Annotated in this window: 57 protein-coding genes, 1 other RNA gene and 1 other annotated feature (2 of these 59 cut by a window edge); of the genes, 22 read left to right on the forward strand and 36 right to left on the reverse strand. The window is 44.1% G+C overall.

Annotated features, from left to right (window positions below):
- Together AC0VX7_RS20875 and AC0VX7_RS20880 are read left to right on the forward strand one after the other, a co-directional pair.
- Nucleotides 1-268, forward strand: partial view of a hypothetical protein gene (locus AC0VX7_RS20875; protein ID WP_215030363.1) — the 3' portion only. Its footprint begins 17 nt before the window's first position; the window shows 268 of its 285 coding nt (coding positions 18-285); its start codon lies off the left edge, out of view; its stop codon occupies nt 266-268.
- Nucleotides 269-310: 42 nt separating this feature from the next.
- The gene (locus AC0VX7_RS20880; protein ID WP_475425725.1) at nt 311-652 is read left to right on the forward strand and encodes a spore coat protein; all 342 of its coding nucleotides are present in this window, start codon (nt 311-313) and stop codon (nt 650-652) included.
- A gap of 165 nt (nt 653-817) precedes the next feature.
- On the opposite strand, the gene AC0VX7_RS20885 is transcribed toward AC0VX7_RS20880, so the two are convergent.
- Genes AC0VX7_RS20885 through AC0VX7_RS20905 form a run of 5 tightly spaced genes read right to left on the reverse strand, consistent with a single transcriptional unit; the run spans nt 818 to nt 4,736 of the window.
- Nucleotides 818-1,060, reverse strand: coding sequence for a YusU family protein (locus AC0VX7_RS20885; RefSeq protein ID WP_475425726.1), 243 nt, complete (start codon nt 1,058-1,060; stop codon nt 818-820).
- A gap of 15 nt (nt 1,061-1,075) precedes the next feature.
- On the reverse strand, nt 1,076-1,837 hold the full coding sequence (locus tag AC0VX7_RS20890) for an IucA/IucC family C-terminal-domain containing protein (RefSeq protein WP_475425727.1): 762 nt from the start codon (nt 1,835-1,837) through the stop codon (nt 1,076-1,078).
- Nucleotides 1,834-2,655: an ABC transporter ATP-binding protein gene (locus tag AC0VX7_RS20895; protein WP_475428215.1), complete on the reverse strand. Its 822-nt coding sequence runs from the start codon at nt 2,653-2,655 to the stop codon at nt 1,834-1,836. The genes AC0VX7_RS20890 and AC0VX7_RS20895 overlap by 4 nt, the downstream gene beginning before the upstream one ends.
- A gap of 24 nt (nt 2,656-2,679) precedes the next feature.
- Nucleotides 2,680-3,735, reverse strand: a complete 1,056-nt coding sequence (locus AC0VX7_RS20900; protein WP_475425728.1) for a FecCD family ABC transporter permease — start codon at nt 3,733-3,735, stop codon at nt 2,680-2,682.
- Nucleotides 3,732-4,736, reverse strand: coding sequence for a FecCD family ABC transporter permease (locus AC0VX7_RS20905; RefSeq protein WP_475425729.1), 1,005 nt, complete (start codon nt 4,734-4,736; stop codon nt 3,732-3,734). The genes AC0VX7_RS20900 and AC0VX7_RS20905 overlap by 4 nt, the downstream gene beginning before the upstream one ends.
- Before the next feature lie 316 nt (nt 4,737-5,052).
- On the opposite strand from AC0VX7_RS20905, the gene AC0VX7_RS20910 reads away from it, so the two are divergent.
- The 4 genes from AC0VX7_RS20910 (at nt 5,053) to AC0VX7_RS20925 (ending at nt 9,959) form a co-directional block, all read left to right on the forward strand.
- A complete protein-coding gene (locus AC0VX7_RS20910) occupies nt 5,053-6,015 on the forward strand; it encodes an ABC transporter substrate-binding protein (RefSeq protein WP_475425730.1) in 963 nt (320 codons plus the stop codon).
- A gap of 225 nt (nt 6,016-6,240) precedes the next feature.
- Complete coding sequence (locus AC0VX7_RS20915; RefSeq protein ID WP_475425731.1) at nt 6,241-7,785, forward strand: spore germination protein; 1,545 nt, start codon at nt 6,241-6,243, stop codon at nt 7,783-7,785.
- A gap of 19 nt (nt 7,786-7,804) precedes the next feature.
- Nucleotides 7,805-8,902 carry a GerAB/ArcD/ProY family transporter gene (locus tag AC0VX7_RS20920; protein ID WP_475425732.1) on the forward strand — a complete coding sequence of 366 codons (1,098 nt, stop codon included), beginning with the start codon at nt 7,805-7,807 and terminating at the stop codon, nt 8,900-8,902.
- Nucleotides 8,892-9,959, forward strand: coding sequence for a Ger(x)C family spore germination protein (locus AC0VX7_RS20925; RefSeq protein WP_475425733.1), 1,068 nt, complete (start codon nt 8,892-8,894; stop codon nt 9,957-9,959). Before AC0VX7_RS20920 ends, AC0VX7_RS20925 begins: the two co-directional genes overlap by 11 nt.
- A gap of 202 nt (nt 9,960-10,161) precedes the next feature.
- Here AC0VX7_RS20925 and AC0VX7_RS20930 read toward each other — a convergent pair whose 3' ends face one another.
- A complete protein-coding gene (locus AC0VX7_RS20930; RefSeq protein WP_475425734.1) occupies nt 10,162-11,337 on the reverse strand; it encodes an FtsW/RodA/SpoVE family cell cycle protein in 1,176 nt (391 codons plus the stop codon).
- 647 nt (nt 11,338-11,984) lie between these two features.
- Between AC0VX7_RS20930 and AC0VX7_RS20935 the strand changes: the two genes are divergently transcribed.
- From AC0VX7_RS20935 to AC0VX7_RS20980, 10 genes are all read left to right on the forward strand, one after another.
- The gene (locus tag AC0VX7_RS20935; RefSeq protein ID WP_475425735.1) at nt 11,985-12,767 is read left to right on the forward strand and encodes an undecaprenyl-diphosphate phosphatase; all 783 of its coding nucleotides are present in this window, start codon (nt 11,985-11,987) and stop codon (nt 12,765-12,767) included.
- Nucleotides 12,768-13,623: 856 nt separating this feature from the next.
- Nucleotides 13,624-14,538, forward strand: coding sequence for a substrate-binding domain-containing protein (locus tag AC0VX7_RS20940; RefSeq protein ID WP_475425736.1), 915 nt, complete (start codon nt 13,624-13,626; stop codon nt 14,536-14,538).
- 3 nt (nt 14,539-14,541) lie between these two features.
- Entirely contained in the window at nt 14,542-15,390 is an 849-nt protein-coding gene (locus AC0VX7_RS20945) for an ABC transporter substrate-binding protein (protein ID WP_475425737.1), read from the forward strand.
- A gap of 59 nt (nt 15,391-15,449) precedes the next feature.
- Nucleotides 15,450-16,148: an ABC transporter permease gene (locus AC0VX7_RS20950; RefSeq protein ID WP_214906635.1), complete on the forward strand. Its 699-nt coding sequence runs from the start codon at nt 15,450-15,452 to the stop codon at nt 16,146-16,148.
- Nucleotides 16,145-16,867: an ABC transporter ATP-binding protein gene (locus AC0VX7_RS20955; protein ID WP_475425738.1), complete on the forward strand. Its 723-nt coding sequence runs from the start codon at nt 16,145-16,147 to the stop codon at nt 16,865-16,867. The genes AC0VX7_RS20950 and AC0VX7_RS20955 overlap by 4 nt, the downstream gene beginning before the upstream one ends.
- A gap of 284 nt (nt 16,868-17,151) precedes the next feature.
- Nucleotides 17,152-17,622, forward strand: a complete 471-nt coding sequence (locus AC0VX7_RS20960; RefSeq protein WP_475425739.1) for a hypothetical protein — start codon at nt 17,152-17,154, stop codon at nt 17,620-17,622.
- Between the two features lie 90 nt (nt 17,623-17,712).
- On the forward strand, nt 17,713-18,465 hold the full coding sequence (locus AC0VX7_RS20965) for a (S)-benzoin forming benzil reductase (RefSeq protein WP_475425740.1): 753 nt from the start codon (nt 17,713-17,715) through the stop codon (nt 18,463-18,465).
- A 99-nt stretch (nt 18,466-18,564) separates the two neighbouring features.
- The gene (locus AC0VX7_RS20970; protein ID WP_475425741.1) at nt 18,565-19,914 is read left to right on the forward strand and encodes a sensor histidine kinase; all 1,350 of its coding nucleotides are present in this window, start codon (nt 18,565-18,567) and stop codon (nt 19,912-19,914) included.
- A gap of 51 nt (nt 19,915-19,965) precedes the next feature.
- On the forward strand, nt 19,966-20,262 hold the full coding sequence (locus tag AC0VX7_RS20975; protein WP_475425742.1) for a hypothetical protein: 297 nt from the start codon (nt 19,966-19,968) through the stop codon (nt 20,260-20,262).
- Between the two features lie 139 nt (nt 20,263-20,401).
- A complete protein-coding gene (locus AC0VX7_RS20980; protein ID WP_475425743.1) occupies nt 20,402-20,557 on the forward strand; it encodes a hypothetical protein in 156 nt (51 codons plus the stop codon).
- Nucleotides 20,558-20,605: 48 nt separating this feature from the next.
- On the opposite strand, the gene AC0VX7_RS20985 is transcribed toward AC0VX7_RS20980, so the two are convergent.
- From AC0VX7_RS20985 to AC0VX7_RS21000, 4 genes are all read right to left on the reverse strand, one after another.
- A complete protein-coding gene (locus AC0VX7_RS20985) occupies nt 20,606-20,797 on the reverse strand; it encodes a hypothetical protein (protein ID WP_215030309.1) in 192 nt (63 codons plus the stop codon).
- A gap of 85 nt (nt 20,798-20,882) precedes the next feature.
- Nucleotides 20,883-21,800, reverse strand: a complete 918-nt coding sequence (locus AC0VX7_RS20990) for a DUF7916 family protein (protein WP_475425744.1) — start codon at nt 21,798-21,800, stop codon at nt 20,883-20,885.
- A gap of 104 nt (nt 21,801-21,904) precedes the next feature.
- A complete protein-coding gene (gene nagE / locus AC0VX7_RS20995) occupies nt 21,905-23,281 on the reverse strand; it encodes an N-acetylglucosamine-specific PTS transporter subunit IIBC (protein ID WP_475425745.1) in 1,377 nt (458 codons plus the stop codon).
- Between the two features lie 296 nt (nt 23,282-23,577).
- A complete protein-coding gene (locus AC0VX7_RS21000; protein ID WP_475425746.1) occupies nt 23,578-24,783 on the reverse strand; it encodes an MASE3 domain-containing protein in 1,206 nt (401 codons plus the stop codon).
- 185 nt (nt 24,784-24,968) lie between these two features.
- Here AC0VX7_RS21000 and AC0VX7_RS21005 point away from each other — a divergent pair, with 185 nt between their 5' ends.
- Complete coding sequence (locus AC0VX7_RS21005; protein WP_475425747.1) at nt 24,969-25,988, forward strand: YeiH family protein; 1,020 nt, start codon at nt 24,969-24,971, stop codon at nt 25,986-25,988.
- Between the two features lie 267 nt (nt 25,989-26,255).
- Here the strand turns inward: AC0VX7_RS21005 and AC0VX7_RS21010 are convergent, their stop codons facing one another.
- Nucleotides 26,256-27,671 (reverse strand): FAD-binding oxidoreductase, encoded by a 1,416-nt coding sequence (locus AC0VX7_RS21010; protein ID WP_475425748.1) that lies wholly within the window; start codon nt 27,669-27,671, stop codon nt 26,256-26,258.
- Between the two features lie 40 nt (nt 27,672-27,711).
- Nucleotides 27,712-28,740 carry a ThiF family adenylyltransferase gene (locus tag AC0VX7_RS21015; RefSeq protein WP_475425749.1) on the reverse strand — a complete coding sequence of 343 codons (1,029 nt, stop codon included), beginning with the start codon at nt 28,738-28,740 and terminating at the stop codon, nt 27,712-27,714.
- 144 nt (nt 28,741-28,884) lie between these two features.
- Here AC0VX7_RS21015 and AC0VX7_RS21020 point away from each other — a divergent pair, with 144 nt between their 5' ends.
- Nucleotides 28,885-30,720, forward strand: a complete 1,836-nt coding sequence (locus AC0VX7_RS21020) for an aldehyde ferredoxin oxidoreductase family protein (RefSeq protein WP_475425750.1) — start codon at nt 28,885-28,887, stop codon at nt 30,718-30,720.
- A gap of 424 nt (nt 30,721-31,144) precedes the next feature.
- Here the strand turns inward: AC0VX7_RS21020 and AC0VX7_RS21025 are convergent, their stop codons facing one another.
- From AC0VX7_RS21025 to AC0VX7_RS21035, 3 genes are all read right to left on the reverse strand, one after another.
- Nucleotides 31,145-31,417, reverse strand: a complete 273-nt coding sequence (locus AC0VX7_RS21025; RefSeq protein WP_475425751.1) for a MoaD-like domain-containing protein — start codon at nt 31,415-31,417, stop codon at nt 31,145-31,147.
- 1 nt (nt 31,418) lies between these two features.
- Nucleotides 31,419-31,691 (reverse strand): ubiquitin-like small modifier protein 1, encoded by a 273-nt coding sequence (locus tag AC0VX7_RS21030; protein ID WP_475425752.1) that lies wholly within the window; start codon nt 31,689-31,691, stop codon nt 31,419-31,421.
- Nucleotides 31,692-31,775: 84 nt separating this feature from the next.
- Nucleotides 31,776-32,654: a selenium metabolism-associated LysR family transcriptional regulator gene (locus tag AC0VX7_RS21035; protein ID WP_475425753.1), complete on the reverse strand. Its 879-nt coding sequence runs from the start codon at nt 32,652-32,654 to the stop codon at nt 31,776-31,778.
- Nucleotides 32,655-33,062: 408 nt separating this feature from the next.
- Nucleotides 33,063-33,306, forward strand: a binding site (T-box leader).
- A gap of 95 nt (nt 33,307-33,401) precedes the next feature.
- Here AC0VX7_RS21035 and brnQ point away from each other — a divergent pair.
- Nucleotides 33,402-34,733, forward strand: a complete 1,332-nt coding sequence (gene brnQ / locus AC0VX7_RS21040) for a branched-chain amino acid transport system II carrier protein (protein WP_475425754.1) — start codon at nt 33,402-33,404, stop codon at nt 34,731-34,733.
- 47 nt (nt 34,734-34,780) lie between these two features.
- Here the strand turns inward: brnQ and AC0VX7_RS21045 are convergent, their stop codons facing one another.
- Together AC0VX7_RS21045 and AC0VX7_RS21050 are read right to left on the reverse strand one after the other, a co-directional pair.
- Nucleotides 34,781-35,317 (reverse strand): GNAT family N-acetyltransferase, encoded by a 537-nt coding sequence (locus tag AC0VX7_RS21045; protein WP_475425755.1) that lies wholly within the window; start codon nt 35,315-35,317, stop codon nt 34,781-34,783.
- A 346-nt stretch (nt 35,318-35,663) separates the two neighbouring features.
- Nucleotides 35,664-36,092, reverse strand: a complete 429-nt coding sequence (locus tag AC0VX7_RS21050; protein WP_475425756.1) for a cell wall hydrolase — start codon at nt 36,090-36,092, stop codon at nt 35,664-35,666.
- Between the two features lie 184 nt (nt 36,093-36,276).
- On the opposite strand from AC0VX7_RS21050, the gene AC0VX7_RS21055 reads away from it, so the two are divergent.
- Both AC0VX7_RS21055 and AC0VX7_RS21060 read left to right on the forward strand, forming a co-directional pair.
- A complete protein-coding gene (locus AC0VX7_RS21055; protein ID WP_475425757.1) occupies nt 36,277-36,828 on the forward strand; it encodes a DUF6944 family repetitive protein in 552 nt (183 codons plus the stop codon).
- Between the two features lie 91 nt (nt 36,829-36,919).
- Nucleotides 36,920-37,186 (forward strand): DUF2188 domain-containing protein, encoded by a 267-nt coding sequence (locus tag AC0VX7_RS21060; RefSeq protein WP_475425758.1) that lies wholly within the window; start codon nt 36,920-36,922, stop codon nt 37,184-37,186.
- Nucleotides 37,187-37,276: 90 nt separating this feature from the next.
- Here AC0VX7_RS21060 and AC0VX7_RS21065 read toward each other — a convergent pair whose 3' ends face one another.
- Together AC0VX7_RS21065 and AC0VX7_RS21070 are read right to left on the reverse strand one after the other, a co-directional pair.
- Nucleotides 37,277-37,840, reverse strand: coding sequence for an FAD-dependent oxidoreductase (locus tag AC0VX7_RS21065; RefSeq protein ID WP_475425759.1), 564 nt, complete (start codon nt 37,838-37,840; stop codon nt 37,277-37,279).
- 113 nt (nt 37,841-37,953) lie between these two features.
- Nucleotides 37,954-38,868, reverse strand: coding sequence for an ABC transporter permease (locus AC0VX7_RS21070; protein ID WP_475425760.1), 915 nt, complete (start codon nt 38,866-38,868; stop codon nt 37,954-37,956).
- Between the two features lie 239 nt (nt 38,869-39,107).
- Here AC0VX7_RS21070 and AC0VX7_RS21075 point away from each other — a divergent pair, with 239 nt between their 5' ends.
- The gene (locus AC0VX7_RS21075; protein WP_475425761.1) at nt 39,108-39,839 is read left to right on the forward strand and encodes a YwaF family protein; all 732 of its coding nucleotides are present in this window, start codon (nt 39,108-39,110) and stop codon (nt 39,837-39,839) included.
- 268 nt (nt 39,840-40,107) lie between these two features.
- Here the strand turns inward: AC0VX7_RS21075 and AC0VX7_RS21080 are convergent, their stop codons facing one another.
- The 17 genes from AC0VX7_RS21080 to rpoN all read right to left on the reverse strand — a co-directional run.
- Nucleotides 40,108-40,437: an EamA family transporter gene (locus tag AC0VX7_RS21080; protein ID WP_475425762.1), complete on the reverse strand. Its 330-nt coding sequence runs from the start codon at nt 40,435-40,437 to the stop codon at nt 40,108-40,110.
- On the reverse strand, nt 40,434-40,781 hold the full coding sequence (locus AC0VX7_RS21085; RefSeq protein WP_475425763.1) for a DMT family transporter: 348 nt from the start codon (nt 40,779-40,781) through the stop codon (nt 40,434-40,436). The genes AC0VX7_RS21080 and AC0VX7_RS21085 overlap by 4 nt, the downstream gene beginning before the upstream one ends.
- A complete protein-coding gene (locus tag AC0VX7_RS21090; RefSeq protein ID WP_475425764.1) occupies nt 40,771-42,483 on the reverse strand; it encodes a DUF6020 family protein in 1,713 nt (570 codons plus the stop codon). The genes AC0VX7_RS21085 and AC0VX7_RS21090 overlap by 11 nt, the downstream gene beginning before the upstream one ends.
- Entirely contained in the window at nt 42,476-43,417 is a 942-nt protein-coding gene (locus tag AC0VX7_RS21095) for a glycosyltransferase family 2 protein (protein ID WP_475425765.1), read from the reverse strand. Before AC0VX7_RS21095 ends, AC0VX7_RS21090 begins: the two co-directional genes overlap by 8 nt.
- A 688-nt stretch (nt 43,418-44,105) precedes the next feature.
- Nucleotides 44,106-44,464: a transfer-messenger RNA gene (ssrA, locus tag AC0VX7_RS21100) on the reverse strand.
- Between the two features lie 149 nt (nt 44,465-44,613).
- Nucleotides 44,614-45,081, reverse strand: a complete 468-nt coding sequence (gene smpB, locus AC0VX7_RS21105) for an SsrA-binding protein SmpB (protein ID WP_215036099.1) — start codon at nt 45,079-45,081, stop codon at nt 44,614-44,616.
- A gap of 127 nt (nt 45,082-45,208) precedes the next feature.
- Nucleotides 45,209-47,581: a ribonuclease R gene (gene rnr / locus AC0VX7_RS21110; RefSeq protein ID WP_475425766.1), complete on the reverse strand. Its 2,373-nt coding sequence runs from the start codon at nt 47,579-47,581 to the stop codon at nt 45,209-45,211.
- An 85-nt stretch (nt 47,582-47,666) separates the two neighbouring features.
- Nucleotides 47,667-48,413 carry an alpha/beta hydrolase gene (locus AC0VX7_RS21115; protein ID WP_475425767.1) on the reverse strand — a complete coding sequence of 249 codons (747 nt, stop codon included), beginning with the start codon at nt 48,411-48,413 and terminating at the stop codon, nt 47,667-47,669.
- Nucleotides 48,414-48,585: 172 nt separating this feature from the next.
- Complete coding sequence (gene secG / locus AC0VX7_RS21120) at nt 48,586-48,819, reverse strand: preprotein translocase subunit SecG (protein WP_215036102.1); 234 nt, start codon at nt 48,817-48,819, stop codon at nt 48,586-48,588.
- A gap of 495 nt (nt 48,820-49,314) precedes the next feature.
- Nucleotides 49,315-50,613, reverse strand: a complete 1,299-nt coding sequence (eno, locus tag AC0VX7_RS21125; RefSeq protein WP_475425768.1) for a phosphopyruvate hydratase — start codon at nt 50,611-50,613, stop codon at nt 49,315-49,317.
- 12 nt (nt 50,614-50,625) lie between these two features.
- Complete coding sequence (gpmI, locus tag AC0VX7_RS21130) at nt 50,626-52,164, reverse strand: 2,3-bisphosphoglycerate-independent phosphoglycerate mutase (protein WP_475425769.1); 1,539 nt, start codon at nt 52,162-52,164, stop codon at nt 50,626-50,628.
- Complete coding sequence (gene tpiA / locus AC0VX7_RS21135; protein WP_475425770.1) at nt 52,157-52,918, reverse strand: triose-phosphate isomerase; 762 nt, start codon at nt 52,916-52,918, stop codon at nt 52,157-52,159. Before tpiA ends, gpmI begins: the two co-directional genes overlap by 8 nt.
- A gap of 484 nt (nt 52,919-53,402) precedes the next feature.
- Nucleotides 53,403-54,587: a phosphoglycerate kinase gene (locus AC0VX7_RS21140; RefSeq protein WP_475425771.1), complete on the reverse strand. Its 1,185-nt coding sequence runs from the start codon at nt 54,585-54,587 to the stop codon at nt 53,403-53,405.
- 129 nt (nt 54,588-54,716) lie between these two features.
- Nucleotides 54,717-55,724, reverse strand: a complete 1,008-nt coding sequence (gene gap, locus AC0VX7_RS21145; protein WP_213370605.1) for a type I glyceraldehyde-3-phosphate dehydrogenase — start codon at nt 55,722-55,724, stop codon at nt 54,717-54,719.
- Nucleotides 55,725-55,773: 49 nt separating this feature from the next.
- Nucleotides 55,774-56,799, reverse strand: coding sequence for a sugar-binding transcriptional regulator (locus AC0VX7_RS21150; RefSeq protein ID WP_475425772.1), 1,026 nt, complete (start codon nt 56,797-56,799; stop codon nt 55,774-55,776).
- 123 nt (nt 56,800-56,922) lie between these two features.
- Nucleotides 56,923-57,183 carry a glutaredoxin family protein gene (locus tag AC0VX7_RS21155; protein ID WP_475425773.1) on the reverse strand — a complete coding sequence of 87 codons (261 nt, stop codon included), beginning with the start codon at nt 57,181-57,183 and terminating at the stop codon, nt 56,923-56,925.
- Nucleotides 57,184-57,308: 125 nt separating this feature from the next.
- Nucleotides 57,309-57,671, reverse strand: the end of a protein-coding gene (gene rpoN / locus AC0VX7_RS21160; protein ID WP_475425774.1) for an RNA polymerase factor sigma-54. 981 nt of this gene lie beyond the right edge of the window; only the last 363 of its 1,344 coding nucleotides appear in the window; its start codon lies off the right edge, out of view — the gene reads right to left on this strand; its stop codon occupies nt 57,309-57,311.

The following is a 57,671-nucleotide window of genomic DNA, read 5'->3' on the forward strand; positions in this document are numbered from 1 at the left end:
GAATTTTCAGGGCCAGCAGCAAGGGATCATGCAGACGCCGCCTTCAGTAGTTTCAACTAAAGATTCTTTATATTTAACTGATATGCTTTCATGGAATTTACTTGCCATGAAAAAAGCACATTTCTTTGCAGAGCAGTGCCAGGACCAGGAGCTGAAGATGGAAATCGAAAAGTGCGGCCAAATGCACCAGAAGCATTACCAAAAAATCCTAACCCACCTTAATAGCCCGCAGAACCAAGCGTATTCAGGAACTCCAGGTATGCAATAAACAAAGCTGCAAAATATCTGAACTTTACAGGAGGAAAAGCGGATGAATCAGAATCAACAAAAAATCCAGAATCCAGAAACACAGGTCCAAAAAACACCGCAGATGAATGACCGTGATTTTATCAATGATATTTTAACGACTGAAAAATACATGACTCAAGGTTATGATACTGCGCTAAATGAAGTAAGCCACGATCAGCTCTACCAGGATGTACTTGCCATCTACACAGAAACAGCGAATGCACAGCGCAGCATCTATAATCTCATGTTCAAAAAAGGCTGGTATGGAGTAGAAGCGGCAGATGCGCAAAAACTGCAGCAGTCACACCAGCAATTCCAGGGATACACAAACCAGTTCCCATATGGCGGCCAGCAGCTTCAATAATGACGCTGTATCAGCTTTGGAACCGGGCAAACACGCTCGGTTCTTTTTGCTTTGTAATCTTTTGTTTCCTCCCTTTCTTTCCCTTTTCACTGTGGCTTCTACACTTAAACTAAATAGAGGTATTCTAACAAAACAAAAAACCACCTCATCCGAGATGGTTCTTCCTTATTTCTGGCGGTTCTTCTCATTCAGTTCTTTGACTTCTGCGATTACGTTCTTGATTTGATTCTTGGCTTCCGGATATTCTGCATTCCAGTGTTTGACCAGCGGCGGCATCGACTTGGCGATATGGCTGTACAATATCCATGTTTTTACCTTCTCGATATTTTCAGGTGAGCCTTCGCCAACCAAAAGCTCTGTGTATTTTTCCAGCAATCCATCGATTTGTTCTGTAAAATTTTTGTCCATTTTCACACTCCCTATTTACATTCCGCAAGTTCGCGGACAGGTTTTGCAGTAACTGCCTTTTTCTTTGAGCATGTAGCTGAAACAGCAGGTTTTTCGGATTCTGATATAAGAATCCGTCTCTTCCTGATAGACTGGTTCACTGTAATATATGGCAATTGGATTGTTATTATAGCGTCCAAACAGCTTTCCAGGAGCATTTTCGACGAGAAAAGAAAAGTCTTCTGCCGCCCGCACTTTCACCTCATGATCCTCAGTTTGGCTTAAGATTTTTTCATAAAGCCAGAAAATATAGACAGCAACATTTTCCCATAGAATCAACTTTGAGATTTTCGCAGATTTCGAGATTGCATCCATAACCGGAAATAGATTATCCACAAACAAATGCCTTACTGCTTCCGCCCTCCACTCATCACGCTGTCCAGCAGGACACACTTGGGTACTTTTGTTTTTCAGATAAAACTCAGGTAACCAAAGCCCATCCTTAATGGCGTCTGCCAGAATGATATTTTCTGGAGACACATCCAGCTTTTTGTTAAAAGCGCTCATTGAATACAAATAGAGGACTGCGAGAAAAGCATGCCTTTTCATAAAAACAGATGCTGCCGTCTTAAGGTCAGGTGCTTTTAGCCCTTTATTGAACCTTTTCAAGTAAACTCCCATCGTCGCTGGATCCATGAAAGGCCTGAAATCAATCTGCACATCCTTTTCAGGTTCAGCAACAACGAAACGATAGTTCGCAAGAATATCTATTTCATTTTGGGTTAGTTCAGTCCTCATGTTGGTGCTCCCACTTTATCTCTAAGGATACGGCGCCCTTTTCCATGCGGAATGCATAATGGTGTGCCGAACAGCGGATCGATCGTCACTTCACAATTCATTCCGAAAACATGCTTTACAAGACCACAGTTAATGACAATTTCCGGCTTCCCCTGGTCAAAAATTTTCTGGTCCTTTATCGCCACGATGTTATGTGCATATCTACAGGCTAGATTCAGGTCATGTAAAACCATGACAATCGTCCGGCCTTCATTTTCATTCAATTCGTACAGCAAATCAAGAATTTCAATTTGATGTGTCATATCCAGATAGGTTGTCGGTTCATCTAACAGGATGATGTCAGTATCCTGGGCAAGGGTCATCGCGATCCAGGCACGCTGGCGCTGTCCCCCGGACAACGAGTCGACTGTACGGTCCTTGAGATGATCGATGCCTGTCGCTTTTAACGCATTGGTTACACTCTTTTCATCCTCCTCTGACCATTGCTTAAGCCAGGTCTGGTAGGGATATCTACCCTGTTTTACAAGCTGCAGGACCGTCAACCCTTCTGGTGCTGAAGGAGATTGGGGAAGAATGGCCATTTTGCGGGCAACTTCCTTTGTTGACAGCTTTGCAATAGACTCGCCTTCAAGAAGGATGGAGCCTTCCCTGGGCTTAAGCAGTCTTGCGATCGAGCGGAGCAAGGTCGACTTTCCGCAGCCATTTCCTCCGATAAAAACAGTAATCTCACCTTTAGGAATTTGTATATCTAATTCATTTATGATGATCGAATCTCCATAGGAGAGCGTCAGTTTCTCCGTTTCGATTGCCTGAGTCATGTCCATTCCCCTTTCTCTTCAACTTTAAGTATTACGTGTCTTGAATAGCAGGTAGACAAAATACGGGGCCCCAATACCTGCGGTAAAAACACCCGCCGGGACTTCTAATGGTGAAAACATTGTCCGCCCAATCAAATCAGCAAGCATGACAAGGATTCCGCCAATCAAAGCTGATACTGGCAAAAGAGCACCAAATGCCGACCCAACCAGCCTCCTGGCCATATGCGGGGCCATCAACCCGACAAAACCAATGCCGCCGGCAAAGGCAACCGAGCTGGCTATAAGTGCAGTGCTGACCAGCAATAGTGCAAATCGTTGCCGCTGGACATGGCCACCGACCCCAGTGGCTATATCTTCCCCTAATTCCTGTACATTCACGTTTCTGGCAAAGATAAAGGCAATCAAGAGCATAATGACTGTCCAGGGTACGAGTACCGCTACATTTCCCCATGTCGAGCCATAAACCGTACCCGTGATCCAGATATTCGCCTGACTAGCCCGATATATCGGCCCCATGATCATCATCAGTGTCGTCAAAGCCTGCATCATGGCCGATATCCCGATACCAATCAATACGAGGCGCACAGGCGAAACTCCATTTTTCCAGGAAAGAAAATAAACCAGGAATGCTACGATCGCGGCACCTGCGAATGCGGCAACAGGCATCCATTCTATACTTACTGTCAAAGCATTATTATCATCACTGAAAATAGCTAAAAATCCTACAACCGCTACCGATGCCCCACCAGTGATACCCAAAATATCAGGTGAAGCAAGCGGGTTCCGAATCATTCCCTGGAGAAGTCCCCCGGCGACAGCCAAACTTATTCCAACCATCAGAGCAACGATAATTCTAGGAAGACGGAACGATTGTACGACCAATCTCTCCATATCGCTTCCCCCGCCAAAAAACACAGCAAGGACGCTTATTGGGCTTATATCCATATCGCCCATGCCAGTACTGATGACAAACACGGCAAATGCCGTAACCAGCAGGCCCAAAAAAACCAATGCAGCTTTTTTATCAATCAAAAAAGAGATTTTATCCTTAAAAAGTCTTAAGCTTTTGTACTGGCTCATTTCCCGTTGAACCCCTTTCTCGCAATATAAATGAAAAATGGAGTTCCGATCATCGCCGTCATGACACCTACAGGGATTTCCTGCGGCATCAACACATATCGGGCAGCGATATCCGCTGCCAATAACAGCATCCCTCCAAAAATTGCAGAGAAAGGAATGACCCAGCGGTGGTCAATGCCAACCACTGCCCTCGACAAATGCGGGATCACAATTCCGATAAAACCAATTGGACCAGCAACAGCGACGGCGCCGCCTGATAATAGAACAATGATGATGCCGGTGCCAAGCTTGACGAAGCCAGTATTCAAGCCAAGTCCCTTCGCAACATCCTCACCCATGGATAAGATGTTCATTTTAGAAGAAATCAAAACAGCTGCAATCCAGCCAACCGCTAAATATGGGAGGACTCCAATGAGAGTCTCCAGCTTGCGTCCCTGTACAGAGCCCGCGAGCCAGTATAAAACCTGTTCCAGAGCAGCTTCATCCAGTACGAGCAAGCCCTGGGTGAACGAAGAAAACATCGCGGTCATCGCCGCGCCTGCAAGCGTCAATTTCATCGGGGTCAATCCTTCACGGCCTGCCGAGCCAATCACATAGACACTGACTGCCGCCAGAGCAGCACCCAAAAAGGAAATCCAGGCGAACGCCTGAAGGCTGCCGACTGAAAAAATCGTTACAGCTAGTACTACAGCGAAACCAGCCCCCGCATTCACGCCAAAAATACCTGGTGATGCGAGTGGGTTTTTCGTCAATGTCTGCATCAGGACACCCGCGATTGCCAGGCTGGCACCGACTGCAGCAGCAATCAGCGCCCGTGGAAGACGGACTGATTGAATAATAATATGTTCATTGGAACCGTCATAATCCGTGAAAGCATCATACGCGGTTAGCCATGAAGTGTCTGTATAACCGTAGACGATACTAGCGCATATTAGAAATAAAACAAAAAAAATCGCAATCATTAGACCGATCCATCTTTGGCCATTGGTTTTAAGCAGCATGATGATTTAACCTTTCTTTTTGAAAACTTCTTTGTACTATTTGTTGCTATCTCAGACAAAATTATTAAAATAAAACTCGGCAGCAAATTGAATGAAACAACTTACGAATACAACCATTTAAAAAACTTGTTTATATTGTTTTTTACTTTACGTGAAATTTGATCCCTTTTCACTATTTCACCAGACAAGTTCACAAAATCGTCAATGATGATGAAAATCATTATCAATTAGTGTTGACATAATCTCCACTTGCATTTTATCATAAAGGAGCAGTAATTGAAAACGATTATCAATAACAATCTAGGAGGAACTACATATGAAAGTCTCAAAACACTTGCTGGCTCTTATCAGCATCTTCACCATCCTGCTTTTGGCGGCATGCGGTGCTGGCGAAGATGAATCCAAGAATACAGCTGAAGAACCAAAGGAAAAGGAAGAAAGCTATACTGTTGAACACGCCATGGGCACGACTACACTGGATAAGACTCCAGAGAAGGTTGTCATCCTGACAAATGAAGGAACGGAATCACTTCTCGCTCTTGATGTGACTCCAGTTGGTGCCGTTCAGTCATGGACAGGCGACCCTTGGTATGACCACATTTCAGATGAAATGAAGGATGTTCAGGTGGTCGGTGTCGAGAGCCAGGTTAATGTCGAAGCCATTGCCGCGCTGCAGCCTGACTTGATTATCGGCAATAAAATGCGCCAGGAAGATATTTATGAACAGCTTAAAGCAATCGCCCCTACTGTGTTTGCAGAGGATCTTCGCGGAAACTGGAAAAACAACTTTGAACTTTATGCAAAAGCTGTAAACAAAGAAGAAAAAGGCAAGGAAGTACTTGCTGCTTATGATCAGCGAATAGAAGATCTTAAAGAAAAACTTGGTGATAAAGTAAATACGGATGTTTCTATGGTTCGCTTCATGGCTGGTGACGTACGTATTTACCACAAGGATTCATTCTCGGGCGTAATCCTGGAGCAAATCGGAATGGCTCGTCCTGAAAGCCAGGATAAAGAAGACTTTGCTGAAAAAGGTGTGACGAAGGAAAGAATTCCGGCAATGGAAGGAGATATCCTTTTCTACTTCACATATGATGAAGGTGATGGAAAAGCGACTGAAGTTGAAAAGGAATGGATTGAGGATCCGTTATTCCAAAACCTTGAGGTAGCGAAAAAAGGCGAAGTCCATAAAGTAAATGACGCTATCTGGAATACAGCTGGCGGCGTTATGGCTGCTAATCTGATGCTAGATGATCTTGAAAAACATTTGTTGAAATAAGCTCTTTTCTCATTAAAAACACTCTTTACGAAAACAGCCTAGAAATAAAATCCCCCCAAGATTTTATTAAACTAATCCCCATTTCCACTTTATATAAAAACAGAAACCCGCAAACGCCTGCGGGTTTTTCTTTTTGCCTATACAAAAGAAAATTCGTAAACAGTCTTCATAATCCTCCCATTTTCGGAAAGAATAAGCGTAAATCCAGATTGGCGGAGATTATTCATGAGACAGCTATTCAAAAAAAAGCTAATGCAAGAAATTGAGAAGGAAGCGGCACGTCAAGATACCGAAGGACAAAAGCCAGAGCAATATCTCAATGAGCACGAATGGGAAAAAGCACTTTTAAAATCACATGATTTTAAAAAGACTTTTTACGTGAATCAAAAATCAGAAAAAAAGTTCTGCTTCTCTTTTATATCAACTCTAGTAGATGAAAGCATCCTTCAGAACAACGCCCTCCCCTATCTGCTGGAAGGCGAATTAACAGAAATCGAAGATGTTAAAAGTCTGATCCCCATTGCTGATGTCCAGGTTTCAGACCGCAACGAGGATATTGAAACGAAATTATTTAACGGATATGTCCTCCTGACGCTTGAGGGTGAAGAAAAATATTTTGCCTTTATTGCAGCCCAAAAAGAAGTTGTCAGAGCCGTTGCCCAGCCTGAGGTAGAATTCAGTGTTATCGGGCCAAAAGAATCTTTTGTTGAGTCCCTGGATCATAATCTCAATATGATTCGCAAAAGGGTCCCTGTGAAAGAGCTGATCATCGAAAATTATACCGTAGGTTCCCTTTCCAAATCAGGGGTAGCAATCCTGTATATTGATGGGATTACTAATAAAGATAACGTTAATACTGTTGTACAGCGGGTCAAAGAGATTGAGTTTGATGAAATCACAGATAGCTCCTATATCGTCCAGTTGATTTCAGATAACCAGAACTCTCCTTTTCCGCAGCTGCTTGATACAGAAAGGCCCGACCGTATTGCAGCAATACTTGCAGAAGGTAAAGTCGCTATTCTTGTAGATGGTTCACCGCACGCATTGATTGGTCCAACGACCTTGGTTGAATTTTTTGGGTCTTTCGAAGATTATTTCCTAAATTATTTACTATCTTCATTTTTCCGTTTGGTACGACTATTCGCCGTTGCATTCTCGATTTTGATTACGCCAATTTATGTGGCAGCATTGTCCTACCACTATGAATTGATTCCAAAGGATCTGTTAAGTACGTTGATTACATCAAGGAGGGAAATTCCGCTCCCTCCTATTCTTGAAGCCTTGTTCCTTGAACTGACGATTGAGCTATTGCGTGAGGCCGGAGCCCGCCTGCCGACAAAAGTCGGCCAGACGATCGGTATCGTGGGCGGAATCGTAATCGGGACAGCTTCCGTTGAAGCTGGCCTGACGAGTAACGTCCTGCTGATCATTGTCGCATTGGCAGCGCTGGCGTCTTTCACTACACCAGTGTACCGGATGGGCAATACTATCAGGCTGCTGCGGTTCCCGTTCCTGTTCTTCGCGGAGCTTTGGGGAATGCTGGGAATCGTCGTTTCCTTTTCGTTCCTCCTCGCCCACCTGCTTAGACTGACATCATTGGGCAGGCCTTTCCTTGAGCCTTTGTATCCTCCAAGGATAACAGACTTCAAAGATGCGATTATCCGTTTGCCGTTTACAATGCAATACAACCGGCCACAATATTTGAGGACGGAAAACCCTGTCCGTTTCAGTGAAAAAAAGGCGAAGCAAAAGAAGGACATCGATGAATGAGCATTGGAGGTTTTGATGAATGCAGCAGCCAGTACCCGAAAGATTGCAAGTTTCACCATTTCTCGTTCTCTACTTAATCATGTCCATGCAGATTGGCATCGGGGTCCTTGGCTACCAGCGAATCATCGCGAAGGATGCTGGCTATGATGCATGGATATCGGTCCTTGCTGCTGGCCTTACTATCCATATCATCGTTTGGATGATCTATAAGATTTGCGGGACGGTTGAAGGGGATATAGTTGCTGCCCATGCCTTTGTGTTTGGCAAAAAAATAGGCAATGTTTTAAGTACTGTTTTTATTGTCTACCTGTTAATTTTTGCTCTGGCTGTCTTAAGGACATTTATCGAAGTCATTCAGGTATGGATGTTCCCAGAGATCAGTACTTTCTGGTACAGCCTTGTCTTTTTGCTTTTGTCTGTTTATATCATATTTGGCGGCTTTCGGACCGTGACAGGTATTGCTTTTTTCTGTATAGTCCTGCCGAGCTATCTGCTGCTGACATTCGGGTTCGCGCTCAAGTATGCAGAATTCAGGAATTTACTGCCAATTTTTGATCATTCTCTTAAAGAATTCGCTACTAGTGCATATAGCATGTCCCTTACCTATATCGGATTCGAAATACCCTTGTTTTTCTACCCTTTTATAAAAGATGCAGCCAAGTCCCAAAAGTGGGCACATTTAGGGGTCTTTTTGACGACAATCATCTACACTGTCCTAGCAATTATTACTTTCACTTATTTTTCAGAAGCTCAGCTGGCCAAATCCATATGGGCCACACTGGAAATGTGGAAGATTGTCAGCATGCCATTTGTCGAGCGTTTTGAATATATCGGTATTGCCAACTGGAACTTGATCATCCTTCCAAATATATGCATAGCACTTTGGGGAGGCAGCATGATTTTAAAGAGGGCCTTTAAACTGCGCCAAAAGAAAGGCGTCATAGTATTAGCGCTGATCTGTCTGGTTGCCGTTTCCTTTTTTGATACTCGTGCGAAAATCAATTTTCTAAATGATTGGACTGCAAAAATTGGCTTCGCTGTTACCTATATTTATATCCCGATTTTATTTATCGGCACTTTGATCGCCAAGAAGGTGAAGAATAAAAATGAGAATTAGAAATTTTTTTTTAGTTTTAGCTGCAGTCCTCACACTTTCAGGTTGTGTCGAAAAAGAAATCATTGATGATGTCAATATTGAGATGGGCGTTGGCTATGATTTAGTTGAGGATGACAAAATTGAAGGTACGGTCATGATTCCCATTTTCAATCCTGATAAAAAGATCGGCAATTTCACCTTTTCCGCGACTGCCACGAGCAGCAGGGATCTCATACAGGAAGTTCAGCGAAAATCGGCCCAGCCACTCGTAACTGGGTCATTGGAGATTGCTTTATTCGGAGAAGATATTGCTAAAAAGGGAATTAAAGAGTATACAGATGCATTCGAACGCGATGCAAGCATCGGTGCGAGGGTTTATTTTGCTGTCGCTGATGAGTCAGCAAAAAGCATCTTATCAGGGACATATGGCAACAGGGGGAACGCAGTCCATTTATCTCAGCTGATTAAACACAATATGGAAACACGCAATCTTCCAATTACAAACATGCACCTTTATTTATTTGACCTCTATCAGGAAGGGAAAGACCCCTACCTTCCTATTTTAAAAAAGGTAGAGCCCGAAATTATTGATATAGTTGGAATTGCTTTATTTAAAGATGATAAGCTCATGAGCGAACTTCCTCCAGATAAAATGTTCTTCTTTAAGCTTCTTACAGACAAGTTCAGCGAAGGGGCATTTAAACTAAATGTCGGTAAGGAGAAAGTTCTAATAAAAGATTTGGATTCAAAACATAAAATCAAGCTGACGAAACGGGATCCCTATAGCATTACTATGGAAATCAAGATCAAAGGCCTAATCCGTGAATACACAGGACATATTGTAACACCAGAGATTATTAAGCAGATTGAAAAAGAATTCGAAGCTCAGGTCAACAAAGAAGCCAGCGCGATGATCAAGGATTTCCAGGAGCAGGGCATCGATCCCGTGGGATTTGGCCATTTCATCAAAAGCAAAACAAGAGGCTTCGATTTTAAAAGATGGGAAGACGAATATAAGAATTTAACCGTCAATGTTAAAACCGATATGATTATAACTGAGGTAGGGATTGTTGAGTAGAACAAAAGAGGGTGTCCCATTTTAGGACGCCCTCTTTCATTTCTGGATAAGAATGTATTAATTTATTCACTTAGATTAGTGTCTAGCTCCAGCGCCTAGCCCCTCGAGACGTTTCGGTCCGCCCAATGAAGTCAAAGAGCGACTTCACCGGACGGCCCTCCAACGCTTGTCGGGGCTGACCAAGGCGCTTGCACTTTTCTTATTATGCAGTGGTTGAGAACATGTACTTCTTATAATGGTACCGTATTGAGAAAATCAGGCTTACCGCCAGCATATTTCCCATGAGCGAGCTTCCGCCATAACTGATGAACGGCAGCGGAATACCTGTGATTGGCAGCAGGCCTATGGTCATGCCAATATTTTGGAATACATGGAACGTGATCATGCTGATGACGCCAACACAAATATAGGTGTAAAAATCGTTTTTCGTTTCCATGCCGATTTTTGTGATTTGGTATATCAGCAGGAAAAACAAGCTTACGATGATACTTGCTCCGACGAAGCCGAATTCCTCGCCGATGATGCTGAATATGAAGTCAGTATGGCTCTCGGGCAGGTAAACTTCCCTTGTCCCATAGCCCTTCCCAACTGTTTCCCCTGAGCCGATGGCGAGCAGCGACCTCGTCAGCTGGAAGCCGGTTGTGCTCTGGTAATTATAAGGGTCAAGCCAGGAATAAATCCTTCCGAATTGATATTCCTTCACCCCAAGATATTTTTCAAGGATTTCAGGCTTCCAGATCACAAAATAGAATATGATCGAAATCAGTGTAAGGCCTGTCCCGAAAATTGGCACAAGCAGCTTCCAGGTGATACCCGAGATGAAAATCATCCCAAGCATGATCGCAATATAAACAAGCGATGTACCAAGGTCAGGTTGCTGCATGACGAGCAGGAGCGGTACCATCGTGACAATACCGATTTTAATCAAAAGCCAGAAGTCCGATTGCATACTTTTAAGCCGATATTTCTGATGGTGGTCGACAATCACCCTCGCAAGTGCCAGGATGATGAACACCTTCACCAGCTCGGAAGGCTGCAAGGTCCCCATCGCCGGCACCCTGTACCAGCTTTTCGCCCCATTGATGACAGGAGCAATGGTTGAGGGTGCCACGATAAGCCCTGCCAGCAAGACCAACCCAAAGCCATACGCGTACCAGCTCAATTTTTGCAGCTGATCTGAATCGAGGGTAATGACCGCGGTTATGATGCCGGCACCAATGACGTACCAGATAATTTGCTTTATTAAAAAGTTTTCAGAACCATACTGTCCCGTCGTCTGCGCACTGTAAATGGCAACGCAGCTTGAAAGAAATAATAGGATCAATATCGTAACCAGCCCATAGTCGAGCCGGGAATTCGTTTTTTGATTCGAAGTCATTTTTATTCCCCTTTTAAATGAAGGCAGTTTCCAACTGGAATGAGCGCTAAGGAAGTTTTTTATAAGGCATGAAAAATGAGCCTTGATTGAAGAACTGTTCAATACTTCATTATATTTTTTTCGACAATAAATAACAACTTCTGACTATGAAATGGTTATTATTACATATCTGAATGATTTTATTCAGGTAATTTGGCCGAGGGAAATGGATTAGGCTTCCTTTTTTGTTTGATGGGCTGAATTAATTCAAGAATGATGGACAGTTTTTTCGCTTTTTCAGGAATTTGTGTCCGTCATGACCCTGATGACGGACAGTTTCTCTGCTTTTTCCGGGATTTGTGTCCGTCATAACCCTGATGACGGACAGTTTCTCTGCTTTTTCCGGCATTTGTGTCCGCCATGACCCTGATGACGGACAGTTTTTCCGCTTTTTCCGGGATTTGTGTCCGTCATGACCCTGATGACGGACAATTTCTCCGCTTTTTCTAGGATTTGTGTCCGTCATGACCCTAATGACGGACAATTTCTCCGCTTTTTCTAGAATTTGTGTCCGTCATACAGTCCGCTGGAAATTTTGCGTGCATAGAGATGGGACATGTTTCATAGCTTTGTAAGGGACAAAGTCTTTGAAAAAGTGGGGATTCTGTATGCTATCAAAAATTGAAGCTTTCTTTCTTGGAATTATCCAGGGGCTGACGGAGTTTTTGCCGATCAGCAGTACCGGACACCTTTATCTGGGCAGGAATTTATTCGGTCTTGAAGAGGCCGGCCTGCTGCTCGACACGATGCTTCATGTGGGTACGCTGCTGGCGGTATTTGTGTTTTATAGATATGAATTCATCAAGATATTGAAAAATCCGTTTGGGAAGCTGACCTTCCTCCTTGTTGTCGGTACGCTGCCGGCTGTCGTTGTCGGATTGCTGTTTGAGGATTACTTTGATGAGATATCCAAAACTGGCGTGACGATTGGCTGGGAATTCCTGATTACCGGTACCTTGATGTGGTTCGCTGATTCGATCAAAAACGGCCGCAAAAGGATGGAAGATATCAGCTATACCGATGCGCTGGTGATTGGCAGCTTCCAGGCGGCAGCAATTTTTCCGGCGATTTCCCGATCCGGCTTGACGATTGTCGCGGCGCTTTGGCGTAAGCTAGACCGCGAGACTGCGGCCTACTTCTCCTTCCTGTTGTCGACACCAGCGATTCTAGGGGCAATCGTCCTTCAAGGTAAAGATCTTTTCAGCGGCGGAAGTGAGACGATTTCGATTCAGGCACTGTTGATTGGCATCATTTCAGCAGCGATTTTCGGTTATATCGCCGTAAAATGGATGATTGGCTATTTGAAAAATCATTCTTTAAAGCCTTTTGCGATTTATGTGTGGCTAATGGGGCTTGTTGTTCTGTATTTTCAGTTTACTGGGCAGTTCTAGAACTGGTGAATGGTAAAAATCTCATTTGATTGGCGATATTCTTAATTATAAAGGCAAAATTCGTTTTGTGTGGCGGTTAATCACAGCTTTATAAGTTTGTTTTGCGAGGCTTCAAAACTTTATTGGCGATAATTTGATTTTATTGGCGGAGTTCACAATTTTATTGGCGATAATTTCGTTTTATTGGCGATTTCGACTACTTTATTGGCGAAAATCCAGATTTATTGGCGAACTGGAAATTTCGGTCGATTTTTTCCAGTTCTCCCGCAAAAAATGCACACCATCCTCAAATGGTGTGCATTTTTACATTTATCAGCAGCCGCCGTCTCCGCCCATCAGGACCAGACCTTCACGATACTCGTCATATTCAAGCGCCATACCTTCAGTATAGTCGACGATATTGGATTCAATTGCGACTTGGATTTCATTGATTACTGTTACATGATCATCTTCTTCCGGCTCCTCCAGAGCCAGGCCAATCTGCGGGCCTCCTCAGCCAAAGCCGCCGAAGTAGACGCGGATACCTGCTGCGTTGCGCTCAGCGAGGATTTCTTTTAAAATGTCGCGCGCTTTATCTGAAATCTGCATTCTCCCTGTTCCTTTCTACATCAATTCTGTCTAATGCTTAGTTTACCATGGTATCTATAAGAAATACACAATACTGCCCGGAGTATTTTGCGAAGGTTATATTTGGAAAACAACGGCAGTGTATTGGCAATTCTCTACCTAAAATGTGAACATTTTTCGATAATCTCACAATAAAACTAAACAAAACACAACAAAACTTAACGAAAACTATACCTTTCTATCTAATATTTTATTATATTTAGTTTAGTAAGAAAAGGAGGGAATCTCTTTGCAAATTTATACTCCTGACGAAATTGCGGCCATGCTGAAAATTTCAAAGCATACCGTCTATGAATTGATTAAACGTGGTGACCTGTCTGCTTTTAAAGTAGGCAATAAAATGCGTGTTGAAGAAAGTGAGTTTGAAAGATATAAAACCAGTATGTCCGCAATTCCAGCCAGAACCAAGGAATCAAAGGCGCTGCATACTTTGCAGCTGGCGGGCAGCCATGATTTCCTTGTTGAACACCTTGTTAAGTACATAGCTTCAGAGGGATCGGGACTTTCGATCACCCCCTCCTACATCGGAAGCCTAGAAGGGTTGATGATGCTTTATCGTGGCAGCGCTGACATCGCCGCTGTTCATTTGCTGGATCCGGCATCGCAACAGTACAATCTTCCCTTCATCCGCCAATTGTTTGTCCATGAGCCAATAACGGTGATGAGACTTGCATCCCGGGAACAGGGCTTGATCGTTGCAAAAGGTAATCCAAAGAACATCACCGGAGTTAAAGACCTGGCAAGAAGTGATATCACGATCATAAATCGCCAAAAAGGAGCCGGGACCCGTTTCCTGCTCGATTCCTTTCTAGCTAATGAAAAACTTGAGCCATCAGCTGTAAAGGGATATGCAAATGAGGAATGGACTCACCTGGGTGCGGCAGCACATATCAGCAGACGAACAGCAGATGCTGCTATCGGAATCAGATGCGCGGCGAGCCAGCTAGGATTGGATTTCATCCCGCTGACAAAAGAACAGTTTGATCTCGTGTTCCGCTGGACTCCTGAAAATAAAGGAGCACTGCAGCACTTGGTCGACCTGATTCAGCTTACCAATTTTAAAGAAAGCATCGCAGACCTCGATGGCTATGATGCTGAAGATTTCGGAAAAATCATTTATGGAAACCACTTATCGGAGGCATAGAACATGAAACTCAAGCCATTGCTTTCTTTTATGATTTTACTCATGCTTGCTATCGTTACCGGTTGTTCCGATTCATCTACTAAGGAAACTTCCGTAAAAGAGGGAAAAACGGACCTGATTCTCGCGACGACAACGAGCACCCAGGACAGTGGATTGCTCGATGTCCTTCGTCCTGAATTTGAGGAGAAGCATAATTATAATCTTAAAATCATTGCTGTAGGTACAGGCCAGGCTCTTGAAATGGCAACGCGCGGCGAAGCGGATGTCCTTCTTGTTCACGCACCGGCAGCAGAGGAGGAATTGGTAGCAAGCGGTGATGCCAGCAACCGCCAAAAAGTCATGTACAATGATTTCATCGTTGTCGGACCTGCAGAAGATCCGGCTGAAGTAAAAGGGGTATCAGTTCCAGAGGCATTGAAGAAAATCACCGATTCCAAAGAAGCTTTTGTTTCACGTGCCGATGATTCCGGTACTCATAAAAAGGAACTTGAGCTTTGGAAGAAAGCTTCCCTTGACCCGAAAGCTCTTGGAGAAGCATATATGGAGGCTGGACAAGGCATGGGCTCGACACTCCAGATTGCTGCAGAAAAAAAAGGCTATACTTTGACAGACCGCGCTACTTTCCTTGCGCAGAAGAAAAACATGCCTGAAACTGAAATTTTAGTAGAAGATGACGAAAGTCTGCTGAACATCTACCACGTCATGCAGGTCAACAACGAAAAGCATAAAAAAGTGAACGCAGAGGGCGCAAAAGCATTTGTGGAATTCATGATTGCGGAAGACACAGAGAAATTGATTAAAGAATTCGGTGTAGACGAATACGGTGAGCCTCTTTTCTTCCTATTCGAATAATTTAAGTAGTGTATAATTTCACCATGCGGAAAATTTTTAAAAAGAAAGCCTGATTGCATATGGAACTTTTACTAGAAGGATTAAAAAAAGCCATAGAAATGATTCTCTCGGGTGACCCGGAGATTCTCGAGATCACCCTGCTGACTCTCAAGGTGTCGATCACTGCTGTCTTGATCAGCACATTGATCGGCATCCCGGCCGGCATGTTTCTTGGACTTGCCCGCTTTCCGGGAAGGAAGTTCATCCTTGCCATCGTCAATATCGGCATGGGTCTCCCTCCTGTCGTCGCCGGTCTATGGATCACTCTTTTCCTTTGGCGTTCAGGGCCGCTTGGCGATTTAGCCTGGCTTTATACACCAACAGCCATCATCATGGCACAGATCTTAGTGTCACTGCCGATTGTTACCGCGCTTACAAGCACAGCATTCCAGCAGATCAACCCTAAATTGATCCTTCAGGTGAAGGCACTTGGCGCCACAAAGCTGCAGCTGTACTGGATATTGACGAAAGAGGTCAAGCTTGCCATCCTTGCAGCCATCATCGCCGGATTCGGACGGGTCATTGCAGAGGTCGGCGCGGCAATGATGGTCGGCGGCAATATCAGCGGCGAAACCCGGATTTTGACGACCTCGATCGTTATGGAGGTTTCGAAAGGCAACTTTGACATCGCCCTTGCGCTTTCGTTTATCCTGATGACGCTGGCATTCATCATTACATTCAGCTTAACTTACTTACAGCAAAGGAAGCGGAGTCTATGATCACTGCAAAAAATCTAGAAGTGAGAGCCGGCAAAAAAGTTCTTCTTTCCATCCCCCACTTTGAGCTTCAAGAGGGTGAAGTGCTCGGGATCATGGGCCCGAACGGTGCTGGAAAAAGTACGTTCATCAAGGCGCTGGCTCTCCTGGAAAAGCCATCACAGGGTACGATTTTTCTGAGAGGCAAGGACATTACGAATGACTTGACGCTGGATATGCGCAGAAGATTCGCTGTCGCGATGCAGCAGCCGCTTCTCCTTGATACAACAGTCTTCCAAAACGTCGCGGTCGGCTTAAAGCTTCGCAAGCTGCCCCGACAAGAAGTGAAACAAAAGGTCGCCTACTGGCTGGAAAAATTCCAAATCAGCTCTCTTGCGAAAAAGCATGCCGCGCACTTATCCGGCGGAGAAGCACAGCGAGTCAATCTGGCAAGGGCAATGGTGCTTGAGCCTGAGGTGCTGTTTCTGGATGAGCCCTTCTCAGCCCTTGACTTCCCGACCAAAGTCCAGTTATTGAAGGATATCAAGAACATCATCCAGCAGACAAACACGACGACTGTTTTTGTCAGCCACGATCTTATGGAATTGAAGTTCCTCGCAGATACGCTGGCAATCCTGATGGATGGGGAACTGAAGCAGACCGGTCCCACAGAAGAAGTGCTGGCATCCCCCAATTCTTCCACCTCCGGGTTCATCAACGATTGGCAGAGCCTATTAAATTGATTTGCTGCAAGCATGGCCCACGCCATGCTTTTTTTCAACCAAAAAAAGGATTCCTCCACAATCTGTCAAATATTATTCTATAACGCTCTTTTCTCAAACCTTGTTGCTATTTGACTACAAAATAGGATTTCATGACCAATTTTTCTTCGTAAAGTTGACGCTCTTATGAGAAAAGAGCATGCAAACTTAGTACCGACCTGCAAAACGTTAAAATCGCTTTAGGATTTTAACAACAATCTAACGAAAACAGCCTTCTATAAAAAGATTTAAAGGAGACTTCTGAGATGGAAATCAATATGGATTTTACGACACATAAGAAAATGGCAATGGACTTGTTCAACCTGACCTGGGATTTGATTGAGAAAACTGACCGGAGTGAAAATGACGATGATATGATGCTCTATGCGGCAAATGCCTCTCGCTACCATTGGAGTGTTGTCGGCACTCCGCTGAACTTTGCCCGAGGTGAATGGCAGATTTCAAGAGTCTATGCGATACTTGGAAGAAGCGAGGCCGCCCTCCATCATGCCAGGAAATCATTAAGTCTTTGCACTGAGCATCAGCTTGGGGATTTTGACCTCGCATTCGCTTATGAAGCAATGGCACGCGCGAATAATGTTGCCGACGATTCTGCCGAACAGGAAAAATATCTATCATTGGCGCTGCAAACGGCTGAAAAAGTGGTACAGGAAGACAATAAGAACTGGCTTTTGAAAAATATTACATCAGTCAGCACCGGGGCGATTCCAGTCTGATCGTGAAAAATAATTGTTACTAGTCTGGATTAAGCTATTTTGCGAACCCAGAGGTTGATCATAAAAGCCTTACATAAAGGAGTGTCTGAAATGAAATACGCCATCATCACAGGTGCATCGAGGGGACTTGGGGCATCTGCCGCACAGCAAATGCTGGCAGAAGGAATTCATGTGATTTCCGTTTCCCGAAAAGAAAACAGCAGTTTAAAGCAGGCTGCGGAAAAATCCGGAGCCGGATATACCCATCACAGCTGCAACCTTAGCTCTGATGTCCAGGTCCAAAGTGTATTCACTGCGATTGCAGCTGATGTTTTTAAAAATGCGGAAGCCGTCTATGTCATTAATAATGCCGGAGTCATCGAACCGATCGATGTGGCCGGGGAGCTTGATGCGTCTTTAGTCCAGACGAATGTACAGGTGAATCTGACGGCACCAATCCTGATCAGCAATTTATTTTTACAAAAAGCAAAAGAAACCGGCACCAGAGTCATCATCGCGAATGTAACCTCCGGGGCTGGCGAGCGGCCAATCCAGGGATGGAGCATTTATTGCAGCACAAAAGCTGCTGTCAACATGTTCACGATGACCGCCGGCCTGGAGCTTGAGAACAACGGAAGCAGCAGCAAGGTCATCGCCTTCAGCCCAGGCTTGATGGATACTGATATGCAGGTGACAATCCGCTCTTCATCAGAAGAAGCATTCGCCGATGTGGATACCTTCAGGAATTACAAAGAAAGCGGCAGTCTTCGTAGCCCCGATACTGTTGCTGGAGCGCTTGTAAAATTGGTATTAGGTGATAACCTTGAAAATGGAATGATTTATAAGGTGAATGATTTGTTATGATAAAAAAGGCGAAGGAGCACTGCTTCTTCGCTTTTCTGCTCTGTTTTTGGATACTTTTTTAGTATGATGGACCTAAGATGGATCATAGGAGTGGCATAAATGGATCGGATCTCTTTTAAAATTGGGGTTGTTTTTTTCATAACGATATTGCTGGTTGAAGGTGTGTTATTCTACTACCTGCACTCTTCTATCATCCATTCTAGGATCGACGAGGAGCTTGCTTCCCTGCAAACGCGCGGCAATAACCATCGTGATATTCTGGAAACTTCCTATTCCCAGGAAACCATCCACCATATCACGACAATGGAATCAAAGACGGACACCCATGTCATTATCACGGATCAAACAGGTGTGATCATTTCTTCTTCCATACCGACGGATGACTCGATGCAGGACATCATTACAGAAACGCCAGGAGATATTCCGCGATCTGGGTTGATTTTAGAAGATGACTGGCAGGACAAGCAATATATTGCGTCGGTAAGCCCCCTGGAGAACGACGGTGCTGTTTATATGTTCAAGAATACCCAGCGGGTCCAGAGCCTGATTACCAAGCTGAACAAGCACTTCTGGCTTGCCGGAATCCTGCTGTTGACATCAATGGCTGTGATTACCCTTTTCCTTTCCAGATTCATTACTAAGCCAGTTATTAAGATGAATGAAGCGACTTCAAAAATCCGCCAGGGCGACTATTCTGTCACTCTGCCCCGTCGCGGAAACGATGAATTGGGCGAACTGGCTGAATCAATTCAGGTGCTTGCTGATGACCTAAGCCACATGAAAAGGCAGCGGAATGAGTTCCTCGCGAGCATTTCACATGAATTGCGGACACCGCTCACGTATATAAAAGGGTATGCGGACATCGCCGGTAAGCCGGGAATAGCCTCTGAGGACAGAAGCCAATATCTGCAAATCATCCATGAAGAGGCAACCAAGCTTTCTGGTCTGGTAAAAGGGTTATTTGACCTCGCAAAAATGGATGAGAACACTTTTACCATCGAAAAAGAACGTTTGGAACTCTGTACATTCATGCGTGGAATTCACTCGAGGATGGCACCATCTTTTACCGAAAAAAATATGACGCTTAATTTTGCCTGTCACGGGGAAGTCTATATCGAGGCTGACCCGGTCCGCTTTGAACAAATTCTCATTAATTTGCTGGATAATGCCAGAAAGTATTCAGAAGAAGGAACTACGACCACAATGAAGGTTTTCAAAAAGGATGGATATATCCATATCACCGTCATCGATGAAGGAAAAGGCATCCCTGATGAAGACCAGGCGTGGGTTTTTGACCGCTTTTACCGGGTCGATAAGTCACGGTCGAAAGCTTTGGGAGGTTCAGGGCTCGGACTTGCGATCGTAAAGGAGCTAGTAGAAGCGCATGGCGGAAAAATCACCCTGCGCAGCGAGCTAGGCAAGGGAACTACATTCGAAATAATTCTTTGAGTGGTTTTAAATGTCTGAAACATGGAATACATAACTAGAGGGGTGATGTCATTGAAACGAGTTAATTCGTTAGTGGAAATTGTTGAAGCTGTGAAGAAAGAACGCAATGGCAATAAAGTCTTGCTCAATCAGCATGAAACCTCACGCTCCGCTGTCACTTTGGGTGACGAAGACACAGAATCCGGCACAAGGCTGCATGTGAAGGCTGTGCTGAATGATTCCCTTTATTACTCAGAGGTATTTACGGATGACACGCTGTATGAGGAAGCGAACGGGTTGATCCAGGAGTTGAAAGGTCTCGCCGAGGTTGAGTTAGTGAGCGAGGAAGAGATTGACCAGTTAGTATAAGATTGAGTTTTAAAGGGCAGCTGAGTGCAAGCTGTCCTTTTTTATTGAGTTAACTGAACCTCAGTTTAAAATGTTTTTACATATTGCCACCCTACTATCGGGAAAACTAGCTTAGTACTCACTATAAGGAGGGCTTGCAATGACGAAAAAGTTCAATAAAGGCAGTAAAAATCAAAACTCCCCAAAGCTCGGTAACCAGATGGCCGAGTTTTCCGGTGAATTGACGAGCGGGGACAACAGCAAGGGAAACAAACACAACAAAGACCAAAGCGATAAAACAGACCGTCATCAATAGGCTTCTGGGATCTGACAAAAGGAAAAGCCGGCAAACAATTGCCGGCTTTTAGTCCATATCAGTCAAGATGGCTGTCTGATTATTCAGGTTAGCAGGATCTACCCCATTGCTTTCGTTTTCATCATAAAAAGCGTCCTGGAGCTTCATGTTCGCTTCCGCTGTTTCCATTTGTTCCTGCTCAGAACCTTGATTGACAGGCTTTGCTTTTGGATCGATATTGACAAACTTGTCCTTTTCCATGTTGTATCCCTCCTCAAGTTAGTATCAGCGTTAGGCTTTACTTTTACCCGGATTATGGCTGAGACCAACTTGAAAAATCAGGAATTCATCTTCTGACAGAGGCTGCCATCCGGACATAAGTATGCCGTTTGCCTCGTACGACAATCGAATAGGCCATTATGTTCTCAGGAGAAGCGATGCCCGCTGCCCCGGCGTCTCCGATATGGTAGAGGTCAGCACCGGCCATCTTGCTGTTCAGAGCGATTTGTTTGATTGTTTGTTCATCCGCCCCCTCCTGGCTTGTTCCAGTCGTTAAAATGGCGAGGGCTCCTTTTTGGTGGACAAGCTCAACCAGCTTCGCCGTCTTTTCAACCGTAAAACCCGGCACAGTGCCCGGAGACGGAATCAGGATGATGTCCGCACCAGCCTCGACAAACCTATGCAAGGTTTCTTCCGTCATCATTGAGCTTCCCGTCTCACCGGCCACACCTGCGCCATGCATTTTGCCAGCAATGATCAATCCGTCTGGACCGAATGCTGCCCGGGCTTTTTCAATTGCTTTGGTAATCTCGGCATTCGTCACACCTGTTTTTGGGTTGCCTGTCAGGCAGACGAAATCGAAGCCAAGCTCCTTCGCTCTTTTAAGTGCAGCATCGGTAGCCATCCTTCCTTCAGGAAGCTGCTGCAGTGCCTCAAGCTTGTCCGCCTGGAGGTCGACCGGCTCAAGGTTCAGGCCAACAGGACGGCCAACCAGCTTCTTTAATTGGCGGACTACTTCAGACGGCTCTGCTTCCGGCAAGCTCTCGATAGAAGGATTCATCACATCGAAGAAGTTCAGCAGGATAAGATCTGCTCCAAATGCCGCTGCCAGTTCCGCATTCGTCACTGCCGGATAAAGCGGCGAGAATGCCCCGATGACCTCAGATAAAATCGTCCGTCCCTCCGAAGCGATGATCGCCTTTTTCAAATCCTGTCCCGTCATTTGTTCAAAATCAGATGCTGTGCAATCCAGTAGACGTTTCATGAATAACCCTCCATTTATGTATAGGTTCTATTTCACCAATTTCTCCATATAGATAGCCTGTGAAAAAAAGACCTGGCGGTGATTTACCGCCAAGTCTGTCATCTTTATTTTCGCTTCATTTCATTCGACAAGAATTCTACATCGGTTCCAACAATGACTTGAAGGTCTGTTTTATTAAGCTTTAACACACCTTTAGCTCCAAGGCGCTTAAGTTCCGCTTCATTTACTTTTGCCATATCCTCTACTTTTAAACGAAGGCGGGTTACGCAATTGTCCAGTTCCTTAAGATTGCTTTTGCCGCCTAATGCTGCAAGATAATGGTCTGCAAGCTCTGCGTAGTTGCCTCTTGAAGCACCGCTTTCCGAAAACTCGCCCTCAACTTCGTCTTCACGTCCTGGTGTCTTGAGGTCAAGCTTGATGATCAGGAAGTAGAAAATGACGAAATACAGCACTGCGTACACGAGGCCGACACCGAGCAGCAGCAATGGCTTTTGGGCGATTCCGTAGTTCAGCACATAGTCAATTGCACCGGCTGAGAATCCGAATCCATGGTGGATATCGAGCATATAGGTAATCGACATGGCCAGACCAGTCAATACAGCATGAATCCCATAAAGGACTGGAGACAGGAACATGAACAAGAATTCGATTGGCTCTGTGATCCCTGTCAGGAATGATGTGAAGGCTAAACCGATAAGCGCTCCTGCAGTAGCCTTCTTGCGTTCCTTTTTCGCTGCGGCAATCATCGCGAATGCTGCAGCTGGAAGACCGAACATCATGACTGGGAAGAAACCGTTCATAAAAATGCCGGCTTTAGGGTCGCCTGCGAAGAAACGGTTCAGGTCACCTTTTACAATATCCCCTGCTGCATTCGTAAATTCACCAAATTCAAACCAGACAAGCGTGTTCAGTACATGGTGAAGGCCCATTGGAATCAATAAACGGTTCAGGAAACCGAATACACCTACTCCAACTGCACCCGCACCGACAATCCATTCACCGACACTGTTAATGCCTGTCTGGATTGGCGGCCAAACATAGCCGAAAATACCGGCTAAAACAATCATCACCAATGAAGTGATGATCGGGACGAAACGTTTGCCGCCGAAGAAGCCCAGCCAGTCCGGCAGCTTAATATCATGAAAACGGTTGTAGAGCAAACCGGCGATTACCCCGGATAAAATCCCGCCAAGCACCGCCATATTGATGCTTTCATTGACAGCACCTGCACCCTTAGTCAAAACAAAATAGCCTATTGCACCAGCGAGCCCAGCAGCACCGTGGCCATCCTTCGAAATACCAACTGCCACACCGATCGCGAACAATAATGCAAGGTTAGCAAAAATCGCGTCACCTGCCGCAGAAATAAAAGCAATATCCAATAAATCCGGCTGCCCGAGACGCAGCAATAACGCAGCTGCAGGTAAAACAGCGATTGGAAGCATCAAAGCCTTCCCGATTCTTTGTAAAAATCCTAGCACGTTCAACACCTCTTCCGTTATGATTGTAAATGCTTACATTTTTCAAAAACATTGTAGAAATTTGTAAACATACACCCAGTTTAACACTTCGACTCCCTAAATAACATCCTGAAAAAATACTATTTTTAATATTTTGACTTTAGAAGATTGAGCGCTCCCTTCTTGAGGTCGTCACCCTTTAAATCGGACAGGGCTGATACTTATAGCTTATTCGCCTTTTATTATAAAATTCCTTTCGGCAGTGGTAGGCAATGGCGAAACAAAAAAACCTGCATTTCTGCAGGTTTGATCAAAGCTTACAAAGCATTTGCCTTCGTACTTCTGGAACAGCGGTCCAGCCGTGAATACTTGACGATCCCCATAACGGCTCCGGCTATCTCCACTACCTCGCCATTGGTCATAACAGGCATGAGCGATATCGCATACGTTTGTCCGCCAATTTCAATTTCAAAGACAATCTTCTCATTATTTTTCCAGACACAGTCATAGTACCTTTCAATTCTCCCCGCCTTATCGGGCAGGAATTCACCGAGGGTCTTGCCATTAATCTCATTCGGGGTGAAGCCAAGATCCTTCAGCAGCCCGCCGCCAACAATGTGGTGGATGAAGTCATCGCCCTGTTTTGACAGCTTGAAAATGATTCCATAATGGTTCTGAATCATCTCCTCACTCTGCCGCCACATTTTTTCATGAGGATCCTTCAGAAAGCTGTCGTCCGCAATCGTCGAGAAGTAGAACCCCCTCATGATAAAAAAGTAGCCAAGCGCCTTGTACAGATGACCAGTGAAATTGTCGATATCATAAACACTCTGGTAAATGGTGAAAACGAGTTCTGACAAAAACAGAAACGTGAATGCCAACGCTACATACAGATGCTGACCCTTCTTGCCTTCATTGTAAAAGTAAAGCGAAATGACAATGGAGATGAAGTGCAGGAAACTGACACCGTATTCTATGAGGTTTTTTAACATGGTTGTCCCTTTGCCTTCAATGACGAGCAGCGGAAGGCTCTGTTCATACCTGAAAATCACGAACATAATGACTCCGATAACCGCCGTGCAAACTGCCAGACAGATGCGCCTCGGATCCTGCTGTAGCTTCCGTTCGGGCAGAACGAGTACCAGCACGATCAATAATGACTCAATGCTGCGGGCCGAAACCCAGAACCATGTTGCCTTCGCGATGGAACTTTCCGTTATAAAAAAGGGCATTCCCTGGAATGTGAGTGTATGCAATAAATCGAGCATTCCGACGATGAAAAACAAAAAGCTCAGCATCAGGATTTTTCTGGACTGCGAGAAGCTGAACGCTTTCCAGCCATATGAGAAAATCGAAAAGGAAACGGCAATACTGAAAAATTCCAAAATCGTATGAATGGCAATATAATTTTCAGGGTTCAAATAGGACGAAAGGTCAGCATGATAGAGATGGATCACCATCAAAAGCATGACCGCAGCTACAATGTATACAAGAAACCTTCCCTCCGACATGCTCTTCTCCATTTTGCTCACCTGCTTAGGGAGGATATAGTTACCTTTATTATAAGCACCATCCAATATCCCTGCTCAGCTTACATATATCCGTTTTGTGAATATTGACAATTCAGGATAGATACACATATGGGTTTTGCTATTTTTCTTTTATTCGGTAAAGTGTTAGTTAGATAGATTTGAAGGACGTGTAATAAATGAAAATAAATGATCTACTCCCTCGTTTTACCGTGCCCGTCATTAAGGGTATTTTACTAACTCTGGCGCTCGCGCTGGCTGCCCGGTTGATTGCTGGCCTGCCATTCTTTTCGATCATGGGCCAGCTTGTCATTGCCATCATGCTGGGAATGATCTGGCGTGCGTCTGCCGGAGTGAACGGCGGTCTGTTGGAAGGTGCTTCTTATTCCAGCAAAAAGCTGCTCCGTCTCGGAATCATATTGCTTGGATTCAGGCTGAATCTGTTTGATATTTACAATGCCGGATCGACGGTATTTTTAATCGCATTTGCGAATCTGGCGTTTGCCCTTGTCGTCGTCTATGGATTGAGCCGCCTTTTTAAGGTGGAGAAAAGGCTTGGCATTCTGACGGCCTGCGGGACAGCGATTTGCGGTGCAGCCGCAGTTGTCGCCATCGCACCAGTCATCAAGGCCAATGAAAAAGAAACCGCTGTGGGTGCAGCAAATGTTGCGGTGCTCGGAACGATTTTCACGATTCTTTATACCTTGATCTTCTCGTATCTTGACTTGAAAGCACTTGAATATGGTGTTTTTGCGGGTGGAACCCTGCATGAAATCGCCCATGTCGTCGCTGCGGCCGACCCGGCTGGACAGGCTGCCCTCGACCTCGCCATTATCGTAAAATTGACCAGGGTAGCACTGCTTGTTCCGGTTGCTATTTTAATAGGATTCCTTATCCAGCGAAAGGAAAGCGGTGACGCCGAACAAAAAATGACGCTGTCTACCCTTCCGATTCCCTGGTTCATTCTTGGTTTCCTTGCGGTGAGTGCTTTCAATACGACAGGAGTTGTCAGCGATGGTGCTGCGTCTGCCATCGTCAGCCTCGCCTATTTGCTCATCGGCATGGCAATGGCTGGACTTGGATTGAATGTCGACTTTAAATCATTCAAGCAAATGGGCGGCAAAGCATTGTCGGCAGGACTTGCTGGTTCTGTGCTGCTTTCGGTGTTTGGGTATTTATTAGTCCGATTTTTTGTTTAGGGAATAGTGTAACAAGGCTCATTAAACATTAATTAATTGATGAGTTTCTAGGAAGGCAATGGATTTCCCACCAAATTGGAAAAAGTAGTGATTTCCTTTTAAATCGTAGTGATTAGCTCCAAAAACGTAGTGATTTCCTTCTAAATCGTAGTGATTAGCTCTAAAAACGGAGTGATTTCCTTCTAAATCGTAGTGATGGCTGCGATTTAGATCGTGTTCTCCTCCCAAACATCAAATAAAGCTGCCAAATCGGCAGCTTTATTTATCTTAATCTATAAAAATCTTCCCTGGATTCAAAATTCCGTTCGGGTCGAGTGTCTTCTTGATGGATTTCATCACTTCATACGCAGCGCCATGCTCAAGACGCTGGTATTTTGCCTTTCCGAGGCCTACGCCATGTTCTCCAGTACAGGTGCCGCCGCGCTTCAGTGCGTAGTGGACGATTTCTTCATTGATCCGTTCGCCTTCTTTTACCTCTTCAGGGTTTTCTTTGTCCATCAGCAGTAAAACGTGATAATTACCATCTCCGACATGGCCGACGATCGAGCCTTCAATCGAAGAAGCATCGATCAATTCACGGGTATGGAGGATTGCGCCCGTCAGCTCAGAAACCGGGACACTGACATCTGTCAGCATGATGCTTTTCTTGCCGGCTGTGTGCTTATAGGCGTAAAGCAGATTATGCCTTGCTTCCCAAAGCTGATTGCGTGCTTTAGAGTCGGCCTCGAATTGGAAGTTGTAGCATTCGTGGTCCTTCAAAATTTCTGTAGCAAACTCAACATCCTGGGCCAGTCCTGCTTCGTTGCCGTGGAATTCCATGAACAGTGTCGTGCTTTCTTCGTAATTTGTTTCCATGTATTCATTCACTTTTTTCACCGACTCTGCATCGACGAACTCAATCCGGGCCACCGGAATGCCGCCGGCTAAAATGCCAACCACGGCGTCGACGGCATTTTTAACAGAAGGAAATACTGCCCTTGCTGCCGTAATCGCTTCCGGAATGCCGTATACTTTCAGCGTAAGTTCAGTGATGACTCCAAGCGTTCCTTCCGAGCCGACAAACATGCCGTTCAGGTGGATGCCTGATGAAGATTTAGCGGCAAGGCTGCCTGTATGGATGATGTCTCCGTTCGCAAGCACAACTTCAAGGTCCCTGACCTGATCGCGCATGATGCCGTAGCGGACAGAGGTCGTGCCGCTCGCATTCGTTGCCGCCATGCCGCCAAGCGTCGCATCTGCACCTGGGTCAACGGTGAAAAATAAGCCATACTTCTTCAGCTCTTTATTCAGAACCGACCTCGTTACGCCAGGCTGGACTTTTACGAGAAAGTCACTTTCCTTCACCTCGACGATTGCATTCATCTGTGAAAGGTCAAGCGAGATCCCGCCATTCACCGGGATGACATGTCCTTCCAGACTCGTTCCCAATCCGAATGGCACAACAGGAATTTTCCGTTCGTTCGCAAATTTTAGTACCTTGCTGACGTCCTCTTTATTCCGCGGGAATACAACAACATCCGGCAGGCGTGGTTCGTGATAAGACTCATCCCGGCCGTGAAGTTCCAAAATTGTTTCATTCATAGTTACAAGCTCTTCACCTATAACACTCTTCAACTCATCTATGTAGCCTGCCAATTTAATCTCCCCTTCAATAAAAAAGTTATGAACCTGGGTATCTCGCATATTAGGATTTTTCTTTAACCTATCGTACCTTGAATGAGCATTACGAACCAAGGTATCTAGCATAATATGATTTTGCTTTTACCGTATCATTTGTACCGTGGACTAGTACCCGCCCATCCTGAAAAATGACCATTGTGATTTCATCATCCGGGATGAAGCGCAGCAAAAATGGATTGCCTTTTACCTCGCCATTATTTTTCAGGCGGACAGCGAGCTTCTCCAGATCCTGTTTCGTTTTTTGCCTTGGGTTAATCTGGATGGTGTTGCGGCCGCATAGAGATGCATAGTTAATTTGCTGGTCGGATGACCGGTCCAAGAATTCGTATTGATGGTGGACACATGCCGGGCATTCTGGATTGCGCCCCTGGCTGACGTCCATTTGCAAAAAGGAGTTGTACCAGATATCCATCTGTTCAAGATTCGGGTTCGACTCTGCCCCTACGAGGAGCTTGATTGCCTCGACGGCTTCGAAGGATCCAATGATATCCGTAATCGGCGAAAGCACACCGATACTATCGCATGTCTCTCCCAGTCCAGCAGGAACCGATGGGAATAAACACCGATAGCAAGGGGTCTCCCCCGGTTTGATAGCGGCAAACATCCCACGTGAGCTGACAGCTCCCCCATAAACCCACGGAATGCCATGTTTGACGGCAACATCATTTATGAGATAACGGGCCATAAAATTATCGGTTCCATCGACGATCACATCAAAGCCTGCAAGCAGATCCTCTGCGTTGTCGAGCGTTAAGTCTGCGATGACCGGCTCTACTTTTACCTCCGAATTGATCTTTTTCAATTTTTTTTCAGCGGCAATGACCTTCGGAAGGTTCTCGCGCGCATCGTCCTCATCATAGAGAGTCTGGCGCTGAAGGTTGGAAAGCTCCACCAGGTCACGGTCTATGATGCGGACTTGCCCGACACCTGACCTGACCAGATGATTCGAGATCACCGTACCCAGCGCGCCCATGCCGACGATGACGGCAGAGCTTTTCAATAGTTTCTCCTGGCCTCCACTTCCAATTGGCTGGAATAAAATCTGCCTTGAATAACGCTCCAAATCTTTCATCCATATCCCCTCATTTCTATTTCATTATATCTTTAAATAAAGCTTTTTTTTAGGCTGAATTTTCACTATACTTAATAATAAGAGGAAATAGGCCTCTTGTATTATTTTTTATCCATACTAAATGAAAGAGGTGGATTAGTTAAGATGAATTTTGGGGGATTTAAAAACAAAGAAGTACTAGTTGACTTGTCAAATGGCACTGTCGATTACAGAGGCATCAATGAAGACGACGTGAAAAAGTATGTCGGCGGCCGCGGTCTTGGGGTTAAGTATGTTCTTGACAACGGACCTGAAGTAGAGCCTCTATCTGAAGAAAACATTCTATGCATCATGACTGGCCCTGTAACAGGTTCACGTTCATCGATGAGCGGACGTCTAGCAGTCGTGACGAAGTCTCCATTGACTGGCACGGTTACTGACTCGCACATGGGTGGATGGACAGCTGCTCGTCTGAAGTGGGCTGGAATCGACAACGTCATTTTCAAAGGCAAGAGCGACAAGCCTGTGTACCTTTATATTGAAGACGGCAAGGCAGAGATCCGCGACGCTTCTCAATTGTGGGGATTGAGCACGCGCGCGACTGTACAGTCTTTAAAAGATGCACATGGCGAAGAAAATTTAAGCGTCATGACAATCGGCCAGGCTGGCGAAAACGGCGTACGTTTTGCTGGTTTCATGAACGAGCATGACCGTTCTGCAGGACGTGGCGGTACTGGTGCGGTTGCAGGTTACAAGAAATTGAAAGCAATCGTCATCAAAGCTGCACAAAAAGGCAACATGCCTGAGCCGGCACAAAAAGATGATTACAACCAAGCTAACAAGAAAGCGGTTAAAGCAATTCTTGAAGGCGGCCTGACTGCTCCAAACAAAGGCGGATTATCCGTATATGGAACAAACGTCCTTACCAACTTGATCAATGAAGTGGGAGCGCTTCCAACGCGCAACTCTCAATTGACACACTGGGATGAAGCAGAAAAGCATTCCGGCGAGTGGGTTAACGAGCATCTGCTTGTTGCCAACAACACATGCCACGCTTGTCCGGTTGGCTGTAAAATTGAAGTTGAAGTTAAAGAAGGCAAATATAAGACTCGCGTAGAGAGCTTTGAGTTCGAATCTGCATGGGCACTTGGTGCGAACAGCGGACTGAGCGACTCTGAAGCAATCGCATACTTAATCGACATCTGTAACGAATACGGTATGGATACAATCGAGCTTGGTCACGCCATCTCTGTGACAATGGAAGCCTATGAAAAAGGCATCGTTGACGAGAAGCTTGATTGGGGCGACGCTGACGGCATGATTGAAATCGCTCGCAAAATCGCATTCCGTGAAGGCTTCGGCGGCATCCTTGCTGAAGGTCCTGCACGCGCGACTGCTGCATGGGGCGTTCCTGAACTGTCTATGTCCGTTAAAGGCCAATCTATCCCAGCTTACGATCCACGCGGTATCCAGGGTATCGGCCTTGGCTATGCGACAAGTAACCGTGGTGCCTGCCACCTTCGCGGCTACACAATCGCATCTGAAATCGCTGGAATTCCTGAGCCAACAGACCGTACAGTAGCAGAAGGCAAAGCTGAGCTTCTGAATGTATTCCAGAACCTGCTTTCATTCTCTGACTCTATGAATATCTGTAAGTTCTCTTCTTTCTCTGAAAATGCAGAGCACTATGCTGAGCAATACAGCACAATGACTGGCATCCCAATGACAGCTGATGATGTCATGCTTGCAGGGGAAAGAATCTATAACCTAGAGCGTTACTACAACAACCTAGCCGGCTTCAACAAGCGCGAGGACGACTTCCTTCCAAAACGCTTTACTGAAGAAGGCGCTTCAGGTAACAGTGAAGGACTAGTTTCACGCATGGATATCATGCTTGATGACTACTACAATGTCCGCGGCTGGAAAGATGGCGTTGTTACAGAAGAAAAACTTCGCGAACTAGGCATCATTGGCGAAGAAACAACTCCAGCTACTAAGTAAGTTTAATATTTTTGAAGAAAGCCAGGCGATTTTGCCTGGTTTTTTTGTGGCCTCTTTTTAATTGGATAATAGCGATTGATACTACCTTGGATAAGGCAGCTTTTTAGCGGATGGAGGCAACTTGGTCGAAATAATTGGAAATGTGGTCGAATTATTTTAAAATCCGCCAAATAAATTTGAAATGTGGTCGAATTATCTTGAAATTCGCCAATAAAATTCTAAATGTGGTCGATATTTTCTAAAGCGGTCTTCTTTGAGTTATAAATTCCCTTTCCTATTAGCGTGTTAAACGAACACTAAGCGGAAAATTCACAATTTCAGCTGAAAATTAAAGGTTTCAGCTGAAAATAATAGCTTTCAAACTAAAAATAGTATTTTCAAGCTAAAAATAAAAGGCTCCGGCAATAATCCGCCGAAACCTTCGCTACCCGCCTACCCGGGTTGTTTTATAACGGTAATTTTTAATCAGTTGCTCGAGCGCTTCCAGACTTTCCGCGGCAAAACGGATATGTACAGCATTGACGATGAATGTTTTTGTAAAAGCAAGCTCATCCTCGCTTAAAATCTCCGCTCTCCAGTTCTCTGCTTCATACATAAACGGGAAGGAATCGGTCACGAGCCTTCCGCCCAGTTCTTCAAAATACATGCCAAGATGTGCCCTGTTGATTCCGCGAAATTCTAGTATTCTATCAACCATATCAGCCACCGGCAACCGGAGGAAACAGCGCGAATTGGTCGCTTTCTTTTACATGTGTTTCAAGTTCATTGTCATGGACGATGTTACGGCCATTGATATAGACATGTACAAATGGCTTGAGCGTCTTCTCTTCTGTATAAATTTCTTCGTGTAATTCCGGGAACATTTCGCACATTTTATCAAGTACATCCATTACCCGGTCTCCATCAGGCTTCACTTCGACGGTCACGCCTCCGCAAATCTCCCTAAGATTAGCAAATACCTTAACCTGCATTACAAACGCCCCTTTCTCCTTAATGTAATAATAAATTGAAAAATGAAAAATGTCATTATCTCTTTCAGTCCGGATCCTTCACTCTTAATCGACTATCTCTGAAAACTGTCTGATAATCGGCCGATTTTCAGCATCTGAATGAGTCACGAGATAGAATTCCCGCTCGTATGGTTCGAAAGTATCGACGATTTTAATGCGGCCAGCTCTTTCTGCAGGCATAGCCGCCAGCCTGGAGATAAAACTGATGCCCAGCCCTGCTTCAACTGCAGCGATGACGGATTCCGTACTTCCGATCGATACGGCAACTTTCAAATCTTCAAGCGACAGCCCTTTTTCGGCTAAGTAACGCTCCATCATTTTGCGTGTGCCCGATCCTTCTTCACGGAGGACGAAATCATATTGTTGTAGTTGCGAAAAATCTGCTGATGCCGTGTGGATTAATGGATGATCTTCTGGCGTGACCAAAACAAGGGAATCGACGGCAACCGGATTGCTTTTCAACAATCGGGATTCGACCTTCATACCGATGATCGCTGCATCAATCTGGTGGTTTTGCAGTTTTTCAAGGACCTTTTTCGAATCTCCAATTTCGATTTTGACATCCACCTTTGGAAAAAGGCTACGGAAATTTTTAACCCAGACGGGAAGCAAATAGGTTCCTGGTATGGTACTCGCACCAATTGTCAGTGTGCCTGTCAAGGTTCCCTGGAATTCTCCGAGTTCACCCTCCATCATCCTCCACCGATTAGCAATATCCTTTGCCGCTGTATAAACAAGCATTCCTGCAGGCGTTGGCCTGATTCCTGCCGCTCCCCTGTCAAGCAGTTCAAATCCTAGCTCATCTTCAAGGCTTTTGATTTTCAGGCTGACAGAAGGCTGAGAGCTTTTCAGCGCGGCCGCTGCTTCGGAAAAACTATTCTTTTCGACGACCATTATCAATGCTTCTAGCTTTTTCAGATTCATGCATTTCTCCAATTCCAGACATATTATATAATCCAATATTAATACGAATTGCCCTGATATGGACAATAAATTTTAGTTAAAAAGATTTTATTAGACATTTTAGGGGATGGCTGGCATCAAAGTGTCTATTAAACAGTATTTCTTAGACATTTTACTTCGTGACAGCTATCAAAATGTCTATTAAACAGCACTTCTTAGACATTTTGGAGAGTAACGGACGTCAAAATGTCTATTAAACAGCACTTCTTAGACATTTCTAAGAAAACGGGCTTTAAAGTGTCTATTATGCATGGTCACATAAACATTCCAATGGTATCGGGCTTAAAATGAAAAACTTTCCTTGGCTAATAGTATTGACATATTATTATCTGAATATTAATATAGTTCTTGTCAATATATTTTACAATAATAAAATCGATGACGAGAACACGTCCTTTATGGAACCTGATCCCCAGAGAGCCGGTGATTTGCTGCAAACCGGTGTTCAGATTATAGAGGAACATCATCTCTGAGATGCAGAGCTGAAACCTAGACGTAGTAAGCTTTTGCCGGCTTGTCCGCCGTTAAATGGAACACGTATGATGGTACGTTGATGAGAGCCGCATGTTTATGCGGAATCAGGGTGGTAACGCGAGCACAACTCGTCCCTAGTATAGGGGCGAGTTTTTTTGTTTTTCATTTCATAACATTCCGTTCCAAATTTCCTATACTCTCAGTGCCAAACATTATTTTAGGAGGAGAAAAAGGATGGGAAGCTTAAGGGGTAAAGAAACACTCACAATCGGTCTGATGTTATTTGCATTATTCTTTGGAGCAGGGAATCTGATTTTCCCGCCGTTCCTGGGGCAGGAAGCTGGAGCGAATTTTTGGCCAGCGATGCTTGGTTTTGTTGTAACCGGTGTTGGACTGCCGTTATTGACTGTTGTTGTCATTTCAATGGCTAAGGATGGGATAAAAGAAATCGGTTCTAGGGTACACCCAGTTTTTGCGATCGTTTTCAGCGCTGCAGTTTATTTGTCGATTGGGCCTTTCTTTGGAATTCCAAGAAGCGCCAATGTTGCTTTTGAAATGTCCGTTAAGCCCTTGCTTGGGGAATCCGGAACAAATTCGATAGTACTTTTACTGTTTACATTAGCCTTTTTCGCACTAGTTTACTGGGTTACGTTAAACCCTTCAAAAATGGTTGAGCGGATTGGCAGCATCCTGACGCCTGTTTTGCTTGCAGCCATCGTCCTGCTCGTGATTGGCAGCTTTTTAAAAATGGATGGATCGTTTGGAGAAGTATCTGAAAAGTACGCGGCAGCGCCATTTGCTACGGGTTTCCTTGAAGGGTACCTGACAATGGATACAATCGCTGCACTGGCATTTGGTATCATTGTGGTCGGAGCTATCCAGCAGAAAAAAGCGCTGGAACGCAAGCAAGTTGTAAGAGAAACATTGAAAGCGGGCATTATCGCTGGCATCGGATTAGCTTTTGTATATGTAACTGTCGGCCTTCTTGGTGCTAAAATGGCCTCGGTTGGCGAATATGAAAATGGCGGTGCGATTTTAACAGAATCCGCAAAGCTGATGTTCGGGGCACCTGGCATGCTGCTGCTCGGCTTGATTGTAACGCTTGCCTGCTTTACAACCGCAGTTGGCCTTGTAGCGGCGACAAGCCAATTTTTCGCCAAGATGATGCCAAAGGTTCCTTATAAAACTTACACACTCGTTGTAACAGTGGTCAGCTTATTAATTGCCAATCTTGGCCTTAACCAGATCATTTCGATTTCAGTTCCAGTTCTGATCGTTCTTTATCCGATTACTATCGTGCTTGTCATCCTATCCTTCCTGGACCGTTTCTTCAAGGGATTACGTGGAGTATATGTCGGGGCCGTGTTTGCAACCACACTTGTTAGCGTAGTTGACGGATTGAAGACATTCGGAGTTGAGTCTGAAGCACTGGCATCACTTTTAAAATCACTGCCGCTTTATGCGGAGGGATTAGGCTGGCTTCTGCCTGCGCTAGTTGGCGCACTTGCCGGTTGGGCTTTTGACAAGCTGATATCGTCTAAAGCGTTAAAGACAGCTTCAGAGTAAATGAAATGACTAGGACCGGGCATGAAGATGCCCGGTCCACTATTTTTTTAGATTTCTTCCCACTCTGACCGTAGGATTCCCATATTGATTCGATCATAAATTTTGCCATCGCGATGGACGCCTTGTCTGATCCTGCCTTCAATCTGAAAGCCTGCTTTTTGATAAGCACGAATTCCCCGCTCATTATACTCAATGACATCAAGGCCAACGCGATTCAAGTTCAGTTCATGGAATGCATAGCGCAGGATGAGCTGCAATGCTTCGGATCCGTATCCTTTACCACGATCATTGGCATTGCCGATGCCCATTGCAAGCATTCCTGACCTGTTATTCCATTCGATGCTGTGGATGACGATAAATCCAATCAGCCTATCATCCTCGATAGTCCTTAAGCGGAAATAAAAGCTATTAGAACCAAGATCACCCTCACCTTCAAAATGTTCAACAGGGCGCGGTATCGCAATATCTGTGTCCACATTTCTCAAGTACTCCGGATCTTCATCCCAGGAAGCGATGATTTCTGTATCCCCTTCCCTTTTAGCTGTAAGCTTTAGCGTTTGTCCACGAAAAAGATTTGTTGTCATTATATTTTCTCCTATTCTAGTATTAATTTCACCTCTTCATCTGAAAAAAACAAGTTATATGTACGCAATATTCTATCCCCTTTAAGTTTGATATTTCCATCTTATGGTTTCCGGGGGTTTTAGGCAATAAAAACTTTTGTTGTGGATGGAGCCCCGACAATAACGCCACGTCCTGTGGCTGTCGGGTCTGCCCGTCATGTGCCTCAGAGGGCAGACCAGTGAAGTCGTTCTTTGACTTCATTGGCAGGACCGAAGCGACTCGAGGGGCTAAGCGCTGAGCTGGATTAAGATGATTTTCTGGATAATAAAAAAGACTGCCTGGTTTAAAACCAGACAGTCCAGCTATTTAAAAGGTGTTATAAATATTCGCACACTCTTCACCTGTTGGCTCATAAAAACAATGAAGCTTAAATCGGCCGACATGCGGCTGATTGTACCATGTTGGCGGACAATCCCCTGGCGGACGGAAATACCATAGGCTATACTTTGACGGCCATACCCTTTCTCCCTTAAGTGCACGCCTCGCGAGTCTCTTTTCAGATTCTCTTGCCCGCTGATAAAAATAACCCTTTTGTGTTGCTTCAAAAGCATGTTCCTGATAAATCATCTGCGGCACGGTCCTTAACCCCTTAAAATCAGAACAGTTCGCACGTATCCGGTTAATCCCTACATTTCCTACCATCAGCATTCCCTGTTGCCCTTCACCCTCAGCCTCTGCTCTCAACAATCGCGCCAGCAGATCGACATCAGCCTCCGTATGCTTAACTACTGCCATGGCATAACCTCCACCATCGGATTCTCCGTTCATAGGTGAATAACCCACTTGTTTCCAGGGCTAAACTCCTTCACTTCTAATCCTATTATTCAAGAGCTTGGGCTATACGGATTTCTGATTCTTTTGCATAACGTATTGCATTTGAACTGTATAAGATGATATCAGGACGAAGGCGGCGATAATCATGGAAAATGAGCGAAAGGAACTTTTTGGCGCGTGGATTCAGGCATCCGGAACCACTCTTGCGGCAATTGGAAGCACCCCTTTCAAGAATTTTACCGAAGTCCAGCTGACCAGCTTTAACCTGTGGGGAAACGAGCTTCAGGCTTTGGGTAATGCATTGGTAGCGGATAGTGAAGTTCATTTCACAATGGAAAAAATCGGGAACCAGATCCAGGCTGCAGGCAATATTACCGTAATCGCGGGCATTATCCTTCCTGTGGATGATGTCACGGGACAAAGACTCGATATCAAGGGAAATTTGATGCAGGCGCTTGGAGGCAGTGCTGCCCTTTCAGATACATTAGAAGAGGAACAGTCAGTTGAATCCCTCTACAATATATATGGAAACCTGCTTCAAATTATCGGGAACTCGATGCAAGCAATTGCTGGCATCATCGAACTTCGAGGTCAGGAAGGCAATAAAATCAATACCGCCGGAAGCTGGATTCAGGCTGCTGGCTCCGTAATTCAGGCGATTGGTACCACCAAAGATTATCTGGATGAAACTGGTTAGAAAGCAGAAATATTCTTGTTTCCTACAAAATTCCAAGGGTAAATTTATAATACCTTTTAAAGGTATTCCAGCAATCGAGGAGGTAATATACATGGCAAAGAATAATGATAACGGAATGGAACGCGAAGATTATTTCGAGGACCGCGCAGGAACGGATAATGCTAGATTCCACGCTGTTCCCCATGATGAAGAAGGCTGGGCTGTCAAAAGAGAAGGACAGGATGATCCCGAACTTACTACTGACTCAAGATCCGAGGCAGTGAGCGAAGCGAAACGATTGGCTGAAGAGGCTGGCACGATGGCCTACATCCATGATGGTGATGGAAAGATTAAGGAACAGTTTAAATATAACAATTAGCGGACCGTCATAATTACTCAAATGGAAAATGTCCCTAACAACCTATTAAAACAACCAAAGCCTTGCAGATCGCTGCAAGGCTTTTTACTATTAAGCTTTTAAAACGTCATGATCGACATAACGCTCGCCGTTCAGATCACTGATCACGTTGATGGCAACCTTCGCGCCGTCACCAGCTGTGATGATTGTATGCATGCTTACGCCTGCGCATGTGCCTGCAGCCCAAACGCCTTCAACATTTGTTTTACCAGCAGCATCGACATCAAAAATCGTCTTGATTCTTGGCTCTGTGCCGTCTTTTGTTGCAATACCAGATGCTTCAGCTACATCAGTCATCATGCCTGACGCGATGATGACATGCTTTGCTTCATACTCGGCGTTTTCCGTTACAACTTTAACGCCGCTGTCAGTTTTACTGACAGATGTCACTGTTGTTTCAACGAATTCAGCACCGTGTTTTTTGGCTTGATTGATGCCAGTTTCAACTAAGTCAGGACCTGCGATTTCAGGAGCGCCGTAGTGGTTCTCCATCCAGGCACGCTTCGTTACGCTTTTATTGTTATCCAGCACGATTGTTTTTTTGCCAGCCTTTGCTGCGAAAATCGCTGCGCTTCCCCCTGCAGGGCCTGCTCCGATAATTGCTACATCATACATAGGAAAATTCCTCCTTTTCTTTATTTCAATATAATCATAACAGATTTCCTTCTATAAGCGAATAGTTTAAAACTAGGAGTTTTATCACAAAAAAACTCAACCAAAGGGGTGAGCTATTCCAGCTTAATTCGCGGGTCCACCACACCATAAAGGATATCGGCGATCATATTCCCAATAATCATGATGGTAGAGAACATCATCGTCAGATTCATAACCATCGCGTGATCCCGCATGTTAATCGACTTGATGAACAGCTGGCCGATGCCTGGATAAGTAAAGATCGTTTCCACAATGATTGCGCCATTCACGATGTTGACTAAATCAATTCCCAGAAAGGTGACGATTGGAATCAGGGAATTTCTTAAAATATGGACATTGTAGATTCTCTTTTCCGATAGCCCAATGGATTTTGCCGTTCTGACAAATTCCTTTCGGCTGTTTTCAACGATATCATCCCTCAGAAATTGTGTGTAGGTAGCTGTCCCGACAATCCCCAATACAGTTGCCGGCAAAATGAGATGATGAACTCTATCCAGCCAGTATTCCCATGTCCCTTCAGGAACGGTGATATCGACCGAGCCATTTGAGGGAAACCAGTTCAGCTCGAAAGAAAAGAAATAAATTGAATAAACGGAAACAACAATTACTGGCAGGGAAAGTCCAGTATAATTCAACCCGCTGATCAGCCTGTCCCCCAGTGTATTAGGGTTCCGGCCAGCGTACCTCCCCATGAAAAAAGACAGAACATAGGTGAACAGCAGGGATACAATTCCAAGAACAAGGGTATTGGTCATTTTTTCCCGAAGAATCAGCGAAACCGGCACACGATAATACGACGACATTCCGAGATCGCCAGTCAAAAAACTGCCAATCCACTTTTTATATTCCATCCATAGAATCGTAAGTTCATAATCAGTCCCCATCACCCTAGGCATCATCATGAACAAAAAGAAGACAACCATGGAGGTCAGCAGCAAACTAGGAATGGCGATCATGATTCTTTTTAAGGAAAAAATCAATACTTTCATGGCAAACCCTCTCAAACATCAGCTGTTTTAATCATGAAGAACTCGAAACAAGGCAGCACCAACTAGCTGCTCCAATTTCTTTTCCGTTACCTATATTTTACTGACGAAATACATATTTTCATATACTAAATTATTTATTAGAGTGTGTTTTTCTAACCATATATATGCCAACTGAGAATATGTTAAAGTAAGAGTATGATTTGGAAAAGTTAAATTAAAGTGAGATTGGAGGAGGGCTTATGAGGGAACTTTTCGAGCCAGGTACAGAAGATGTGTTTCAGTTATTTTCCAGTGTTCACCTGTTTACGCTTGCGGCCTTCCTGTTTATCATCATCCTGCTCTTCTTGTTTCGTAAACCACTGAGGGACCCTCATATCAATCGTATTGCACGGGTTGGATTATTTCTTGTACTGATCATTTCTGAAATCAGCCTGCAGGCATGGCTTTGGTGGAGCGGCCATTGGAGCTACCAATATTCACTCCCTCTTCATCTGAGCAGTATTTCACTCATCCTATCCGCCATTTTACTTTTAACCAAAAGTTATAAATTATTTGAATTCACCTATTTTGTCGGAGTCGGCAGCGCGCTGCAGGCTATGATCACGCCCGACATCAGCCTGTACACCTTTCCCCACTACCGCTATGTCCATTTCTTCATTTCTCATGGCGGGACGGTGATTGCCAACCTGTTCATGGTGTTTGTGGCTGGATACAGGCCGACCGGGAAATCCATCTGGAAAGCATTCCTATGGCTGAACGTTTATACACTCATCGTTTTCATCGTCAACTTCCTGATTGAAGGAAACTATATGTACATCTCTGAAAAACCAGTCAACCCGTCGCTGATTGACTATCTCGGACCATGGCCTTTGTATATCCTTTCATTAGAAGCCATTGCGTTAGTTACTTTTTTCATTTTATATTTGCCGTTCTGGGTGTCTAACAGAATGAAGAAATTAAAAAAAGCATAAGCCTGCCATTTGGCAATCTTATGCTTTTGTTCCTTTAGTATGTGACGTAAACAAATTTATTTCCAAAGAATAAAGCATAAAGTTTCCAACCTTAGATACCCAAGCCTTTAATTACTAACTTTTTAGCTAATAGACGGGCATTTATTACGTATAAAATAAAAATCCTTTTGAAAATAATTGGTAGTACTATACTTTAGGAAGCATAGTAAATTTATATATCATTATTCTAGTCCATTCCCAATCTATCCCACCAGAATAAATCTTCAATTTACAGGACAAGAAGGTAAGCACCAAGAAGAATCGATAAAACGCCAATCATCTTTTTCTTAGTCACCTTCTCATCTAACCATTTAGAAGAAATGATTAATGTCCAAATATACGTGATTGAAGTTAAAGGAAAAACAACTGTATAGGGAAGTAATTTTAGTACGTATATATTTATAATCGCTGCTGTGAGATACAACAAGCCACCTAGGCTAAACATAACTACAAATTTAGTACTAATTAACTTTTGCCCCGCAGTAGCTAGCTTAAAACAAAATCCCCCAAGTGCACCAAGAATAGTCATGAGAACAATCATTAAAAATGGTATAATCATTCTGTTTCTCCACCCATAATAATTGATCCAAATATTATAAATAGTATTCCCACATAATTGATTAAGGATAGCGCTTCCTGAAGGAACCATTGTCCAAGTAAGATAGCCAGTACATAACTTATACTCATTAGCGGATGAAGGACAGACAGTTTTCCATAACGAAAGGCAACCATCATGGTAATGGCACCTAGTCCATATAATACAAGCCCTAAAAATAAGGACCAACTAAGTTGTCCTTCTGAGACTTTCCAAAATAGCTGACCAGTTGATGTACAAACTGCTGCCAGTATCATGAATAATATACCTTTTTGATTATTTTTGAAGGCAGAAAGATTAGCTAACATTCTTACTTTTCTCCTTCTCCGATAGAAAACTATACAAGATGATTACGACCATGACTAACGTGTTCCCATACAAATAACGATAACTCTGAGCTGGAACAGCAACAAATATACTCATGATATTTAGCATGAAAGGTAATAGAACCAATAGAGATTTTATCCCAAACCTGAGATATGCGATATATCCAAAATATAAGGCGATAAACATATGAAGTGCAGGTCTCCAAATGACCATTTTTACTATTCCTTCTGTTTTTGAAACCTCAAGATATTCGGTCATCATGTTCCGAATATTTTCACTTACTGTTATTCGTTCAATTCCATATTTATTCTCATGAATATATGTTACATAGGTTGATTGTTGTCCAAGACCTTCTGGCTCATTTATCTGCCATACAATAGATGTTTGCTTTACAAAGGCATCTATAACTAGGGTTGGATTTTGCAGGCTAACACTCCACCAAACCTTTAAATATTCATTAAATCGATTAGGGAATATCGCTTCACGATTGTATTCATCGGAAAACTTTATAGGATCTGATGTATATGGGTGGTAATACTCCTTCCACATAGCTAAAGGAAAGATTTCATTTAAGTAATTCTTTTGACCCTCTGTCATTAAACCATCATGGACAATGACGTTAGCTAGCTGTTGAGATGGAATACTCAACAGCTCATTAGGATCCGAATCCCTTACCTTCAACGCTTCAAAAATTGGCCCAGTGTATATAGAATGAACAATAATAATACTAAGTGTAATAGGTAATAATTGTTTCCACTGTCTCCAATAAGCTAGAAATAAAAACAAAGAAAACACTAAAAACACCGGGAATCCGTTATGTCTGAAAAAAATCAAGCCTAATGAAGAGAAAATAAAAACACTAATATTTCCACTTTTTCTGATCCATCTTCCTTTCGATAGGACCATCTCAATAATATTCATAGTAAATAACAAGAGGAACAAGTTATAAAGAATATCCTTCCAAACGGTAACTGAGTAGATTCCGTTCATAGGTAGCAAGGCTAAAACTATAGCTATTATATATAAGATTTTCCGAGGAACCCCTCGTAACTCAAAACGATATAGACAATAGCCAAAGATTAGCCCCATTAACAGTATTTGAAATCCAGCCACTATAGCAGGTGAATCAATAATTTGTATTAACGTTTCAATAAGGAGAGTATACATGAGGGGATGCCAGTTATTATAAGGCGTCCCATGTGCTTGCCCCCATTGTGCAAAAGAGTCAGGTGTTAAAACCCCAGGAAAAAACGCAATTAAATAGAGCGGAGCAATTAAAATAGTTGGCAATCCATAGATTAGAATTCTGGATTTACTGATTTCCAGCTCCTTACTTTCGACTTTATACCTTAAAACAATGGTTAGAATGGCCAATAATATGAAGTTTACATAAATAAACCCCAATAAAAAGACAAGGAGATATAGAATAAAATGATTACCTTGTAGAAGTAATTGTTCTCCTTTTGTGCTAACTAATAGAAGAATGGAAAATAGGGATATTATAATATAATTTCCTATCGTATACGAAGATAGATTTTTGTTTACAAAATGAATAGCTATAACTCCGACTAAAAAAATGAACAAGTAGAGTATCCATTCCTTTACGTCAAAAAAATAACCTAAACCTAAACTAGCCAAAGTAGAAAGAAAAATAGTAACTAGAAACCTTGTTTGATTATTCATCACTATTCTTCACCAATTTACTATACTTTTTATTTAATTCTAACTCATATTGCTTTTTGTTTACTGAAGCAACTGTATCTAGTATTAATCCACAACTAAAAGAAAGCATAGATAAAATAACTAAGCCTACTGCTAAAATAGCCGAAGGAACCTTTGTTATATAATGAGTTTTCAAGAACTCATAAATAACTGGCGTTCCCACAAGCAACCCAAAAAGCAGAAAAATTAATGCCCAAATTAAAAAAAAGAGAAATGGCTTATAATCTTTAAATAAAATAAAGATCATTTTCAAAACTTTATAGCCATCTGAAAATGTATTAAGCTTTGATTCACTGCCTTCTGGTCGGTCCCTATAATCAATTGGAATCTCTTTAATTTTAAATCGTTTATCTAGTGCATGTATACTCATCTCAGTTTCTATCTCAAAGCCAGGACTTAATACTGGCATGGATTTAACAAACAAGCGGTCGAATCCGCGGTATCCAGTCATAATATCAGATAATTTACTACCATATAATTTATTTATTAATCCTTTTACAAGGTTATTTCCTAAACCATGGAAGTTACGTTTGTTTTCCTTATAATAGGTTTGGTTTGATAGCCTGTCACCGATGACCATATTCGCCTCTCCTGATTGAAGGGGTTTTAATATCTCATGAATATATTCGGCAGGATAGGTATCGTCTCCATCCACCATAATATAATAATCGGCATCAATTTCTCTGAACATGGATCTCACAACATTCCCTTTACCTTGTAAAGGTTCCTTTCTTACAATGGCACCATGTTCAGTAGCAACTTCAAAGGTACGATCTGTTGAATTGTTATCATAAACATATATATCTGTATGAGGTAACTCTTTTCGGAAGTCTTCAATGACTTTACCAATTGTTTTTTCTTCGTTGTAACAAGGTAATAAAACTGCTACTTTCATAAAACCACCTGTTGCCCTTCTTTAAAAATTCACCAAATCCTATTTTAGTATACATATTGTATATAAAATGTAAACTTATTTTAGTGTAAGGAAAAAAGAGTAACCGTCCTGTCTGAAAGTCACTCTTCTTAGAAATTCGCTGTGGAGAACAACAAGGGGCCAATCTTTCTTTTTAAAATAAACCTGAATTCCCCTATGTTAACTTTTGTAAATTTATACTTAATATTAGTTTATCACGTACAGCATTCCATTCACAAAGTGAAGCATATTTTTGGGATATTTCCTTTAGGCTCTTTTCTCAACTTTGTTGCTAATGACTACTAAAAGAAGTAAATGAACTATTTTTTCTTCGCAAGTAGACTCCTGTACTGAGGAAAGAGCATGCAAACTTAATACCGACTTACAAAATGGCTTTATATTACGTTAAAATCGACTTTAGGAATTTAACAACGAAAACAGCTTTCCTTTATGTTAATATATCGACATAAACTTTTTTTCGTTAAACAAATATGTTTCCCTAAAGGACTCAGATTAATTCCAATAAAAGCACCCTTTATTACTGAGACTTTTATTAAATTTATATAATATAGCATAAAATATCCTCAAACAAAATAAAGCATAACCTTTCCAAACGGAATGCTTATGCTTTACGTCACATAAAAAATAAAAAATCCACCAACATATGTATTGGTGGAGACGGTGGGAATCGAACCCACGTCCAAAGATATTGGCACTTAAGCTTCTACGAGTGTAGTCGGCATATTGGCAATTCGCTGGTCCTTTTGCCTACCGACAGGCGGCCGGCCAGCTAGCCTGGTTGTTCTCTTCCTTCATCCTCAGGCGGTGGAATCCGGCGTAGCCCACTTAGAGTGAGTCCGCTACCCTACCACATGGGCGATGGAGGGGCGAACCGCTATGCAGTATTAAGCTGCGAAAGCGAAGTTGTTGTTTTGTTTGCCAGTTATAGGCGTTGACGTTTTTACGAGGCCGATCCCCTCGACTCGCCACCTAAGCTCAAACTACCCCTGTCGAATCCGTAACGTCCCCATTATAAAAGGTTGCTGTATCCATGATACAGACGTTAGGAGAACTCGGAAAGCCGAGCATTAAGTTATGTTGTCACTCGTGGTGACAGTTCTTATTATAACACACTGAGTACTTTTTTCAACTGGTACACTCTTCCTCAGCTGACAAGCTTACATTTTCTGGCGTTCGCGGAATGCACGCTCGATATCACGGCCTGCTTCCTTCTTTTTCAACGTTTCACGCTTGTCATAGTTCTTTTTACCCTTACCAAGACCGATTAAAACCTTTGCAAAGCCATTTTTTAAATAGAGCTTTAACGGTACTAGCGCATAACCTGCTTCCTTCGTTTCGCCGATTAACTGGGCAATCTGGCGTTTGTGCAGCAGCAGCTTCCTCGTCCTTAAGGGCTCATGGTTATAACGGTTTCCTTGTTCATAAGGACTGATATGCATATTGTATAAATACATTTCACCGTTATGGACCCTGGCATATGAGTCTTTCAGTTGGACACGGCCGCCACGAATTGCTTTAATCTCAGTACCCTGGAGGACAATACCTGCTTCATATGTGTCTTCAATAAAATAATCGTGGTTCGCCTTTTTGTTTTGCGCGACGACTTTCCCTTCACCTCTTGGCATGGAAACTCCCCCTTCTCTGTTCTCTCATTTTAGCAAATAACGAACGCCGCCACAATGAAAAGCCCCAAGCTATGGCTGTTAGGACAACAGAGAGCCCCTTCATCAGGAGCTCTCATCTTTCAGTTGACTATTTTCTCTTTTTTGATTTACGTTTCGCGGCTGGCGCGTTCTCAAAGTACTTTTTCTTCTTGCTCTTTGGTTTTGAACTGGAGCCTGAGCCTGAACCGGAGCCATTTCTGCCTCCGCCTGAACCTCTGCCGCCTCGCTTGCCTTCTTCTTCTTTACCGCGGCGCGGCTTTTTGTCGCTGCTGCCCGTCTTGAAGATCTTTGGCTGGGCCGGACGCTCACGTCTTGGCGTGCCCTTCATGCCGACGATTTCAAAATCAATGGAGCGCTCATCTTTGTTCACCTTGATGACTCGGACAGTAATTTCATCACCGATTCGGAAGACATTGCCTGTTCGCTCGCCAATCATTGCCAGATGGCGTTCATCATAGCGGTAATAATCATCCGTCATGTAGCTGACATGTACCAGGCCTTCGATTGTGTTTGGAAGCTCGACGAACATCCCAAAGTTCGTGACAGAGCTGATGATGCCATCGTATTCCGTTCCAACCTTGTCTTCCATGTATTCCGCTTTCTTAAGCTCATCTGTTTCACGCTCGGCTTCAACTGCACGGCGTTCCATGTTAGATGAATGCTCGGCAATATCAGGCAGTATCGCATTCCATTTTTCCTTCGTTGCCTGGTCGAGTTTGCCCTCGATCAAGTAGGTCCTGATCAAGCGGTGGACAATCAAGTCAGGATAACGGCGGATTGGTGATGTGAAGTGCGTGTAGAACTCTGTTGAAAGACCAAAGTGTCCGAGACTTTCAGGATAGTACTTCGCCTGCTGCATCGAACGGAGCATGACAGTTGAAACTACCATTTCCTCCGGCTTTCCCTGGACTTCCTCGATGATTTCCTGCAGGGCTCTTGGGTGTACTCCATTTGCTGATCCTCTGACAAGGTATCCGAAGTTGGTAATGAAATCAAAGAATTTTCTCAGCTTATCCTCTTTTGGATCTTCGTGAATTCGATAAATAAATGGCACATCAAGCCAGTGGAAATGCTCGGCGACCGTTTCGTTCGCCGCCAGCATGAATTCTTCAATCAGCTTTTCAGCGACAGAACGCTCTCGCAAAACGACATCCGTTGGGTGTCCTTCTTCATCAACCAGTACCTTTGATTCTTTAAAATCAAAATCGATGGCGCCTCTTTCCATCCTTTTTTTACGAAGGATAGCAGCAAGCTCTTCCATCATCTCGAACATTGGAACAAGAGAATCGTAACGTGAGCGAGTTTCTTCGTCTTGATCAACAAGAATCTTGTTCACATCAAAATACGTCATTCTCTCAGTCGTTTTGATGACACTCTGGTAAATTTCATGGTCTACCACTTGTCCATCTGGAGCAATCTCCATATTACAAGAAAGCGTCAGGCGGTCGACCTTCGGATTCAACGAGCAAATTCCGTTTGATAAACGGTGCGGAATCATCGGGATCACCCGGTCAACCAAATAAACACTCGTTGCACGGTCTTCTGCTTCACGATCAATCGGTGAGTCCTCGGTTACATAGTAGGTAACATCGGCGATATGGACACCAAGTTTATAGTTGCCGTTTTCAAGCTTTGTGACCTGGACTGCATCGTCGAGGTCCTTTGCATCGGCGCCGTCAATCGTGACGATGACTTCATCACGCAGATCGCGGCGGTTCGCAATCTCACTCTCATTAATCTGGTCTGGCGCATCATTCGCCTGCTTGAGAACTTCATCCGGGAACTCCATAGGCAGTCCGTGCTTGTGAATAACCGACAGGATATCGACACCTGGGTCATTTTTATGACCGAGAATCGCGGTAACCTCTCCCTCAGCACTTTTGCGTCCCTCTGGATAGCTCGTCAATTTTACGACGACCTTATGCCCTTCGACAGCTCCCATCCCTGACTCTTTCGGAATAAAGATGTCACTTGTGAACTTTTTATCATCTGGAATCACAAACCCGAAGTGCTTACTCTCGGTATACGTGCCGACGATTTGCGAGACTCCTCTTTCGAGAATGCGCACAACTGTCCCTTCGCGGCGCTGTCCAGAACTGTCCGATGAGACACGCACGAGGACTGTGTCACCGTTCATCGCATTGCTCGTTTCATTTGGCGGGATAAAGACATCATCCATGCCCTGTTCTTCAGTAATGACAAAAGCAAATCCCTTCGCATGAGCACTGTAGCGTCCGCGCACGAGGTTCATTTTTTCAGGGAGTCCGTACCTATCACTTCGAGTCCTGACGACTAGCCCCTTTTCCTCCATAACCACTAGCGCTTTAACAAAATCCTTGAATGTCGAGGAGTCCTCGATTCCAAAGGCACTTTCCAGTTCCTGAACTGTAAGAGGTTTGTACGCTTCATCCTTCATATAATGCAATAGCCTGTCTATATGGCCTTTAATATTCTCATCCATTAATAAATCCCTCCTTTATTGAGCTATTTTCGTAATCTGGTCACTCATGGTGTAAAAAACAACACAATAAATTTTTCATATGTTTTTATTCTTTCCAATTTAATGACTCCAGAAACTCGTAAACATCTTCGTGCAGCTGATCACGTTCTTTATCAAGAGTGATGACATGCCCTGATTCCTCATACCACTTCAACTTTTTGTGTTCAGACTCGATGTTGTCATGGATGATATTCGCACTGTCAGGGTCAATGATGATATCATGTCGCGCCTGGACAACAAACGTCGGGGTATAAATCAGGTCGATGCTTCCTCGGACTTCTTTTATCAGTTCCTGAAGGTCTTTAAGGGTGGACATCGATTTCTGTTCGAGTTCCTTTACCTCCGCCTCGATTTGCTCCTCAGGCTTGCCTTCCATCCGCTTATATTCGCGCGCATACTCAAGGACACCCCGGTACATCAACTCTTCCGTCTTAAGACGCATCGGTGCACACATTGGCACGATTCCCTTGAGGGGCTTCGTATATCCGAGTTTCAGCGAAAGGACACCGCCCAGAGATAAACCAGCAACAGCAATCTCCTCGTAGCCTTCGCTTTTCAGGAATTCATAGCCATCAAGCGCATCCTGCCACCAATCCTCAGGACCAGTATGTATCAGTTCTTCAGGCGGGACACCATGTCCTTTAAAAACAGGCGCATGGCATGTATATCCCTTTCCTTCTAAAAATCGGCCCATCATCCTCACGTCTGCTGAGTTTCCAGTAAATCCATGCAGCAACAATACCGCTCTTTTTCCAGATTTAAATGTAAAAGGTCTTGGCACTAACTTCCTCATTTTCCTACTCCCTCTATCAGATATCTTCCTTAGTTTTAACAAAGAATCTTGTAACATTCAATTAAAAGCCTTTATATATGTAAATACCCATATTCACCAGAAATATGTGAGGATTTTGCTTATGTAAACACAATAAAACCCGGCCTCTATTGAAGCCGGGTCATTGTGTGTATTATAGTTGGAAATAAGCAACGGCAATAGTCAAGACAAAGAATAAAACAGACAACACGATCGTAACACGGTGCAAGACAAGGTCAAGGCCTCTTGCCTTTTGCTTACCGAACAATTGCTCAGCGCCGCCGGAAATCGCACCAGACAGACCAGCACTCTTGCCTGACTGAAGTAGAACAACTCCAATAAGCCCAATGCTGACGATCACTAAAAGAACAACTAACAATGTATGCATGACGTACCTCCCGATAAAACTGCTAACAGTATTTTAAATTTATCACATTTTCAGGAATGAAACAATACTTGTCTGAATTGTTGAGGATTTAATGGTTAAAAACAAAACTTTTTGAGAGGTTGCGTTCGCATCCTTTCATTAAATCTAAACCGTGGTATGCATAGTTGCTGGTTGTTTATTAGACATTTTGAATGGCTCCCTTGCTCGAAATGTCCATTAAACCTCTTTTATTAGACATTTTGGAAGACTCCAACGTTCGAAATGTCCATTAAACCCCTTTTAATAGACATTTTAGAAGACTCTATCGTTCGAAATGTCTAATAAACCCCTTTTATTAGACATTTTGAATAACTTTCTTTCTCGAAATGTCCATTAAACATTGCTACTCTATGTACCTTTTTCTATCACCACTTACTCTTGATGAAATAAAAAACGCCGGCAGCATCGTCATGCCACCGGCGTCCTAATTTACGAAGTGTATGTCGGCTCCGTAAATTACTTCTTAAGGTTGTAGAAAGATTTGATTCCGTTGAAGCGAGCTGTTTCGCCAAGCTGATCTTCGATGCGAAGAAGCTGGTTGTACTTCGCTACGCGGTCTGTACGTGATGGTGCACCAGTCTTGATCTGTCCAGCGTTTGTTGCAACAGCGATGTCAGCGATTGTTGAGTCTTCTGTTTCACCAGAGCGGTGAGAGATTACAGCTGTGTAGCCTGCGCGCTGTGCCATTTCGATTGCGTCGAAAGTTTCTGTCAAAGTACCGATTTGGTTTACTTTGATCAGGATTGAGTTGCCAACGCCTTGCTCAATGCCTTGTGAAAGCTTCTTCGTGTTAGTTACGAACAGGTCGTCACCAACAAGCTGAACTTTGCCGCCAAGGCGCTCAGTCAATAGCTTGTGGCCTTCCCAGTCGTTTTCATCCAAACCGTCTTCGATTGAGATGATTGGATATTTAGAAGCCATTTCTTCGTACCAGTCTACCATTTCAGCAGAAGTTTTAACTACGCCTTCACCAGAAAGGTGATACTTGCCGTCTTCTTTGTTGTAGAACTCAGAAGATGCAGAGTCCATAGCAAGCATGATTTGCTCGCCTGGCTTATAGCCTGCTTTTTCAATCGCAGTAACGATTGTTTGAAGTGCTTCTTCGTTTGAACCTAGGTTTGGAGCGAATCCGCCTTCGTCACCTACAGCTGTGTTCAAGCCTTTTTCTTTTAAAACGGCCTTCAGGCTGTGGAAGATTTCCGCACCCATGCGAAGTGCTTCACGGAAGTTTTCAGCGCCAACAGGCATTACCATGAATTCCTGGATGTCCACGTTGTTATCAGCGTGCTCGCCACCGTTAACGATGTTCATCATTGGAACTGGAAGCTGCTTGGAGTTGAATCCGCCAAGGTATTGGTATAAAGGAAGGTCAAGGTAGTCTGCAGCAGCGTGTGCAACAGCCATGGATACGCCTAGGATTGCGTTAGCGCCCAACTTGCCTTTGTTTTCAGTTCCATCTAATTCGATTAGTGCCTGGTCGATCCCGTTCTGATCAAGAACGTTGAACTCTTCGCCAACCAAGAATGGAGCGATGATTTCGTTCACGTTATCAACTGCTTTTAAAACACCTTTTCCAAGGTAGCGGCCTTTGTCGCCGTCACGAAGCTCAACTGCTTCGTATTCACCAGTTGAAGCACCACTTGGAACTAGTGCGCGTCCAAATGCGCCTGATTCTGTGAAAACTTCTACCTCAACTGTTGGGTTACCGCGGGAATCTAATACTTCACGTGCGTATACGTCTGTAATGAATGGCATAGTAATCTCTCCTTATTTTTTAATTAATGATGTTCCTGTCATTTCTGCTGGCTTATCCAGTCCTAGTAATTCTAATATAGTTGGAGCAAGGTCGCCGAGGATTCCGTCTTCACGAAGCTCTGCGCCTTCTTTCGTAACAATGACAGGCACCGGGTTTGTCGTGTGGGCAGTCATTGGGTTTCCTTCAAGTGTCACGACCTCATCCGCATTTCCGTGGTCAGCAGTGATGATCGCAGTACCGCCTTTTGAAACAATCAGGTCAACGATGCGCCCTAGGCATTCGTCAACAGTTTCAATAGCCTGGATCGTCGGCTCAAGCATGCCTGAGTGTCCAACCATATCAGGGTTTGCAAAGTTCAATAAAATCGCGTCGAAGTTATCTGCTTCGATTTCCTTAATTAACGCGTCCGTCACTTCATTAGCGCTCATTTCCGGCTGCAAGTCATATGTCGCAACCTTAGGCGAGTTGATCAGGATCCGCTTTTCACCAGGGAACTCCTGCTCACGTCCGCCGCTCATGAAGAACGTTACGTGCGGATATTTTTCCGTTTCAGCAATACGAAGCTGAGTCATGCCAGCCTGTGAAATCACTTCACCGACAGTGTTATCAAGGTTAGATGGCTCGAACGCCACATATCCGTCAACTGTCTCACTGAAGTGCGTCAAGCAGACGAAGTGAAGGTTTTCAGGATGAGCATCGCCTCTGTCGAAAGAACGGAAGTCTTTATTTGTAAAAGTGTTTGAAATCTGAATTGCGCGGTCAGGACGGAAGTTGTAGAAAATCACAGCATCGTCGTTCTGGACCGTCGCAACCGGTGAACCATCCCGGCGCACAAGCACAGATGGGACAACGAATTCATCAAAGATCCCGTTATTATAGTTATCTTCAATCAATTCCATTGGGTTCGAATACGTAGGTCCGTCGCCGTACACCATTGAACGGTATGATTTCTCTACACGTTCCCAGCGCTTATCGCGGTCCATAGAATAGTATCGCCCAGAAATCGTCGCAAATTCACCGACACCGATTTCGTTCATTTTTTCTAGCGTTCGTTCAATATAACCTGGAGCTGTTTGCGGTCCAACATCGCGTCCGTCAAGGAATCCGTGTAGATACACTTTTTCCAGGCCTTCGCTGGCAGCAAGCTTCAACAAAGCAAACATATGCTCAATATGGCTGTGCACGCCACCGTCTGACAACAAGCCCATCAAGTGAAGGGCAGTGCCTTTTTCCTTTGCATGCTTGATCGCTGCAAGGAAGGTTTCATTTTTTTCAAATTCACCTTCACGAATCGAAATATTTACGCGTGTAAGACTCTGGTAAACGATGCGGCCGGCACCGATGTTCAGGTGTCCTACCTCAGAGTTCCCCATTTGGCCCTCTGGCAGGCCGACCGCTTCCCCGCTCGCAATCAATTGCGCATGCGGATAGTGGTTCCAGTAGCGATCAAAATTCGGCTTTTTCGCCTGGGCAACGGCATTTCCCATCCGTTCGCCACGCAACGCGAAGCCGTCCAGAATGATCAAAGCTGTTGGTGACTGTTTACTCATTGCTACCTGCCTCCAATAGCTGCAAGAAGGAATCTGTCTCAAGGCTTGCTCCGCCGACTAATGCGCCGTCGATGTCAGGCTGTGACATATATTCCTTAATGTTTGCAGGCTTCACGCTTCCGCCGTACTGGATGCGGACAGCTTCTGCCACTTCTGGTGAAAATTGCTCAGCGATCACCTTTCGGATGTGAGCGCAAGTTTCATTTGCATCTTCAGCTGTTGAAGATTTGCCTGTTCCAATCGCCCAAATTGGCTCATAAGCGATGACAGTCTGCTTGACCTGCTCGTCTGTCAGGCCATTTAGACCTGCTTTGATCTGGCCGCCAACAAACTCATTTGTTTCACCATTTTCGCGCTGCTCAAGCGTTTCGCCGCAGCAAACGATCGGAGTCAGATTGTATTTGAATGCAGACAAAGTCTTTTTATTTACTGTGTCATCTGTTTCATTGAACATTTCACGGCGTTCAGAGTGTCCGATGATCACATATTTCGCACCGATGTCTTGCAATGCTTTTGGGCTGACTTCGCCTGTAAAAGCACCGCTTTCTTCGAAGTGCATGTTTTGCGCTCCGATTTCAACGTCTGAATTCTGTGTTAGCTCGACTAGCTGTCCAAGGAACAAAGCCGGAGCACAGACAACAGATTCAACCTTGTCCGTTGATGGAACAAGTCCGCTTACTTTTTCGATAAAATCCTTTGCTTCAGGCAGCGTTTTATGCATTTTCCAGTTACCTGCAATGATAGGTTTTCGCATGCTGACACTTCCTTTCAAAATTGCTGTTTTACACAGCGTTGTAATGCTTTATTAAAAAAAGTTCCCTCTGGATGTTGGGCTTAATACTATTAGCTTTGGCTGTGCTAAATTAGACTATTGATTTGCGTTCCAGGCGCTTCGCTTTCCGCGGGGAAGAATTATGAAAAATCCCTAATGCCGGATTTTTCAAAGATCAAATTCTTCCTTGCAGTCCGGGAGCCTCCTCGGCGCTTTTAGCGCCTGCGGGGTCTCCCATGACTTGCTAATCCCGCAGGACATTGAGTTAGCTTCCTCAAACCTGCCCACGCACGATGAAAATGCGCTAGCATTTTCGGAGGAGTCTTCGCGCCTTCCACTACAATCAACAGGTGACTATAGTACGCTATTTGGTTTTAACAGAGCTTTCTTATCAATAGAACTTTGCGTAAATAGCGACTAGGATCCGCACCCTTACACTGCTGTACATCGCTCCTGATAAAAAATCTTACTTATCGTTCAATGCCACTACGCCTGGCAGCTGCTTGCCTTCCATGAACTCAAGGGAAGCACCGCCGCCTGTGGAGATGTGGCTCATTTTTTCAGCTAGGCCGAATTTTTCTACAGCCGCTGCAGAGTCTCCTCCGCCGATCACCGAATATGTATCATTAGCATCGGCTAAAGCTTGTGCAACAGCTTTTGTTCCTTGTGCGAACTTGTCGATTTCGAAAACGCCCATTGGACCATTCCAGATGACCAATTTAGACTTTTGAATGACATCGCGGTAAGTTTCAGCTGTCTTAGGTCCGATATCAAGAGCTTCCCAGTCTGCAGGAATTTCTTCGATCGCAACGACCTTTGAGTTCGCATCAGCAGAAAAATCATCAGCAACGATGGCATCTACAGGCATGTAGAAGTTAACGCCCTTTGCTTTTGCTTTTTCCATGAAGCTCTTAGCCAATTCAATTTTATCTTCTTCTAAAAGAGATTTACCGATTTCGTGGCCCTGAGCTTTTACAAATGTATAAGCAAGTCCGCCGCCGATGATCAGGTTATCTACTTTTTCCAATAGGTTGTCGATTACGCCGATCTTATCTTTGACCTTTGCGCCGCCAATGATTGCTGTGAATGGGCGCTCTGGATTTGACAATGCTTTTCCAAGGACATCAAGCTCTTTTTCCATCAGGAAGCCTGATACAGCCGGAATGTACTTAGCGATGCCTTCAGTTGAAGCATGCGCACGGTGTGCAGCTCCGAATGCGTCATTTACATAAACATCAGCCAGCTCAGCAAATGCCTTAGCTAGTTCAGGATCGTTTTTCTCTTCGCCAGGATAGAAGCGGACATTCTCAAGAAGCAGGACATCGCCTTCGTTCATGCTGTCAATTTCGGATTTTACAGACTCACCATAAGCTTCGTCTGTTTTCTTTACATCCTTGCCTAGCAGCTCAGACAAACGCTTTGCCACTGGAGTCAGACGCAATTCTTCAACAGCCTGCCCTTTTGGACGGCCAAGGTGACTTGCAAGAAGGACTTTCGCACCCTGATCAACCAGGTACTGGATTGTTGGCAGCGCTGCACGGATTCTTGTTTCATCCGTTACCTGCCCATCCTTCATCGGCACGTTGAAATCAACGCGGCAAAAAACTCGTTTTCCTTTTACATCCACATCTTTTACTGTCTTTTTGTTCAAGGCTAGAGACCTCCTTTAGAATAGCGCAATTGCGCGATTAAGCAGAAAAAGAGGAGAGGGAATTTACCCCGCTCCCCTTTTCATCCCACTACATTATAGTCGTTAATGGATGGTTAATCCAATATTTGCTTACAGACCTTTTTTAGCGATGAAATCAACTAGGTCAACTACACGGTTAGAGTAACCAGACTCGTTGTCATACCAAGAGATTACTTTTACCATGCTGCCTTCCATAACCATTGTTGAAAGTGCATCGATTGTAGAAGAGTATGCGTTGCCGTTGTAGTCGCTTGATACAAGCGGCTCTTCGCTGTAGCCAAGGATACCTTTAAGTTCGCCTTCAGAAGCTTTCTTAAATGCAGCGTTGATTTCTTCAACAGTAACGTCTTTGTCAAGCTCAGCAACAAGGTCAACCAATGAAACGTTAGGAGTTGGAACACGCATAGCTCCACCGTTCAATTTGCCTTTAAGCTCAGGCAATACTAGAGATACTGCTTTTGCAGCACCAGTTGTTGTAGGAATGATGTTTTCCGCAGCTGCACGTGCACGACGGTAGTCTTTGTGCGGAAGGTCAAGAATTTGCTGGTCATTTGTATAAGAGTGAACTGTTGTCATCATGCCGCGCTTGATGCCGAAGTTGTCGTTCAATACTTTTGCAAATGGAGCCAAGCAGTTTGTAGTACAAGATGCATTAGAAATTACATGGTGGTTAGCTGCATCGTACTTGTCGTCGTTAACACCCATAACGATTGTGATATCTTCGTCAGATGCTGGAGCAGAAATGATAACTTTCTTAGCGCCTGCTTCTAAGTGTTTCGCAGCGTCTGCGCGCTTAGTGAAACGGCCAGTAGATTCTACTACTACTTCTACGCCAAGGTCGCCCCAGCCAAGTTGAGCTGGATCTCTTTCAGCTAGTACTTTTACTTTGTGGCCGTCAACTACAAGGTAGTCACCGTCAACTGTAATTTCTTTATTTAAAGTACCGTGAACTGTGTCATATTTTAAAAGGTGAGCAAGCATGTTTGCATCAGTTAAATCGTTAACTGCTACTACTTCCACATTAGGGTTGTTTAATGCTGCGCGGAAAACTACGCGTCCAATTCTTCCAAATCCGTTAATACCAACTTTTACTGCCATGTGTATTTCCTCCTTTGATTCCTATAAAGGTGTTGTTTATATTAAGGTGTTACCCTTGTAACAATGTTTTAGCGGCGCCTTCGTCCGTGATCAGGATCGTTGAGGAAGGTGCCTGCTTCATATAGGCTCTGATTGCCTTTGCCTTTGACGCTCCACCGGCAACTGCAATGACATCCCCTACATTTTTGAGATCGTCCATTTGGAGACCGATCGTCAGCACTTTGTGGACGATTTCCCCGGCTTCGTTGAAATAGTAGCCGAAAGCCTCGCCAACTGCTTTTCCATTGAGGATCTTATGTAAATCCTCCGGGCTGGTATTGCGACGTTCCGCCATTGTAATAGCGTCTCCAATACCATGTAAAACCATGCTTGCGGATTTAACTAAATTCCAAACCTCATAAATCAGCGGTTCTTTGATGAAGGTTTTATAGACTTCGCTGCTGACCTGGTCGGGCACATAAAAGACCCTGTTGCGCGAATTCGTGTTGTCCGCCATGATCGCGCAAATCGTGTTTGCCTGATTCTTGACGTCCTCGCCAATTCCGCCCCTTGCCGGCACGAACAGCAAATCCTTCTCTCCGAAATCGGGTGTCAACATTTCCGCCACAGCCGCCATAGTCGAGCCTCCGGTCACAGCAATTATATTTTTGCTTTGAAGAAGATTTTTCATACTATGTGCTGTCGCGCGCCCCAGCTCACTTTTCACCCATGGTGACTGGTCGCTGTCCCCTGGGACAACAATCACTTTCCTGATTCCCATGCGTTCCTGAAGCTGGCGCTCTAGTCTGTCTATACCCATAATGTCTCGCATTACACTATCAAGACTTTCCAGTATATCTTTTCCCTCTTTGGTCAGTGTCATTCCCTGACCCGACATCGAGATCAGATTCTGGTCCTTCAAAAACTCCACCTCAGAACGCAAAACTCGTTCAGTCAAATTCAGGCTTACTGAAAGGTTTCTCCTGCCAACTGGCTGCATCACGTTTATGTACTGCAGGATGAGGTATCGTTTTTGCATAACTTGCAATAAATCGGGCAATATTCTTTTTTGAATATCAATGAGCGAAAAGTCCATGTTGATATTCTCCTTTTCCAGCGTTGGACTTTAAATGTCCCGCTAAGACATATTATGTCCCACTCGCGGTAAAAAAAATCACCCCTGCTACAGATTTCATTCTAACAGGAGTGAAAACCTTAATCAACTTATAAACTCAAGGTTTTTTCGTGAAAACGCTTCACTTATGAACTTTTTGTTCACAATACCGTATTGGAGTTCTTCTCCATCCATTTCCACGACAGGAATCATGATTCCATACTTCTCCACAAGCTCGTCATCAAGGTCGATATTGATCTCTTCTATGGCAAAATTCCAATCTTGCTGAAGTTCTTCCAGGATGTCTCGCGCTGTTTCGCACAAATGACAGCCCGGCCGGGAATAGAGTTTGACTGTTTTTTTCATATAGATCTCCTTCGACTAAACTTTAAAACTCTTTTCGTATGTTTTGTTATGCTAATAATGGTTTTGTTCAAACAATCCATTTACAGCGTCAGAAAAAATATATAAAACACTTGATCATCAGAGCATTAATCAAACCTCTTCCGCTTCGAAGACGATGGAATGCCCAGCTGGTCTCTGTACTTCGCCACGGTTCTCCGGGATAAGACCATTCCTTCTTGTTCCTCTAGCATCTCAACTAGTTTTTGATCTGATATGGGCTTCGTTTTATCTTCTTCTTTTATATAATGTTCTATTGCTGCTTTTACTTTTTGAGAAGATGCCTGGTCGTTCTCTGTTGTCTGGACTGCGCTTGTAAAAAATGATTTCAATTCATAAGTACCGGCCGGTGTCTGCATATATTTTTCACGGACAGTTCTGCTTACGGTCGATTCATGGATTTCGAGTTCATCGGCAACTTCCCTCATCGTCATCGGTTTCAGATGGGCAGG

It is taken from the genome of Mesobacillus sp. QJM3NY_10, from assembly GCF_056173465.1.

Coding starts and splice junctions, on each gene's coding strand:
- AC0VX7_RS20880 (WP_475425725.1), top strand. CDS start 311: ATGAATCAGAATCAACAAAAAATCCAGAATCCAGAAACACAGGTCCAA.
- AC0VX7_RS20885 (WP_475425726.1), bottom strand. CDS start 1,060: ATGGACAAAAATTTTACAGAACAAATCGATGGATTGCTGGAAAAATAC.
- AC0VX7_RS20890 (WP_475425727.1), bottom strand. CDS start 1,837: ATGAGGACTGAACTAACCCAAAATGAAATAGATATTCTTGCGAACTAT.
- AC0VX7_RS20895 (WP_475428215.1), bottom strand. CDS start 2,655: ATGACTCAGGCAATCGAAACGGAGAAACTGACGCTCTCCTATGGAGAT.
- AC0VX7_RS20900 (WP_475425728.1), bottom strand. CDS start 3,735: ATGAGCCAGTACAAAAGCTTAAGACTTTTTAAGGATAAAATCTCTTTT.
- AC0VX7_RS20905 (WP_475425729.1), bottom strand. CDS start 4,736: ATGCTGCTTAAAACCAATGGCCAAAGATGGATCGGTCTAATGATTGCG.
- AC0VX7_RS20910 (WP_475425730.1), top strand. CDS start 5,053: ATGAAAGTCTCAAAACACTTGCTGGCTCTTATCAGCATCTTCACCATC.
- AC0VX7_RS20915 (WP_475425731.1), top strand. CDS start 6,241: ATGAGACAGCTATTCAAAAAAAAGCTAATGCAAGAAATTGAGAAGGAA.
- AC0VX7_RS20920 (WP_475425732.1), top strand. CDS start 7,805: ATGCAGCAGCCAGTACCCGAAAGATTGCAAGTTTCACCATTTCTCGTT.
- AC0VX7_RS20925 (WP_475425733.1), top strand. CDS start 8,892: ATGAGAATTAGAAATTTTTTTTTAGTTTTAGCTGCAGTCCTCACACTT.
- AC0VX7_RS20930 (WP_475425734.1), bottom strand. CDS start 11,337: ATGACTTCGAATCAAAAAACGAATTCCCGGCTCGACTATGGGCTGGTT.
- AC0VX7_RS20935 (WP_475425735.1), top strand. CDS start 11,985: ATGCTATCAAAAATTGAAGCTTTCTTTCTTGGAATTATCCAGGGGCTG.
- AC0VX7_RS20945 (WP_475425737.1), top strand. CDS start 14,542: ATGAAACTCAAGCCATTGCTTTCTTTTATGATTTTACTCATGCTTGCT.
- AC0VX7_RS20950 (WP_214906635.1), top strand. CDS start 15,450: ATGGAACTTTTACTAGAAGGATTAAAAAAAGCCATAGAAATGATTCTC.
- AC0VX7_RS20955 (WP_475425738.1), top strand. CDS start 16,145: ATGATCACTGCAAAAAATCTAGAAGTGAGAGCCGGCAAAAAAGTTCTT.
- AC0VX7_RS20960 (WP_475425739.1), top strand. CDS start 17,152: ATGGAAATCAATATGGATTTTACGACACATAAGAAAATGGCAATGGAC.
- AC0VX7_RS20965 (WP_475425740.1), top strand. CDS start 17,713: ATGAAATACGCCATCATCACAGGTGCATCGAGGGGACTTGGGGCATCT.
- AC0VX7_RS20970 (WP_475425741.1), top strand. CDS start 18,565: ATGGATCGGATCTCTTTTAAAATTGGGGTTGTTTTTTTCATAACGATA.
- AC0VX7_RS20980 (WP_475425743.1), top strand. CDS start 20,402: ATGACGAAAAAGTTCAATAAAGGCAGTAAAAATCAAAACTCCCCAAAG.
- AC0VX7_RS20985 (WP_215030309.1), bottom strand. CDS start 20,797: ATGGAAAAGGACAAGTTTGTCAATATCGATCCAAAAGCAAAGCCTGTC.
- AC0VX7_RS20990 (WP_475425744.1), bottom strand. CDS start 21,800: ATGAAACGTCTACTGGATTGCACAGCATCTGATTTTGAACAAATGACG.
- AC0VX7_RS21000 (WP_475425746.1), bottom strand. CDS start 24,783: ATGGAGAAGAGCATGTCGGAGGGAAGGTTTCTTGTATACATTGTAGCT.
- AC0VX7_RS21005 (WP_475425747.1), top strand. CDS start 24,969: ATGAAAATAAATGATCTACTCCCTCGTTTTACCGTGCCCGTCATTAAG.
- AC0VX7_RS21010 (WP_475425748.1), bottom strand. CDS start 27,671: ATGCGAGATACCCAGGTTCATAACTTTTTTATTGAAGGGGAGATTAAA.
- AC0VX7_RS21015 (WP_475425749.1), bottom strand. CDS start 28,740: ATGAAAGATTTGGAGCGTTATTCAAGGCAGATTTTATTCCAGCCAATT.
- AC0VX7_RS21020 (WP_475425750.1), top strand. CDS start 28,885: ATGAATTTTGGGGGATTTAAAAACAAAGAAGTACTAGTTGACTTGTCA.
- AC0VX7_RS21025 (WP_475425751.1), bottom strand. CDS start 31,417: ATGGTTGATAGAATACTAGAATTTCGCGGAATCAACAGGGCACATCTT.
- AC0VX7_RS21030 (WP_475425752.1), bottom strand. CDS start 31,691: ATGCAGGTTAAGGTATTTGCTAATCTTAGGGAGATTTGCGGAGGCGTG.
- AC0VX7_RS21035 (WP_475425753.1), bottom strand. CDS start 32,654: ATGAATCTGAAAAAGCTAGAAGCATTGATAATGGTCGTCGAAAAGAAT.
- brnQ (WP_475425754.1), top strand. CDS start 33,402: ATGGGAAGCTTAAGGGGTAAAGAAACACTCACAATCGGTCTGATGTTA.
- AC0VX7_RS21045 (WP_475425755.1), bottom strand. CDS start 35,317: ATGACAACAAATCTTTTTCGTGGACAAACGCTAAAGCTTACAGCTAAA.
- AC0VX7_RS21050 (WP_475425756.1), bottom strand. CDS start 36,092: ATGGCAGTAGTTAAGCATACGGAGGCTGATGTCGATCTGCTGGCGCGA.
- AC0VX7_RS21055 (WP_475425757.1), top strand. CDS start 36,277: ATGGAAAATGAGCGAAAGGAACTTTTTGGCGCGTGGATTCAGGCATCC.
- AC0VX7_RS21060 (WP_475425758.1), top strand. CDS start 36,920: ATGGCAAAGAATAATGATAACGGAATGGAACGCGAAGATTATTTCGAG.
- AC0VX7_RS21065 (WP_475425759.1), bottom strand. CDS start 37,840: ATGTATGATGTAGCAATTATCGGAGCAGGCCCTGCAGGGGGAAGCGCA.
- AC0VX7_RS21070 (WP_475425760.1), bottom strand. CDS start 38,868: ATGAAAGTATTGATTTTTTCCTTAAAAAGAATCATGATCGCCATTCCT.
- AC0VX7_RS21075 (WP_475425761.1), top strand. CDS start 39,108: ATGAGGGAACTTTTCGAGCCAGGTACAGAAGATGTGTTTCAGTTATTT.
- AC0VX7_RS21080 (WP_475425762.1), bottom strand. CDS start 40,437: ATGATTATACCATTTTTAATGATTGTTCTCATGACTATTCTTGGTGCA.
- AC0VX7_RS21085 (WP_475425763.1), bottom strand. CDS start 40,781: ATGTTAGCTAATCTTTCTGCCTTCAAAAATAATCAAAAAGGTATATTA.
- AC0VX7_RS21090 (WP_475425764.1), bottom strand. CDS start 42,483: ATGAATAATCAAACAAGGTTTCTAGTTACTATTTTTCTTTCTACTTTG.
- AC0VX7_RS21095 (WP_475425765.1), bottom strand. CDS start 43,417: ATGAAAGTAGCAGTTTTATTACCTTGTTACAACGAAGAAAAAACAATT.
- smpB (WP_215036099.1), bottom strand. CDS start 45,081: ATGCCAAGAGGTGAAGGGAAAGTCGTCGCGCAAAACAAAAAGGCGAAC.
- rnr (WP_475425766.1), bottom strand. CDS start 47,581: ATGGATGAGAATATTAAAGGCCATATAGACAGGCTATTGCATTATATG.
- AC0VX7_RS21115 (WP_475425767.1), bottom strand. CDS start 48,413: ATGAGGAAGTTAGTGCCAAGACCTTTTACATTTAAATCTGGAAAAAGA.
- secG (WP_215036102.1), bottom strand. CDS start 48,819: ATGCATACATTGTTAGTTGTTCTTTTAGTGATCGTCAGCATTGGGCTT.
- eno (WP_475425768.1), bottom strand. CDS start 50,613: ATGCCATTCATTACAGACGTATACGCACGTGAAGTATTAGATTCCCGC.
- gpmI (WP_475425769.1), bottom strand. CDS start 52,164: ATGAGTAAACAGTCACCAACAGCTTTGATCATTCTGGACGGCTTCGCG.
- tpiA (WP_475425770.1), bottom strand. CDS start 52,918: ATGCGAAAACCTATCATTGCAGGTAACTGGAAAATGCATAAAACGCTG.
- gap (WP_213370605.1), bottom strand. CDS start 55,724: ATGGCAGTAAAAGTTGGTATTAACGGATTTGGAAGAATTGGACGCGTA.
- AC0VX7_RS21150 (WP_475425772.1), bottom strand. CDS start 56,799: ATGGACTTTTCGCTCATTGATATTCAAAAAAGAATATTGCCCGATTTA.
- AC0VX7_RS21155 (WP_475425773.1), bottom strand. CDS start 57,183: ATGAAAAAAACAGTCAAACTCTATTCCCGGCCGGGCTGTCATTTGTGC.